65 protein-coding genes and 1 tRNA gene (1 of these 66 running past the window's edge) are annotated in these 54,128 nt (G+C 64.9%); 28 read left to right on the forward strand and 38 right to left on the reverse strand.

Translation table 11 applies throughout. The features are described from left to right. A partial coding sequence (locus G566_RS0103150) for an integrase core domain-containing protein (RefSeq protein ID WP_029131188.1) occupies positions 1–313 on the forward strand: 313 nt, incomplete at its 5' end. 452 nt (positions 314–765) lie between these two features. Here G566_RS0103150 and G566_RS0103155 read toward each other — a convergent pair. Beyond that, positions 766–855 (reverse strand) — tRNA-Ser (locus G566_RS0103155). Positions 856–1,020: 165 nt separating this feature from the next. Here G566_RS0103155 and hspQ point away from each other — a divergent pair. Continuing rightward, positions 1,021–1,401, forward strand: a complete 381-nt coding sequence (gene hspQ, locus G566_RS0103160; protein ID WP_419185336.1) for a heat shock protein HspQ — start codon at positions 1,021–1,023, stop codon at positions 1,399–1,401. On the opposite strand, the gene G566_RS0103165 is transcribed toward hspQ, so the two are convergent. From G566_RS0103165 to rplU, 12 genes are all read right to left on the reverse strand, one after another. After that, a complete protein-coding gene (locus G566_RS0103165) occupies positions 1,398–1,958 on the reverse strand; it encodes a demethoxyubiquinone hydroxylase family protein (protein WP_022679233.1) in 561 nt (186 codons plus the stop codon). The two genes, hspQ and G566_RS0103165, sit on opposite strands and share 4 nt — an antisense overlap. Further along, a complete protein-coding gene (locus G566_RS0103170; protein WP_022679234.1) occupies positions 1,934–2,425 on the reverse strand; it encodes a disulfide bond formation protein B in 492 nt (163 codons plus the stop codon). Before G566_RS0103170 ends, G566_RS0103165 begins: the two co-directional genes overlap by 25 nt. Further along, complete coding sequence (locus G566_RS0103175) at positions 2,415–2,996, reverse strand: YqaA family protein (protein ID WP_022679235.1); 582 nt, start codon at positions 2,994–2,996, stop codon at positions 2,415–2,417. Before G566_RS0103175 ends, G566_RS0103170 begins: the two co-directional genes overlap by 11 nt. Before the next feature lie 66 nt (positions 2,997–3,062). After that, positions 3,063–4,442, reverse strand: a complete 1,380-nt coding sequence (locus G566_RS0103180) for a S41 family peptidase (protein ID WP_022679236.1) — start codon at positions 4,440–4,442, stop codon at positions 3,063–3,065. 94 nt (positions 4,443–4,536) lie between these two features. Continuing rightward, complete coding sequence (locus G566_RS0103185) at positions 4,537–4,962, reverse strand: 23S rRNA (pseudouridine(1915)-N(3))-methyltransferase RlmH (RefSeq protein WP_022679237.1); 426 nt, start codon at positions 4,960–4,962, stop codon at positions 4,537–4,539. Positions 4,963–4,965: 3 nt separating this feature from the next. After that, positions 4,966–5,340, reverse strand: a complete 375-nt coding sequence (gene rsfS / locus G566_RS13355) for a ribosome silencing factor (RefSeq protein ID WP_029131191.1) — start codon at positions 5,338–5,340, stop codon at positions 4,966–4,968. Positions 5,341–5,362: 22 nt separating this feature from the next. Next, positions 5,363–5,968 (reverse strand): nicotinate-nucleotide adenylyltransferase, encoded by a 606-nt coding sequence (locus tag G566_RS0103195; RefSeq protein ID WP_022679239.1) that lies wholly within the window; start codon positions 5,966–5,968, stop codon positions 5,363–5,365. Next, complete coding sequence (locus tag G566_RS0103200) at positions 5,968–7,215, reverse strand: glutamate-5-semialdehyde dehydrogenase (RefSeq protein ID WP_022679240.1); 1,248 nt, start codon at positions 7,213–7,215, stop codon at positions 5,968–5,970. The genes G566_RS0103195 and G566_RS0103200 overlap by 1 nt, the downstream gene beginning before the upstream one ends. Further along, on the reverse strand, positions 7,212–8,357 hold the full coding sequence (gene proB, locus G566_RS0103205) for a glutamate 5-kinase (RefSeq protein ID WP_022679241.1): 1,146 nt from the start codon (positions 8,355–8,357) through the stop codon (positions 7,212–7,214). Before proB ends, G566_RS0103200 begins: the two co-directional genes overlap by 4 nt. Then, on the reverse strand, positions 8,342–9,376 hold the full coding sequence (obgE, locus tag G566_RS0103210) for a GTPase ObgE (RefSeq protein WP_022679242.1): 1,035 nt from the start codon (positions 9,374–9,376) through the stop codon (positions 8,342–8,344). The genes proB and obgE overlap by 16 nt, the downstream gene beginning before the upstream one ends. 69 nt (positions 9,377–9,445) lie before the next feature. Beyond that, positions 9,446–9,721, reverse strand: coding sequence for a 50S ribosomal protein L27 (gene rpmA, locus G566_RS0103215; RefSeq protein ID WP_022679243.1), 276 nt, complete (start codon positions 9,719–9,721; stop codon positions 9,446–9,448). A 26-nt stretch (positions 9,722–9,747) separates the two neighbouring features. Next, the gene (rplU, locus tag G566_RS0103220; RefSeq protein ID WP_022679244.1) at positions 9,748–10,035 is read right to left on the reverse strand and encodes a 50S ribosomal protein L21; all 288 of its coding nucleotides are present in this window, start codon (positions 10,033–10,035) and stop codon (positions 9,748–9,750) included. A 211-nt stretch (positions 10,036–10,246) separates the two neighbouring features. On the opposite strand from rplU, the gene G566_RS0103225 reads away from it, so the two are divergent. Continuing rightward, positions 10,247–10,591 carry a hypothetical protein gene (locus tag G566_RS0103225; RefSeq protein ID WP_022679245.1) on the forward strand — a complete coding sequence of 115 codons (345 nt, stop codon included), beginning with the start codon at positions 10,247–10,249 and terminating at the stop codon, positions 10,589–10,591. Positions 10,592–10,651: 60 nt separating this feature from the next. On the opposite strand, the gene G566_RS0103230 is transcribed toward G566_RS0103225, so the two are convergent. Beyond that, the gene (locus G566_RS0103230; protein WP_022679246.1) at positions 10,652–11,236 is read right to left on the reverse strand and encodes a urate hydroxylase PuuD; all 585 of its coding nucleotides are present in this window, start codon (positions 11,234–11,236) and stop codon (positions 10,652–10,654) included. Positions 11,237–11,451: 215 nt separating this feature from the next. Between G566_RS0103230 and G566_RS0103235 the strand changes: the two genes are divergently transcribed. The 9 genes from G566_RS0103235 (at position 11,452) to G566_RS0103275 (ending at position 21,979) form a co-directional block, all read left to right on the forward strand. Continuing rightward, a complete protein-coding gene (locus G566_RS0103235) occupies positions 11,452–12,045 on the forward strand; it encodes an LSm family protein (protein WP_022679247.1) in 594 nt (197 codons plus the stop codon). Between the two features lies 1 nt (position 12,046). After that, a complete protein-coding gene (gene nusA, locus G566_RS0103240) occupies positions 12,047–13,594 on the forward strand; it encodes a transcription termination factor NusA (RefSeq protein ID WP_022679248.1) in 1,548 nt (515 codons plus the stop codon). Continuing rightward, positions 13,581–14,321, forward strand: a complete 741-nt coding sequence (locus tag G566_RS13360; RefSeq protein ID WP_022679249.1) for a DUF448 domain-containing protein — start codon at positions 13,581–13,583, stop codon at positions 14,319–14,321. The genes nusA and G566_RS13360 overlap by 14 nt, the downstream gene beginning before the upstream one ends. A 10-nt stretch (positions 14,322–14,331) precedes the next feature. Beyond that, positions 14,332–17,100, forward strand: coding sequence for a translation initiation factor IF-2 (gene infB / locus G566_RS0103250; RefSeq protein WP_022679250.1), 2,769 nt, complete (start codon positions 14,332–14,334; stop codon positions 17,098–17,100). An 85-nt stretch (positions 17,101–17,185) separates the two neighbouring features. Next, on the forward strand, positions 17,186–17,638 hold the full coding sequence (gene rbfA, locus G566_RS0103255) for a 30S ribosome-binding factor RbfA (RefSeq protein WP_022679251.1): 453 nt from the start codon (positions 17,186–17,188) through the stop codon (positions 17,636–17,638). Next, entirely contained in the window at positions 17,622–18,533 is a 912-nt protein-coding gene (truB, locus tag G566_RS0103260; RefSeq protein ID WP_022679252.1) for a tRNA pseudouridine(55) synthase TruB, read from the forward strand. Before rbfA ends, truB begins: the two co-directional genes overlap by 17 nt. A gap of 12 nt (positions 18,534–18,545) precedes the next feature. Beyond that, complete coding sequence (gene rpsO / locus G566_RS0103265; protein WP_022679253.1) at positions 18,546–18,815, forward strand: 30S ribosomal protein S15; 270 nt, start codon at positions 18,546–18,548, stop codon at positions 18,813–18,815. A gap of 152 nt (positions 18,816–18,967) precedes the next feature. Then, a complete protein-coding gene (gene pnp / locus G566_RS0103270; RefSeq protein ID WP_022679254.1) occupies positions 18,968–21,307 on the forward strand; it encodes a polyribonucleotide nucleotidyltransferase in 2,340 nt (779 codons plus the stop codon). 150 nt (positions 21,308–21,457) lie between these two features. Then, positions 21,458–21,979 (forward strand): hypothetical protein, encoded by a 522-nt coding sequence (locus G566_RS0103275; protein WP_022679255.1) that lies wholly within the window; start codon positions 21,458–21,460, stop codon positions 21,977–21,979. A gap of 37 nt (positions 21,980–22,016) precedes the next feature. Here the strand turns inward: G566_RS0103275 and G566_RS0103280 are convergent, their stop codons facing one another. Next, positions 22,017–23,105: an RluA family pseudouridine synthase gene (locus G566_RS0103280; RefSeq protein ID WP_022679256.1), complete on the reverse strand. Its 1,089-nt coding sequence runs from the start codon at positions 23,103–23,105 to the stop codon at positions 22,017–22,019. Continuing rightward, positions 23,105–23,494, reverse strand: a complete 390-nt coding sequence (gene crcB, locus G566_RS0103285; protein WP_029131195.1) for a fluoride efflux transporter CrcB — start codon at positions 23,492–23,494, stop codon at positions 23,105–23,107. The genes G566_RS0103280 and crcB overlap by 1 nt, the downstream gene beginning before the upstream one ends. Positions 23,495–23,591: 97 nt before the next feature. Between crcB and G566_RS13365 the strand changes: the two genes are divergently transcribed. Further along, a complete protein-coding gene (locus tag G566_RS13365) occupies positions 23,592–24,149 on the forward strand; it encodes a VOC family protein (protein WP_022679258.1) in 558 nt (185 codons plus the stop codon). Here the strand turns inward: G566_RS13365 and G566_RS0103295 are convergent. From G566_RS0103295 to rpsF, 7 genes are all read right to left on the reverse strand, one after another. After that, positions 24,146–24,898, reverse strand: a complete 753-nt coding sequence (locus G566_RS0103295; RefSeq protein ID WP_051135924.1) for a hypothetical protein — start codon at positions 24,896–24,898, stop codon at positions 24,146–24,148. The two genes, G566_RS13365 and G566_RS0103295, sit on opposite strands and share 4 nt — an antisense overlap. A 59-nt stretch (positions 24,899–24,957) precedes the next feature. Then, positions 24,958–25,290 (reverse strand): MmcQ/YjbR family DNA-binding protein, encoded by a 333-nt coding sequence (locus G566_RS0103300; protein WP_029131196.1) that lies wholly within the window; start codon positions 25,288–25,290, stop codon positions 24,958–24,960. Continuing rightward, positions 25,287–26,600: a replication-associated recombination protein A gene (locus G566_RS0103305; RefSeq protein ID WP_022679261.1), complete on the reverse strand. Its 1,314-nt coding sequence runs from the start codon at positions 26,598–26,600 to the stop codon at positions 25,287–25,289. Before G566_RS0103305 ends, G566_RS0103300 begins: the two co-directional genes overlap by 4 nt. A gap of 39 nt (positions 26,601–26,639) precedes the next feature. Further along, the gene (locus G566_RS0103310) at positions 26,640–26,924 is read right to left on the reverse strand and encodes a DUF3297 family protein (RefSeq protein ID WP_022679262.1); all 285 of its coding nucleotides are present in this window, start codon (positions 26,922–26,924) and stop codon (positions 26,640–26,642) included. 93 nt (positions 26,925–27,017) lie between these two features. Continuing rightward, positions 27,018–27,602 (reverse strand): 50S ribosomal protein L9, encoded by a 585-nt coding sequence (gene rplI, locus G566_RS0103315; RefSeq protein ID WP_022679263.1) that lies wholly within the window; start codon positions 27,600–27,602, stop codon positions 27,018–27,020. A 12-nt stretch (positions 27,603–27,614) separates the two neighbouring features. Beyond that, positions 27,615–27,839: a 30S ribosomal protein S18 gene (rpsR, locus tag G566_RS0103320; RefSeq protein ID WP_022679264.1), complete on the reverse strand. Its 225-nt coding sequence runs from the start codon at positions 27,837–27,839 to the stop codon at positions 27,615–27,617. Between the two features lie 12 nt (positions 27,840–27,851). Then, positions 27,852–28,289, reverse strand: coding sequence for a 30S ribosomal protein S6 (gene rpsF, locus G566_RS0103325; RefSeq protein WP_022679265.1), 438 nt, complete (start codon positions 28,287–28,289; stop codon positions 27,852–27,854). Between the two features lie 158 nt (positions 28,290–28,447). Here rpsF and G566_RS0103330 point away from each other — a divergent pair, with 158 nt between their 5' ends. From G566_RS0103330 to G566_RS13370, 3 genes are all read left to right on the forward strand, one after another. Then, complete coding sequence (locus G566_RS0103330; protein ID WP_156874411.1) at positions 28,448–29,368, forward strand: hypothetical protein; 921 nt, start codon at positions 28,448–28,450, stop codon at positions 29,366–29,368. Continuing rightward, complete coding sequence (locus G566_RS0103335; RefSeq protein WP_022679267.1) at positions 29,365–29,859, forward strand: gluconokinase; 495 nt, start codon at positions 29,365–29,367, stop codon at positions 29,857–29,859. Before G566_RS0103330 ends, G566_RS0103335 begins: the two co-directional genes overlap by 4 nt. A 115-nt stretch (positions 29,860–29,974) precedes the next feature. Beyond that, positions 29,975–30,730, forward strand: coding sequence for a superoxide dismutase (locus tag G566_RS13370; protein ID WP_022679268.1), 756 nt, complete (start codon positions 29,975–29,977; stop codon positions 30,728–30,730). On the opposite strand, the gene G566_RS0103345 is transcribed toward G566_RS13370, so the two are convergent. Together G566_RS0103345 and G566_RS0103350 are read right to left on the reverse strand one after the other, a co-directional pair. Then, positions 30,639–31,010 (reverse strand): hypothetical protein, encoded by a 372-nt coding sequence (locus G566_RS0103345; protein WP_029131199.1) that lies wholly within the window; start codon positions 31,008–31,010, stop codon positions 30,639–30,641. The two genes, G566_RS13370 and G566_RS0103345, sit on opposite strands and share 92 nt — an antisense overlap. After that, positions 31,007–32,548 carry a 2-isopropylmalate synthase gene (locus G566_RS0103350; RefSeq protein ID WP_022679269.1) on the reverse strand — a complete coding sequence of 514 codons (1,542 nt, stop codon included), beginning with the start codon at positions 32,546–32,548 and terminating at the stop codon, positions 31,007–31,009. The genes G566_RS0103345 and G566_RS0103350 overlap by 4 nt, the downstream gene beginning before the upstream one ends. A 233-nt stretch (positions 32,549–32,781) precedes the next feature. Here G566_RS0103350 and G566_RS0103355 point away from each other — a divergent pair, with 233 nt between their 5' ends. Further along, the gene (locus tag G566_RS0103355; RefSeq protein ID WP_022679270.1) at positions 32,782–33,243 is read left to right on the forward strand and encodes a DUF2721 domain-containing protein; all 462 of its coding nucleotides are present in this window, start codon (positions 32,782–32,784) and stop codon (positions 33,241–33,243) included. Between the two features lie 132 nt (positions 33,244–33,375). Further along, the gene (locus G566_RS15735) at positions 33,376–34,083 is read left to right on the forward strand and encodes a PEPxxWA-CTERM sorting domain-containing protein (RefSeq protein WP_169522749.1); all 708 of its coding nucleotides are present in this window, start codon (positions 33,376–33,378) and stop codon (positions 34,081–34,083) included. A gap of 72 nt (positions 34,084–34,155) precedes the next feature. On the opposite strand, the gene ilvC is transcribed toward G566_RS15735, so the two are convergent. The 6 genes from ilvC to miaA form a co-directional block, all read right to left on the reverse strand. Beyond that, on the reverse strand, positions 34,156–35,175 hold the full coding sequence (gene ilvC, locus G566_RS0103365; RefSeq protein WP_022679272.1) for a ketol-acid reductoisomerase: 1,020 nt from the start codon (positions 35,173–35,175) through the stop codon (positions 34,156–34,158). A 42-nt stretch (positions 35,176–35,217) separates the two neighbouring features. Next, the gene (ilvN, locus tag G566_RS0103370; protein ID WP_022679273.1) at positions 35,218–35,727 is read right to left on the reverse strand and encodes an acetolactate synthase small subunit; all 510 of its coding nucleotides are present in this window, start codon (positions 35,725–35,727) and stop codon (positions 35,218–35,220) included. After that, positions 35,727–37,475: an acetolactate synthase 3 large subunit gene (locus tag G566_RS0103375; RefSeq protein WP_022679274.1), complete on the reverse strand. Its 1,749-nt coding sequence runs from the start codon at positions 37,473–37,475 to the stop codon at positions 35,727–35,729. The genes ilvN and G566_RS0103375 overlap by 1 nt, the downstream gene beginning before the upstream one ends. Positions 37,476–37,700: 225 nt before the next feature. Further along, positions 37,701–38,450 (reverse strand): PEPxxWA-CTERM sorting domain-containing protein, encoded by a 750-nt coding sequence (locus tag G566_RS15740; protein WP_243442403.1) that lies wholly within the window; start codon positions 38,448–38,450, stop codon positions 37,701–37,703. 189 nt (positions 38,451–38,639) lie between these two features. Continuing rightward, the gene (locus G566_RS0103385) at positions 38,640–38,921 is read right to left on the reverse strand and encodes a hypothetical protein (protein WP_022679276.1); all 282 of its coding nucleotides are present in this window, start codon (positions 38,919–38,921) and stop codon (positions 38,640–38,642) included. Positions 38,922–39,069: 148 nt separating this feature from the next. Beyond that, positions 39,070–39,972: a tRNA (adenosine(37)-N6)-dimethylallyltransferase MiaA gene (gene miaA, locus G566_RS0103390; RefSeq protein WP_419185333.1), complete on the reverse strand. Its 903-nt coding sequence runs from the start codon at positions 39,970–39,972 to the stop codon at positions 39,070–39,072. On the opposite strand from miaA, the gene serB reads away from it, so the two are divergent. Further along, positions 39,953–40,855 carry a phosphoserine phosphatase SerB gene (gene serB / locus G566_RS0103395; protein ID WP_029131200.1) on the forward strand — a complete coding sequence of 301 codons (903 nt, stop codon included), beginning with the start codon at positions 39,953–39,955 and terminating at the stop codon, positions 40,853–40,855. The genes miaA and serB overlap by 20 nt on opposite strands. Here serB and G566_RS0103400 read toward each other — a convergent pair. Beyond that, positions 40,852–41,259, reverse strand: coding sequence for a DUF2177 family protein (locus G566_RS0103400; protein ID WP_029131201.1), 408 nt, complete (start codon positions 41,257–41,259; stop codon positions 40,852–40,854). The genes serB and G566_RS0103400 overlap by 4 nt on opposite strands. A 138-nt stretch (positions 41,260–41,397) precedes the next feature. Between G566_RS0103400 and G566_RS13380 the strand changes: the two genes are divergently transcribed. Both G566_RS13380 and G566_RS0103410 read left to right on the forward strand, forming a co-directional pair. Then, complete coding sequence (locus G566_RS13380; protein WP_022679280.1) at positions 41,398–42,030, forward strand: lysophospholipid acyltransferase family protein; 633 nt, start codon at positions 41,398–41,400, stop codon at positions 42,028–42,030. A 9-nt stretch (positions 42,031–42,039) separates the two neighbouring features. Then, positions 42,040–42,834, forward strand: coding sequence for a DUF1295 domain-containing protein (locus tag G566_RS0103410; protein ID WP_022679281.1), 795 nt, complete (start codon positions 42,040–42,042; stop codon positions 42,832–42,834). Positions 42,835–42,837: 3 nt separating this feature from the next. On the opposite strand, the gene G566_RS0103415 is transcribed toward G566_RS0103410, so the two are convergent. From G566_RS0103415 to G566_RS0103435, 5 genes are all read right to left on the reverse strand, one after another. Continuing rightward, entirely contained in the window at positions 42,838–43,053 is a 216-nt protein-coding gene (locus G566_RS0103415; RefSeq protein ID WP_022679282.1) for a ribbon-helix-helix domain-containing protein, read from the reverse strand. Further along, entirely contained in the window at positions 43,053–43,775 is a 723-nt protein-coding gene (phbB, locus tag G566_RS0103420) for an acetoacetyl-CoA reductase (protein ID WP_022679645.1), read from the reverse strand. The genes G566_RS0103415 and phbB overlap by 1 nt, the downstream gene beginning before the upstream one ends. Before the next feature lie 102 nt (positions 43,776–43,877). Further along, positions 43,878–44,903 carry a ferrochelatase gene (gene hemH / locus G566_RS0103425; RefSeq protein ID WP_040605376.1) on the reverse strand — a complete coding sequence of 342 codons (1,026 nt, stop codon included), beginning with the start codon at positions 44,901–44,903 and terminating at the stop codon, positions 43,878–43,880. Continuing rightward, entirely contained in the window at positions 44,900–47,092 is a 2,193-nt protein-coding gene (locus G566_RS0103430) for a xanthine dehydrogenase family protein molybdopterin-binding subunit (RefSeq protein WP_022679283.1), read from the reverse strand. The genes hemH and G566_RS0103430 overlap by 4 nt, the downstream gene beginning before the upstream one ends. 59 nt (positions 47,093–47,151) lie before the next feature. Further along, positions 47,152–47,637: a peroxiredoxin gene (locus G566_RS0103435; RefSeq protein ID WP_029131204.1), complete on the reverse strand. Its 486-nt coding sequence runs from the start codon at positions 47,635–47,637 to the stop codon at positions 47,152–47,154. Between the two features lie 147 nt (positions 47,638–47,784). On the opposite strand from G566_RS0103435, the gene G566_RS0103440 reads away from it, so the two are divergent. Next, positions 47,785–48,345, forward strand: coding sequence for a YqgE/AlgH family protein (locus G566_RS0103440; protein WP_029131205.1), 561 nt, complete (start codon positions 47,785–47,787; stop codon positions 48,343–48,345). A 28-nt stretch (positions 48,346–48,373) separates the two neighbouring features. On the opposite strand, the gene G566_RS0103445 is transcribed toward G566_RS0103440, so the two are convergent. Further along, the gene (locus G566_RS0103445; RefSeq protein WP_029131206.1) at positions 48,374–48,745 is read right to left on the reverse strand and encodes a VOC family protein; all 372 of its coding nucleotides are present in this window, start codon (positions 48,743–48,745) and stop codon (positions 48,374–48,376) included. 188 nt (positions 48,746–48,933) lie between these two features. Here G566_RS0103445 and rpmI point away from each other — a divergent pair, with 188 nt between their 5' ends. The 6 genes from rpmI to G566_RS0103475 form a co-directional block, all read left to right on the forward strand. Then, positions 48,934–49,137 carry a 50S ribosomal protein L35 gene (gene rpmI, locus G566_RS0103450; protein WP_017666847.1) on the forward strand — a complete coding sequence of 68 codons (204 nt, stop codon included), beginning with the start codon at positions 48,934–48,936 and terminating at the stop codon, positions 49,135–49,137. Positions 49,138–49,149: 12 nt separating this feature from the next. Next, complete coding sequence (gene rplT / locus G566_RS0103455) at positions 49,150–49,515, forward strand: 50S ribosomal protein L20 (RefSeq protein WP_022679287.1); 366 nt, start codon at positions 49,150–49,152, stop codon at positions 49,513–49,515. A gap of 162 nt (positions 49,516–49,677) precedes the next feature. Then, entirely contained in the window at positions 49,678–50,307 is a 630-nt protein-coding gene (locus G566_RS13385; protein ID WP_022679288.1) for a PEPxxWA-CTERM sorting domain-containing protein, read from the forward strand. A 107-nt stretch (positions 50,308–50,414) separates the two neighbouring features. Beyond that, positions 50,415–51,482: a phenylalanine--tRNA ligase subunit alpha gene (gene pheS, locus G566_RS0103465; protein WP_022679289.1), complete on the forward strand. Its 1,068-nt coding sequence runs from the start codon at positions 50,415–50,417 to the stop codon at positions 51,480–51,482. After that, positions 51,479–53,842, forward strand: a complete 2,364-nt coding sequence (gene pheT, locus G566_RS0103470; protein ID WP_022679290.1) for a phenylalanine--tRNA ligase subunit beta — start codon at positions 51,479–51,481, stop codon at positions 53,840–53,842. The genes pheS and pheT overlap by 4 nt, the downstream gene beginning before the upstream one ends. Before the next feature lie 94 nt (positions 53,843–53,936). After that, positions 53,937–54,128, forward strand: partial view of a hemolysin family protein gene (locus G566_RS0103475; protein WP_022679291.1) — the 5' portion only. 1,122 nt of this gene lie beyond the right edge of the window; only the first 192 of its 1,314 coding nucleotides appear in the window; the start codon lies at positions 53,937–53,939; the stop codon falls past the right edge of the window.

Consider the following 54,128-nt stretch of genomic DNA (forward strand, 5'->3'; position numbering starts at 1 on the left):
CATCGCTCCCGGCAAGCCGATGCAGAACGGCTATGCGGAGTCGTTCAACGGTCGCATGCGCGACGAGCTGCTCAACGAGACCCTGTTCATGAGCCTCGATCATGCGCGCGTCACCATCGCTGCTTGGGCCAAGGACTATAACGAGCAGCGGCCGCACTCAGCCCTTGGATACGAAACCCCAGCGGCGTTCGCCGCCGAACTGAACAAGCAATGGCCTGTTCCGCTGCGCCCTTCGGGCGCCGCTCAACAGGCCATTGCTTCACCTGCGCCCATGCGCAACAACTGCGGCCAGGCTCTAATCCCCGCTGGATGAAATCAGGGGGTCAGGTCACCATATCTGGGGAATGGGGGTACCCCCGGGGTGGGATCTGGCTGGGCAGGGATCGGACGGGTGGCAGCTGGTCTTTGCTAGGTGCAAAGCAGTTGGTGCGTGGCTCCCTCTGACGGGATGTCCGCTAAATGTCCGTCCCAGCCGACCCTATGGCTCTTTAAAACCATCTAAATTATTGAAAAAAATGGTGAACGCATTTGAGTTCGAACCTGCGACCTACTGATTAAGGGGCAGCCTCACATTCAACGGTATTTGAAGGGCGCCCTTTATAAGAAAAGTGCCTCCCCCGGGGGTCCGAGGTTTGCCGCAAAATCGACGCGGCCCAATTTCATTAAAAGGGCAAACAGCGCTTACCAGAAAGTAGAGCCGAAAGTAGGGCCAGCATTTCTCTTTTCTAGAGAAACGTCATTTTTCATATATTTAGGGATACACATTGGCGGAGAGGGTGGGATTCGAACCCACGGTACCCGTAAAGGCACAACGGTTTTCGAGACCGTCCCGATCGACCACTCCGGCACCTCTCCGCGACGTGCGCCGGACGGTGGCTGGGCCGCTGTCCGGGTCGAGGGGCGGCGTATAGCGGAGGGGACGGGGCCTGCCAAGCCCGGCTTTGCGGCATTTTGAACAGGCGTGCGCGACACCACTACCCCTTCACGTCAGCGCGCGACGTCCTATATTGCAGTTGCATGATGCCCGACTGGAAATCGATGATCGCCCGCGCCGCCCCCGAAGCCTCCGTTGAAACGCCGACCCCGGCGACCTTCACCATTGGCGATGTGGTGCAGCACCGGGTGTTCGCCTTCCGCGGTGTGATCTTCGATGTCGATCCGGTGTTCAACAACACCGAGGAATGGTGGCAATCCATCCCCGAAGCAATCCGGCCCCACAAGAACCAGCCGTTCTACCATCTGTTCGCCGAGAACGAGGAATCGGCCTATGTCGCCTATGTCAGCCAGCAGAATTTGCTGCCTGATGGCGAAGGCGATCCGATTGGCCACCCGGGCGTGACGCAGATGTTTACCGGCCGGGTGAACGGCCGCTACCAATTGCGCGATCAGATCCGCAATTAAATCCGCTTCGCCACCGCGATGGCGGTGCGGCAGCCGGCGCGGATGATGGATTCGAGCACCGGAAAGGCTCCGCCACCAGTATGGGCGGCCGCCGCCTCGCGGTGCTCCACTTCGTCGGCGCGATAATCGTCGATCATCGCTTTCAATTCCGGGTCGCTGCCGTCAGCCAGCGCTTCGGTCTGCTCGCCATAATGTTCGTCGATCACGGTTTCGACCGCTTCGGTGCAGGCCATCGCCGCCTTCGGCCCCAGCAGCGCGGTGCCGGCACCCAGCGCAAAGCCGGCGACATGCCAGAACGGCCCGAACACTGTGGGCCGCACGCCGCGCCGCGCCATAACGGTATTCATGCCATCCAGATGCCGTTGCTCCTGGTGCGCCATGTGGCGGATTTCGCCGGCCATGGCATGGCGGCCGCCCATCACGGCCAGTTGCCCGGCATAGATGCGCGCCGCGCCGGTTTCGCCGGCCTGATCGACACGGATCATGGCGCGCGTATCGGGGCGGCGATCACCGGGCAGGTGACGGCGGGGCTCTATCGGGGTTTCAGGATCAGCCATGTGGCGGCTCCAACCAGAATCAGGGAGACGATGAAATTCCACCCTGCCATGGAAATTCCGAACATTTGCCATGGTATGGCGTCGCAGCGCACCAGCGGTTGCGCCAATATGTCGGCCATCATCGATTTGGCGTCGCCGGCCACCGGTGGTGCCGTGCAGCGGGTGAGGCCCTGCCACCATTTCTGCTCCACCCCGGCATGAAACAGGGCGATGCCGGCGTTGCTTGCAAGGCCGAGGATGGCCACCCAGGCCGTTGCCGTCACTGCCGGGGCCATCGCTGGCTGACGGCGCGCCACCATGCCCAGCAGCAGCGCATCGGCTGCGAAGAAAGCCGTGGCCATCAGTGCCCAGCGTTGCCACCAACACATCTCGCACGGCACCAGACCGCCGATCATCTCAAAGCCGTATGCGCCAGCCAGCAGCGCCAGGCTGCCAGTCAGCACCAATGCCGGCCCTTCAGAACGCATAGCGGACAACGACAAAACCACCCACAAACAGCGCCGTGGCGGCTATCGCCAGCGCGTTGAAATAGCGATCGATCAGCACCTGCGCCTGCGCGCCGAACCGCTTCAGCACCAGCGCCACCAGGAAAAACCGCCCGCCGCGGCCCAGGATCGAGGCCGCAATCAGCACTGGGATCGACAGCGATACTGAACCGGCGGCAATGGTCGCCACCTTGTAGGGGATCGGCAGAAAGGCAAACGCCAGCATCCACAGGAAGCCATTGGCCTTGATATCGGCGGCAAAGGCCACGAACTTGTCCTCATAGCCATACAAGGACAGCAGCGGCACGCCGATCGTCTGATAGAGTACGGCGCCGATCACATAGCCCAACAGCGCGCCCGCCACCGAAGCGACCGTGGACACCGCTGCATAGCGCAAAGAGCGTTCCGGCCGCGCGATCGACATCGGGATCTGCATGACATCGGGCGGCACCGGGAAGAAGCTGCTGTCAGCAAAGCTGATGCCCGCCAGCCAGCGTTCGGCTCCGGGGCCGGCGGCCTTGGCTAAGGTCCAATCATAAAGGCGGCGCAACACGGGCGGCGAAATCCTTCGCGGATGAAATCTGCCTCAGGGCTTAGCCGGCGTGTGTGACAGGTGCAATCACCGCGAGGCGGTGCGCGGCGCTGCCCCAGCGGCTTGCCCCGGGACTGGGCCAGCCACCTGCACCGCTGGCAGCGCGGGCGGTGCCAACCGACCCAAAAGCCGGATGGCATAATCCTGCTGATAATCCAGCACGCCCTTGGCCTTCAGATCCTCGGCCTTGGCCAGGAAGCGCGGATCGGCCTGGCCGTCCTGCTCGACCAGCTTGGCGGTGGCGTCCTTGATCTCGTTGATCAGATGCTTCTTCAAATCAGCTTCGCGCAGCGGCTTGCGTTCGGAAACGCGCGCGTCGGAAAGCTGCGGCACCTGGATATCGGGTTCGATGCCGTTTTCCTGGACGCTGCGGCCCGATGGCGTGAAATACCGCGCCGTCGTCAGCCGCAACGCGGTTTCGGCGGAAAGCGGATAGACGGTCTGCACGCTGCCCTTGCCGAAGCTGCGCTGGCCAAGCACGATGGCGCGGCGGTGATCCTGCAGCGCGCCGGCCACGATCTCGGCGGCCGAGGCACTGCCTTCATCCACCAGCACCACCACCGGCTTGCCATCGGTCAGATCACCGGCCTTGGCGAAATAGCGATCAATATCGTTCTTGGCGCGGCGGCGTTCCGAAACCACTTCGCCGGCATCGAGAAACACGTCCGACACCTTTATGGCTTCATCAAGCAGGCCGCCGGGATTGGACCGCAGATCGACGACATAGCCAACCACGCCGGCGCCCAGCTTGGCCTTGATGCCTTCAACAGCGGCACGCGTTGCCTCACCGGTCTTGTTGTTGAACGTGGAAATGCGGATGAGGCCAACATTGCCGCGCGTTTCCCACTTCACCGGCTTGATCACCACCACTTCGCGGGTGAGGGTGAATTCCAGCGGCTTGGGCTCGCCCTGGCGCACAATGGTCAGCTTGATCTTGGTGCCGGCGAGCCCACGCATCTTGTCGACCGCTTCGTTCAGCGTGCCGCCATAGATCAGTTCATCATCAAGGTGGGTGACATAGTCCCCGGCCTTGATGCCGGCCTTGGCTGCCGGCGTGTCATCGGTGGGCGTCACCACCTTCACCGCACCGTCTTCGGAAGTGACGGTGAGGCCAAGGCCCGAATATTCGCCATCGGTCGTCTGCTTCAGATTGGCGTAATCGCGGCCATCCAGATAACCGGAATGCGGATCAAGGCTGGACAGCATGCCATTGATGGCACCGCGGATCAGCGTCTTGTCGTCCACCTTGTCCACATAGGTCACGCGCACCCGCTCGAACACGTCCATCAACGCGTCGAGTTCCTTGTAGGTATCGGTTTCGGCGGCGGCCTGCACGGCGGCATAGGCCGGCACCAGCGCCAAAGCCGCCAGCGGCAGCGCAATCTTCCAGCTCTTGTTCAGGCTCATCGGACAGCAGACTCACGCATGAATAGGATCAGAGGATAACAGAAGTGACACACAGCGCTACTCCCTGCGGCCTTTCGGGCCGCTGAACCGAATTTCACTCGCGGTGATAGGGGTGGCCATCAAGGATGGAGAGCGCGCGATACAGTTGCTCGGCCAGCATGGCACGCACCAGCATGTGCGGCCAGGTCGCCCGGCCAAAGCCCAGCAGCAGATCGGCCTTGTCCCGGGTGGCGGCATCATGGCCATCGGCGGCGCCGATCAGGAAGCGCGTTTCCCGCACCCCATCATCACGCCAGCGCGCCAGCAGGGCGGCCAGATCGGTGGAGGGCAGATCACGGCCGCGTTCATCCAGCGCCACGGTGCGGCTGGGCCCGAGATGAATGCCGAACAGCGGCCAGGGCGCGGTGTCGCCAATTTCCGTCACCACCAGCCGGCCGCGCAGCCGCTGCGCATAACGTTCTACCAGCTCAGCTTCCGGCGATTGGCCGATGCGGCCGCGCGCGATGATGTGCAGCTTCACCGCTCAGCGCGGGGTGGCGACCGAGTCGTCGGGCCTTGGGCCATCAATCGGCGCGAAAGCCGGCGACGGGTTGGGTGCATCATCCAGGCCCCACATCTTTTCCAGATTGTAGAAGGCGCGCACATCCGGGCGGAACAGGTGAACGATGATGTCCCCGCAGTCGATCAGCACCCAGTCCGCCGCCGGCAAACCCTGGACACGGGCGGTGCGGCGGAAATCGGCCTTCATCTTGTCGGCGATCTTCACCGCCATCGATGCCACCTGCCGGCCACTGCGGCCGCTGGCGATCACCATGAAATCGGCAATGCTGGTCTTGCCAGCCAGCGGGATGGAAACGGGATCCACGGCCTGATCATCGTCAAGGCTCTTCATGATCATGGCGTGGAGCTCGTCCACGCGGTCAGTCTTGGTCAAACGAACGTGCCTTTTCATCAAATCGGGCATCTGTGGCCCAGCCGGGATCGGCGCTGCGGATCTCTGTAGCCGATACCGGCCGCAAACGGGAGTGCAAGCTGATTATCGCCGGCAGAGCGGCCTGCGTCCAGCGGGAAGGCTTGGCTGGCGACCAGCCGGACCAGCTCAGCGCCGGGGCGCCAAGCAGCGAAACGCCGGGGCGCGGCACGACGGCGAGCGGCACGGCACGCAGGAAATGCCGCCAGCGGCGCCAGCGGTGCAGTTCGGCAAGGATGTCACTGCCGGCCAGCCAGACGAACTGGTGCTGCGGGAAGCGGCGCTGCAAGGCCGCCACCGTATCAACGGCAAAACGCGTGCCGAGCTGTTCCTCCAGTGCGGTCACCTTGATGCGCGGGTGGCGGGCGACGGCCTTCGCCCGTGCCACCCGTGTGGCCAGTGGCGCCATGCCGGCTGCTGATTTCAACGGGTTGAGCGGCGAAACCAGCCACCAGACCTCATCCAGCCGCAACTGCTGCAGCGCCACCAGGCTGATATGCCGGTGGGCGCGGTGCGCCGGATTGAAGCTGCCGCCCAGAAGGCCGATGCGGGCCATCAGGGCCGAACCTGGCCCGACCCACGCACGACAGTCTTGAAGATCGTCAAGCCCTCCAGCGCCACCGGGCCGCGGGCGTGCAGGCGGCCCGTCGCGATGCCGATTTCGGCACCAAAGCCGAATTCCCCGCCATCGGCAAACTGGGTGGAGGCATTGTGCAGCACGATGGCCGAATCGACACGTGCAAGGAACCGCTCGGCCACGGCGGCATCTTCGGTCACGATCGAATCGGTGTGCTGGCTGCCGTGGGCGGCGATATGGGCGATGGCGCCATCGACGCCGGTGACTTCGGCAACGCTGGCGATGGCGTCGAGATATTCAGTGTCCCAGTCCTCAGGCGCGGCGGGTTTCACACGTGCATCCAGCGCCTGCACCGCTGCATCGCCGCGCACTTCGCACGGCCCCGCCAGCAGCGCCGTCACCAGTCGCTGCTTCAGCGCAGCGGGCGCCGCAGCATCGATCAGCAGCGTCTCCATCGATCCGCACACCGCCGTGCGGCGCAGCTTGCTGTTGATCACGATTGCCACGGCCTTTTCGGGATCGGCGCTGGCATCGACATAGACATGATTGATGCCATCAAGGTGGGCCAGCACCGGCACCCGGGCTTCGGCTTGCACGCGCGCCACCAGCCCCTTGCCGCCGCGCGGGATGATCACGTCGATCAGGCCGTGCGCGGCCAGCATCTCGCCGACCAGCGCCCGGTCGCCGGCCGGCACCATCTGGACGGCGGCGGCCGGCAGGCCGGCTTCGCGCAGGCCGTGGGCCATGCAATCCAACAGCACGGCGTTGGACCGCGCCGCTTCCGAACCGCCGCGCAACAGGCAGGCGTTGCCGGCCATCAGGCACAAGGCAGCGGCATCGGCCGTCACGCCCGGCCGGCTTTCATAGATGATGCCGATGACGCCCAGCGGCACCCGCACGCGCTCGAACTGCAGGCCATTGGGTTGGCTCCAGCGCGCGATCACCGCGCCCACCGGATCTGCAAGGCCGGCAACCGCCGCGACACCGCCGGCAACCGCCGTGACACGGCCGGCATACAGCGCCAGCCGATCGACCAGTGCCGGCGACATTCCGGCCGCTTTTGCCGCCGCCACATCGGCGGCATTGGCGCTCAGCAGCTCTTCACTGCGGGCCCGGATCGCATCGGCCGCCGTGCGAATCGCCAGCGCCTTCTGCGCGGTCGGCGCTGCGGCCAGCGTCGGCAGGGCCAGCCGCGCCGCGCGGGCCATGTCGGCAATCAGGCTCATATCAGCACCAGGTGATCAGCATGGACAAGGGCCGCACGCGGCGCATAGCCCAATACCGGGCCTTGCGCTTCATTGCGCAAACCCATGATCTTGCAGGCATCTTCGGCATCATAGCCAGCAAGCCCGCGGCCGAGCAGTTCGCCTTCAGAACCCATGATCGCCACCACGTCACCGCGCTTGAACCGCCCATCCACACCGCGCACACCAGCGGCGAGCAACGACGCGCCGCGCTTCAGCGCCACAGCAGCGCCGGCATCAACCACCAGCGCACCAGCCACCGTGATTCGCCCGGCCAGCCAGGCCTTGCGGCCCTTGGCCGCGCGCGGCGGCAGGAAAAGCGTTCCACCACAATGGGTTGCAAAATGGGTCAACGGCCGTTCCACCCGGCCGTCGCAGATCGCCAGCGCGATGCCGGCAGCACCGGCCATGCGTGCGGCGAGCAATTTTGCCGCCATGCCGCCCGAACCCATGCCCGATCGGGTTTCGCCGGTTGCCATCGCCATGATGTCGGGGGTGAGCGACTTCACCACCGACAGGCGTTGCGCGGTGGGTTCGGTGGCCGGATTGGCGGTGTAGAGACCATCAACGTCGGACAGCAGGATCACCCCGCTCGCCCCCGCCGCCTGGGCCGCCCGCGCCGCCAGCCGATCATTGTCGCCAAAGCGGATTTCGGTGGTGGCCACCGTGTCATTCTCATTCAGCACTGGCACCGCGCCCAGATCGAGCAGGCGGGCAATGGTGGCCGCGACGTTGAGATAGCGCCGCCGGTCTTCCAGATCGCCCAGCGTCAGCAGCACCTGTGCCGCCGTCAGGCCCTGTGCGGCCAGCAAGGCTTCCCATACGCCCGCCAGTGCCACCTGCCCGACGGCAGCAGCGGCCTGCGCGTCTTCAAGGCTGGCGCGGCCGCCCTTTTCCAGGCCCAGCCGACGCGCGCCCAAGGCAATGGCGCCGGACGACACAATGACGATCTGCTGGCCCTGTTGGCGGCGCTCGGCGATATCGGCGACCATGCCGGCCAGCCACTCGCTGCGCACCGCGCCCGCTGCATCCAAAAGCAGGGACGAGCCGATCTTTACCACCAGCCGCGGGCAGCTGGCAGGGTCGAACTGGCGAGCCGGGATGGCCTCTAGAGCGGCGACCACGATTTGTCCGATCCCACCTTCATCGCCTGCGCGCGGCCGGCGATCTCCATCAGCTTGTCGAGCACCGGCTCGACGCCCTGCGTAGTGGCGGCGCTGACGGTGTAGACAAGCTGACCGCTCGCATTTTCCAGCGCACGCTTCTTGGCGGCCAAAGCCTGCGGCGTGACCAGATCGACCTTGGACAGAGCGAGAATCTCCGGCTTGCTTTCAAGCCCGCCGCCATAGGCCGCCAGTTCTTCGCGCACCACGCGCCATTGGTCGACCGGGCCAGGCTGGCTGGCATCGACCAGGTGCAGCAGCACGCGGCAGCGCTCGATATGGCCAAGGAAGCGATCACCGATGCCCACACCATCGGCGGCGCCGGCGATGAGGCCGGGAATATCGGCCATCACCAGTTCCTGGCCCTTGTGGGCGACAACGCCCAGCTGCGGCTTCAGCGTCGTGAAGGCATAATTGCCAACCTTGGCCTTGGTGTTGGAAATGGCATTGATCAGGCTGGACTTGCCGGCGTTCGGCTGCCCGACCAAGCCGACATCGGCCAGCAGCTTCAGCCGCAGCCAGATCCACATTTCCTTGCCCGGAAAACCGGCCTGGAACTGGCGCGGAGCGCGGTTGGTACTGGTCTTGTAGTGGTCGTTGCCCTTGCCGCCGTCGCCGCCCTTCATCAGGATGGCGCGCTGGCCAACGCGGGTCATGTCGACGATCAACGTGCGGTCTTCATCATCGGCCAGAATCTGCGTGCCCACCGGCACCTTGATCAGCAGATCATCGCCGCCCGGCCCGGTGCGGTTGCGGCCCATGCCGTGGGCGCCGCGCTTGGCCTTGAAATGCTGGGTGTAGCGGAAATCGATCAGCGTATTGAGGCCGTCGACACATTCGAAGATGATGTCGCCGCCCTTGCCGCCGTCGCCGCCATCGGGGCCGCCATATTCCACGAACTTCTCGCGCCGGAACGACACGGCCCCATCACCCCCGGTACCGGAGGCAACGAAAATCTTGGCCTGATCGAGAAAGTGCATGGTTAGGGTCCAAACAAAAAAGGAGCCGGTCGCCCAGCTCCCCTTTTTTCAAGCGGAAAAGAGCCGGGCTTATTCAGCCGCGAGCGGTTCCGCCACCGGGTTGACCGACACATATTTGCGGCCAAGCTTACCGGTGTGGAATTCCACGGTGCCGGTTTCCAGCGCATACAAGGTGTGATCCTTGCCGATGCCGACATTGCGGCCGGCATGCGTGGGGGTGCCACGCTGACGGATGATGATGGTGCCGGCGTTTACAGCCTGGCCGCCGAAGCGCTTCACGCCAAGGCGCTTGCTTTCCGAATCGCGGCCGTTCCGGGACGAGCCGCCTGCTTTCTTGTGAGCCATGGTGGGTTGCTCCCTTTACGCGACGGTCAGGCGACCGAGGTGATCTTGATGACAGTCAGCTGCTGGCGGTGGCCATTGCGGCGGCGATAATTGTGGCGACGCTTCTTCTTGAAGATGATGATCTTGTCACTCTTGGTCTGAGCCACGATTTCGGCCTTCACGGCACCACCCATGGTGAGCGCGGCGCCTTCGCCGGTCATCAGGGTTTCGAGGGCGACGGCAGTGCCGGCTTCCCCTTCGATCTTTTCGACGATGATCTTGTCACCATCGGCGACCCGGTATTGCTTACCGCCGGTGCGCACCACTGCGAACATGGTTGGAGCCTTGAGGTTAGAAGTTTCAAACAAGTCGCGGCGCCAGAATCAGGTGATTCCGGCCCCGAACGAAGGCGCGGCACTAGAGGATGGTCCAAATCTTGTCAACGCCGGCATTGCAGGGCCGCTCATGCGTTGCGGGCGGCTTCGGCACGTTTGCCAGCGCGTGCCCTCTTTTGCGGCGCTGCAACTTGATGCACAAGGGTAGGCAGTGACCCGCCGCCGTCTCCTGTTGATCGTCGCTGCCTTCGTGGCCGGCGGCATTGCCATGCTCAGCCTGTATGATCCGGCAATTGATCCGCAAGCGGCCGCAGCGCTGGCCGATCGGCTGGCCACCGAATATCATCGCCAATCCGGCAACCCGCGCGCCGCTTTTGCCGCCCGCGAGGGCCGGCAATGGGCCGATGGTTGGGAATTCCGCTGGCGCTATCGTCCGTGCCCGGAATTCGCCTCGCTGCGCGTGTGGATCAGCCGCAACGGCCGCCGCGCCAGCTATGCCGAGTTCCCCGACTGCGCTCCAGTCACCGGCCTGCCGGCCGATCCGCGCAAGACCTGAACGAAAAAGGCCGGCCCGCTTTCGCGGACCGGCCTTGTTCTTGCCCGAAGGCGGGCCCGTTCAGGCCGCGCCAATGGCGTGCTGTGCAATCATGCAATAAAGCATGGGGAACGACAGCAGGAAGTTGGTGCGCGAAAAGATCATCGCGGTGGTACCAGCCTTGGCCTTCTGCTCCGGCGTGCCATCCACGATGCCCAGCGCAATCTTCTGGTTCGGCCAGATCAGGAACCACACGTTGAAGGCCATGATCAGGCCCAGCCACATGCCCAGACCGATCACGCGCTGGCCCTCCTGGAAGGTGAGGCCCTCAATCAGGTTGGCACCGGAAAGGCCGATGCCGGCCACTACGGTGAGCAGCGAACCGTGGCGGAAATAGAGCAACGCCTTGGGGGCGATATACTTGGTCACGCCCGGCTTCAACTCGGCCGGAACCGACGGCATGGTCGGGATCTGCACAAAGTTGAAATAATAGAGCAAGCCGATCCACAGGATGCCGGCCCAGACGTGGATGACGCGCAGGAAACCAGCCACCCACGAACCGGCGTCTGCCGCGATCAGTCCGCCATGGAAGGCGACAATGACGGCAACCATTGCCAGCAGTCCGATCAACAGCGCGTTGGAGAGTTTGCCTAGTATTGCAGCCATGGTTGAATGCCCCGAAAAATTGCAGTTGGGCACCCTATAGGCGACCGGAACGCTCTTGTTAACCCCGATGCGACACCCCTTGCTGCATCTGTGCAACTGGCGTATAGGGCCGCTCGTTCCTGCATGGCTGATGGTTTGCAGGCTGCGCCGCTCCGCTGCGCAGCACCCAAACCGCTTGTCCGTGTGTTTGCCCTTGTCACCGGAGTCGCCTTTCCTTGGTCCAGACCGATCTTGATGCCCGCCTCACGGCCATCATCGCCCCCGTTGTGGCGGCGATGGGGCTTGATCTGGTGCGCGTCATGCTGTCGGGCCAGCCGGGCAGCCTCACCCTGCAGGTGATGGCCGAAGACCCGGCCACCGGCCAGTTGACCATCGATCAGTGCGCTCGCCTGTCCCGCGCGCTCGATCAGCCGCTTGATGAAGCGGATCCGATCGCCGGAGAATATGCGCTGGAAGTGTCCTCGCCCGGGATCGACCGCCCACTCACCCGCGCCAAAGATTGGCAGGACTGGGCCGGCCATGAAGTGCGCCTGAAACTGGAGCCAAAGGTGGACGGCCGCGCCCGCCTGCACGGCGAAATCATGGGCCTTGATGGCGAGGACGCGCTGGTGAAAATGAAGGGCAGCACCCTGGAAGGCGACAGCGTGCTGCGCTTGCCCCTGTCCCACATCAGCGGCGCCAAGCTCGTGCTGACCGACCGACTGATTGCTACAACCAAACCGCTGGACCCCACCGGGGCCGACGAAATCATCGAAAGCAGCCCCGATGGTGCTGCCGTCAACGACAATGAAATCTCCACGGAGGATTGAGATGGCCACCGCAACTGCCCTCACCGCCAACCGCGCCGAACTGCTGGCTATTGCCGATGCCGTCGCCCGCGAAAAATCAATCGATCGCGCCATCGTGATCGAGGCGATGGAAGACGCCATCCAGCGTGCCGCCCGTGCCCGCTATGGTGCCGAAAACGACATCCGCGCCAAGATCGATCCCAAGTCCGGTGAAACCCGCTTGTGGCGCGTGCTGGAAGTGGTGGAAGAGCCGGAAGATTTCTTCAAGCAGATCAGCCTGAAGGATGCACTGAAGAAGGACAAGACCGCCGAACTGGGCAGTTTTGTCGTCGATCCGCTGCCGCCAGTCGAATTCGGCCGCATTGCCGCGCAAGGTGCCAAGCAGGTGATCGTGCAGAAGGTGCGCGATGCCGAGCGTGAGCGCCAGTATGAAGAATTCAAGGACCGTCAGGGCGAGATCATCACCGGCGTCGTCAAGCGCGCCGAGTTCGGCCACGTGGTGGTCGATCTGGGCAAGGCCGAAGGCGTCATCCGCCGCGACCAGCAGATCCCGCGCGAAGTGCTGAAGCCAGGTGACCGCGTGCGCAGCTTGATCCTGTCCGTCCGCCGCGAGCCCCGTGGGCCGCAGATCTTCCTGTCCCGCGCCCACGGCGATTACATGAAGAAGCTGTTCGCCCAGGAAGTGCCGGAAATCTATGACGGCATCATCGAAATCATGGCCGTCGCCCGCGATCCGGGCAGCCGCGCCAAGATCGGCGTGATCAGCCGCGATGGCTCGATCGATCCGGTTGGCGCCTGCGTCGGCATGAAGGGCAGCCGCGTGCAGGCCGTCGTGCAGGAATTGCAGGGCGAAAAGATCGACATCATCCCCTGGTCGCCCGACACCGCCACCTTCGTGGTCAACGCGCTGCAGCCGGCGGAAGTCACCAAGGTCGTGCTTGATGAAGAAGAAGGCCGCATCGATGTGGTGGTGCCCGACGATCAGCTCAGCCTGGCCATCGGCCGCCGCGGCCAGAACGTGCGCCTGGCGTCGGCGCTGACCGGCAAGCAGATCGACATCATGACCGAAGCCGATGAAAGCGAGCGCCGGCAGAAGGAATTCGTCGAGAAATCCGAACTGTTCCAGACCGAGCTGGACGTTGATGAAACGCTGGCCCAGCTGCTGGTTGCCGAAGGCTTCTCCGAACTGGAGGAAGTCGCCTATGTTGATCTGGCCGAAGTCGCCAGCATCGAAGGCTTTGACGACGATCTGGCCACCGAACTGCAGAACCGCGCTGTCGAGGCGCTGGAGCGCCGCGAAGCCGCTGCCCGTGAAGAACGGCGTGGCCTGGGCGTGGAAGACGATGTCGCCGCCATCGAAGGTCTGACCGAAGCCATGCTGGTGGTGCTCGGCAAGAAGGGCATCAAGACGCTTGATGACCTCGGCGATCTGGCCACCGACGAACTGGTCGGCCGTTCGGGATTGCTCAAGGAATTCAGCCTGTCGGATGATGATGGCAATCGCATCATCATGGCCGCCCGCGCCCACTGGTTCGCCGAGGAGGACGCGTCGGCGGATGGAAACCAATGATCGCCTGAATCCGGCATCTCCGGACACGCGTCAGGACAGCGGCAAGGATAGCTCCGAACGCCGCTGCATCCTGTCGGGCGAGTCTGCCCCGCGCACAGGCCTGATCCGGCTGGCGCTGGGGCCGGACGGCCAGGTTGCGGCCGATTGGTCGGAACGGCTTCCCGGCCGCGGCGCGTGGATCACGGCCGACAAGGCGCTGTTTGATTCAGTGGCAGCAAAGGGCCGGCTGCGCGGCGCGCTGGCGCGGGCGTTCAAGGCCAACAGCTTCACTCTGCCCGACGATCTGGCAGACCGCATCACGGCGACCCTGCAGCAACGGATGCTGAACCGGCTGGGGCTGGAAAAGCGCGCCGGTACGTTGATCCTGGGCGGCGACCGGGTGCGTGAGGCGCTGGCCAAGGGCAAGGTATTTGCGGTACTGCACGCCGGCGATGCCCGGCCCGACGGCAGCGATCGGATCGATGGCATGGCCCGCGCTGTTGGTGAATCTTTGGGCGAGGATATTCCGCACCGCCGGGTGCCGATCGCGCGCGACGCGCTGTCGGCTGCGCTGGGGCGGGACAATGTGGTACATATGGCTCTGCTGGATCAGGGCGCTGCCACCCGCGTACTGGCCGATCTGGATCGACTGACGGGATTTTGTGGCCCGCAAACCACAAGTGAAACGGCAAATGAAGTGGTGGCAGATGCAACAGAGGTTGCCCTAAACACCGGCGAAAGGCATTAGGCGGCGGACTATGAGTGACGACAACAAACCCAAGCTTGGCACGCGTGCCCCCCTCGGTCTGAACAAGGCCGTCGCGGTCGGGCAGGTCAAGCAGACCTTCAGCCACGGCCGTTCCAAACAGGTCGTGGTGGAAGTGAAGCGCGCCCGTGTGCTGCATCGTCCGGGCGACGCCGCGCCGGAGCCAACCCCGGCACCCGCCCCCGCTCCCGCTCCTGCCCCGGCTGCCGTTACGCCGGCACCGGCACCGCGCCCGGCTGCCCCGGCCCCGGCCCCAGTTGCCGCTGCGCCTGCTGCTGCGGCCGAACCGGCCCCTCTCCCGTCGGCGCCGCGCCCGCCAACACCGCCGCCAGTGATGTTCAGTCCTGTGGAGCGCGCACCGCTGCCGCCCAAGCCGGAAGCCAAGGCGCCGGAACCAACCGCTCCTGCTCCCGAAACCAAGGTCGAGCCGGCACCCGTACCGCAAACCAAGGCGGCTGCACCGCCCGCCCCGGCTGCCCGTCCGGCCGCTGGCGCCGCCCGCCCTGGCCAGCCCGCGCGGCCAGCACAGGGTCAGGCCGCTGCACCGCAGCGCCCGCGCATGACGCCGGCCGAAATGGCCGCGCTCTACGCGCGCCAGGCTGAAGAAGATCGCCAGCGCCTGCTGGAAGAAGTCCGCATCCGCGAAGATCAGGAACGCGCCGCCCGCGAAGAGGAAGAGCGCCGCCGGATCGAGGAAAAGCGCCACCGCGAGGAAGAACTCGCCACCCGGCCCGATCCGCAGCCGGACGCCGATGGCGGCATGGTCATCCCCACCGACGTCAGCGATGACGACGATGACAGCATGCGCGTGCGCATCATTCCGGGCCGCAAGCCGGAAGCCGCCAAGCCGTCGCGCCCGAAACTGGGCGATGATCGCCGCAAGGCCGGCAAGCTCACCGTTACCCGCGCGCTGGATGATGAAGGCAACACCCGCGTGCGCAGCCTTGCCGCGCTGCGCCGGGCCCGCGAGAAGGAACGCGGCCGCCTTGGCAGCCAGGCCAAGCAGGTGCGCGATGTGACCGTGCCTGACATGATCACCGTGCAGGAACTGGCCAACCGCATGGCCGAACGCACCGGCAATGTGGTGCGCTTGCTCGCCCGCCTTGGCGTGCCGTCAGCCGCCGTTGACGAAATCGATCAGGACACCGCCGAACTGGTGCTGACCGAATTCGGCCACAACATCGTGCGCGTTTCGGAAAGCGACGTCGAAAAAGGCATGGTCGGCGAAGTCGATGTCGACAAGGATCTGGCGTTCCGTCCGCCGGTCGTCACCATCATGGGCCATGTCGATCACGGCAAGACCAGCCTGCTTGACTCCTTGCGCGGCACCAACGTGGTGAAGGGCGAGGCCGGTGGCATCACCCAGCATATCGGCGCCTATCAGGTGACCACCAAGGACAAGCAGAAGATCACCTTCCTCGACACGCCCGGTCACGAGGCCTTTACCTCGATGCGCGCGCGTGGCGCCAGCATCACCGATATCGTGGTGCTCGTGGTGGCGTGGGACGACGGCATCATGCCGCAAACCATTGAAGCCATTCAGCACACCAAGGCGGCCGGCGTGCCGATGATCGTGGCCATCAACAAGATGGACAAGCCCGGCGCCGATGCCGCCCGCATCCGTACTGCCCTGCTGCAACAGGATGTGCAGGTGGAAGAAATGGGCGGCGACGTGATGGACGTGGAAATCTCCGCCATCAAGAAGACCGGCCTTGATGATCTGCTGGAGAAAATCCTGCTGCTCGCAGAAGTCAGCGAACTGAAGGCCAACCCGGATCGTCCGGCCGAAGGCACCGTGATCGAAGCCAAGCTCGACAAGGGCAAGGGTCCGCTCGCCACCGTTCTGGTGCGGCGCGGCACGCTGAAGCGCGGCGACATCTTCGTGATGGGCCAGGAATGGGGCCGCGTGCGCGCCATGGTCGATGACAAGGGCGAAACGGTGAAGGAAGCCGGTCCGTCGACCGCAGTCGAAGTGCTCGGCCTTGGCGGAGTCCCGCAGGCCGGCGATATCGTGACCGTGGTGGAAAACGAAGCCCGCGCCCGCGAAGTGGCCGAATATCGTGCTGGCGTTGCCACCGCCGCCCGCACCGCCGGCAACGGCCCGGCCAATCTGGAAGACATGTTCTCGGTGCTGCGCGCCAAGAAGGTCCAGGAATTCCCGCTGGTGATCAAGGCCGATACGCAAGGCTCGGCCGAAGCCATCGCCGGTGCGGTGTCGAAGGTCGGCAATGATCTGATCCGCGCCAAGGTGCTGCTGGCCAGCACCGGCGGCATCACCGAAAGCGATGTCACCCTGGCCAAGGCCTCGGGCGCACCGGTGATCGGTTTCAACGTCCGTGCCAATGCCAAGGCCCGCGAAATCGCCCAGCGCGATGGCGTGGCGCTGAAATATTACGACGTTATCTATGATCTGATCGATGATGTGAAGGCCGGCATGGCGGGCCAGCTCGGCCCCGAGGCGTTCGAAACGGTCGTGGGCCGCGCCCAGGTGCTGGACGTGTTCCAGGCCGGCAAGATCGGCAAGGCCGCCGGCCTGCGCGTCACCGAAGGCTATATCAAGAAGGCGCTGCGTGCCCGCGTCATGCGCGACGATGTCATCATCTACACCGGTTCCATCGCCTCGCTGCGCCGCTTCAAGGAGGATGTGACCGAAGTGAAGGTGGGCCTGGAATGCGGTATCACGCTGGCGGATTCGTCGGACGTGAAGGCCGGCGACATCGTCGAAACCTACGAAGTGGAAATGAAGGAACGCAATCTTTAACGGTTGCGCCTTGGGGGCAGGCCCGCCCTGCCCCCGCCACTGCCGCCCTTGATTGGGCCCACCCTTAACCGGGAGGAGTATCGTCTTGGTCCGTTCCACACCCGACGCGCAAGGCCGTCCGATCCGCCTGCAGCGCATCGGCGAGCAGGTGCGCCACGCTCTGGCCGAAATCATCGCGCGCGGTGATCTGCGCGACGAGATCATCACCCGCACCATCATTTCCGTGTCTGAAGTGCGCGTCACGCCCGATCTGCGGCAAGCCACCGTGTTCGTGAAAGCCTCCAACGGTGATGACGAAGCCGTGGTGAAGGCGCTGGGCCAGCACCGCGGCTGGCTGCGCGGCGAAGTCGCCAAGCGGCTGGCGACGAAATACACGCCCGATCTCAGCTTCCGCCGCGACGACAGTTTTGACGCCGGCGCCCGTATCGATGAAGTGCTGCGCCGCCCCGAAATCGCCCGCGACCTGCCGCCCGCCGGCACAGTCCAGCCGTGGAAGAGCCTGGCCGATTCCATGGATGATGATGTCGGCGACGATTGACGCCACCGCGATCAACGGCTGGATCATCCTCGACAAGCCGCTCGGCCTGACCAGCGCGCAGGGTGTGGCGGCGGTAAAGCGTATCTTGCGTGCGCATGGCCTGCCCGTCCCACGCATCGGCCACGGCGGCACGCTCGATCCGCTGGCCACCGGCGTGCTGCCGATCGCCTGCGGCGAGGCCACCAAGCTGGCCGGTCGCATGCTCGATGCCGCCAAGGGCTATGAATTCACTGTCAGCTTCGGCAGCCAGACCAGCACGTTGGATGCTGAAGGGGAGGTGGTGGCGACCAGCGACGTGCGCCCCACGGCGGAACAGATCACGACCATCTTGGCCGCCTTCATCGGCCCAATCGATCAGGTGCCGCCGGCCTATTCAGCGCTGAAGGTGAACGGCAAGCGTGCCTATGCCCTCGCCCGAGCCGGCGAAGAGGTGATTCTCGCCACCCGCCACATCACGGTGCACCGCCTTGATCTGGTTGCCACCACGCCGGACAGTGCGACATTCTCCTGCCGCGTGTCCAAGGGCACCTATATCCGCAGCCTCGCCCGCGACATTGCCATCACACTCGGCTCCGTTGGCCATGTCACCATGCTGCGCCGCACCCAATCAGGGCCATTCAGCCTTCAACAGGCGATATCACTGGACAAACTGGCCGAACTGGTGCAGGGGCGCACGCTTGAACAGGCAGTTTTGCCGCTGATGACAGGGCTGGACGACATCCCGGCTCTTGCCATCACGCCAGAGGAGGCGGCGGCGCTCAAACAAGGGCGCAAGCTTCTCGGGCACCCAGCCAGCAACGGCACCCATTTGGCAAGCCTCGGTTCTGTTCCCGTGGCGCTTGTCGAAGCCCAATCGGGCGAGGTGCGGGTGTTGCGCGGGTTCAACCTTGATTGAAGGAGTAACACGATGTCGGTGACCGCCGAAAAGAAAGCCGAAATTATCAGCAGCAATGCTCGCGCCGCCAACGACACCGGTTCGCCGGAAGTTCAGGTGGCGATTTTGACCGAACGCATCACCAATCTGACCGAGCATTTCAAGACCCACGCGAAGGATAATCACTCGCGCCGTGGTCTGCTCGTTCTGGTGAACACACGCCGTTCGCTGCTGGATTATCTGAAGAAGAAGGATGCAGCGCGTTATACCGCGCTGATCACCAAACTGGGCCTTCGCAAGTAAGCCCAGCCAGTTTTCGAACGGCCCCCAAAGCGGGGCCGTTCGTTTATCTGCCCCGCCGCGAATGAGCGCGCCGGGTGCAGCCGTCGCCACGAAGGGCGGCACACCGCAAGGGGCGTTCGGCAATAGGGCCGCAGCGCTCAGGAAAGAAGACCATGTTTACCATCCACAAAGAAGAACTGAACTGGGGCGGCCGCACGCTGACCCTGGAAACCGGCCGCATTGCCCGTCAGGCCGATGCCGCCGTGGTCGCCACGCTGGGCGAAACCGTTGTCCTGTGCGCCGTCACCGCCGCCAAGAGTGAGAAGGAGGGCCAGGATTTCTTCCCGCTCACCGTCCACTATCAGGAAAAATATTCCGCTGCCGGCCGTATCCCCGGCGGCTTCTTCAAGCGCGAGCGCGGCGCCACTGAGCATGAAACGCTCACCAGCCGCCTGATCGATCGTCCGATCCGCCCGTTGTTCCCGGAAGGTTTCTACAACGAAATCAACGTGATCGCTCATGTGCTGAGCTATGATGGCGAAGCCGAAGGCGATATCCTGGCGCTGATCGCGGCGTCTGCCGCCCTCACCCTGTCCGGCGTGCCCTTCATGGGCCCGATCGCCGGTGCGCGCGTCGGCTACATCGACGGCGAATATGTGCTCAACCCGACCAAGACCCAAGTCAAGGAAGGCGCGCTCGATCTCGTTGTCGCCGGTACCAGCGACGCCGTGATGATGGTCGAATCCGAAGCCAAGGAGCTTTCGGAAGAGGAAATGCTGAACGGCGTGATGTTCGCGCACCGCAGCATCCAGCCGGTGATCGATGCCATCATCCGCCTCGCCGAGAAGGCCGCCAAGGATCCGTGGGATCTGGCCATCACGGACGACAAGGCCATGCTGGCGACGCTCAAGAAGGCCATCGGCAAGGACATCGACGCCGCCTATCGCCTGTCGGGCAAGTCGGCTCGCCAATCGGCGCTGGCCGAAGCCAAGAACAAGGCCAAGGCCGTGTTCGCCGACGGCACCCCGCAGGAGCAGATGAAGGCCGGCAAGCTGTTCAAGAAGCTTGAAGGCAACATCGTGCGCGGCGCGATCCTGAAGGAAGGCCGCCGTATCGATGGCCGCGACACCAAGACGGTGCGCCCGATCGAAGCGATGGTGGGCTTCCTGCCGCGCACCCATGGTTCGGCGCTGTTCACCCGCGGCGAAACCCAATCCATCGTCACCACCACGCTTGGCACTGCCGATGCGGAACAGATGATAGATGGTCTGGATGGCCTGCGGTATGAACGCTTCATGCTGCACTACAACTTCCCCCCCTATTCGGTGGGTGAAGTCGGCCGCTTCGGCGCGCCGGGCCGCCGCGAAATCGGTCACGGCAAGCTGGCATGGCGCGCTCTGCACCCGCTGCTGCCGGCGAAGGAAGAGTTCCCCTACACGATCCGCGTGCTGTCCGACATCACCGAGTCCAATGGCTCGTCGTCGATGGCCACGGTCTGCGGTGGTTCGCTGGCGCTGATGGATGCCGGTGTGCCGCTCAAGCGCCCGTGCGCCGGCATCGCCATGGGCCTGATCCTCGAAGGCAAAGACTTCGCCGTGATCAGCGACATCCTGGGTGATGAAGATCACTTGGGTGACATGGACTTCAAGGTGGCCGGTACGTCTGATGGCGTCACGTCGCTGCAGATGGACATCAAGGTCGCCGGCATCACCGAGGAGATCATGCGTGTCGCCCTGGCCCAGGCCAAGGAAGGCCGTGCGCACATCCTCGGCGAAATGGCCAAGGCGCTGGACAGCACCCGCGAAGGTCTGTCGGCCCATGCCCCGCGCATCGAATCGATGAGCGTGCCGAAGGACAAGATCCGCGACATCATCGGCACTGGCGGCAAGGTGATCCGCGAGATCGTCGCCACCACCGGCGCCAAGGTCGACATCGAAGACGATGGCACCGTGAAGATCTCGTCGAGCGATCCGGCCCAGATCGAAGCCGCCCGCAACTGGATCATCGGCATCGTTGCCGAACCGGAAGTTGGCAAGATCTACACCGGCAAGGTCGTCAAAATGGCCGATTTCGGTGCGTTCGTGAACTTCATGGGCGCCCGCGATGGCCTGGTGCACATCTCGGAAATCATGAACGACCGCGTGGCCAATGTCCGCGACGTGCTGAGCGAAGGCCAGCAGGTCAAGGTCAAGGTGCTCGGCGTCGATGATCGCGGCAAGGTGCGTCTGTCGATGCGCTTGGTCGATCAGGAAAGCGGCGAAGAACTGCCCGATACGCGCCCGCCGCGTGAAGGTGGCGACGACCGCCCGCCGCGTGGCGACCGTGGTCCGCGCCGTGACGGCGATCGTGATCGTGGCCCACGCCGCGATGGCGACCGTGGCCCGCGTCGCGACGGCGGTGGTGATCGTGGCCCGCGCCGCGATGACCGCGCCCCGCGCGCTGACCGCGACGGCGGCGACAAGGGCGGTGACGCCGGCGGCCTGCCGAACTTTCTGACCGGCGGCGACGACTGACACCGCTGGCCCGTTGGCCAAACGAAAGGGGCCGCGCTTCACCCGAAGCGCGGCCCTTTTTCGTGGCGCGAAGGATTTACCGCGCTGGCTGCGTTGTAGGGTTTGTGGGCGGCAGGGACCGCGCCACCCAAACCCAAGGGAGCGTTGACCATGCGGATCACGATTGCCATTTCGGCCTTGGCATTTCACCTTGCCACCCCGGCCTTCGCCCAGAGTGTTGGCCCGGTTTCCAGCACGACGACCATCACCCGCGATCCTGACGCCGGTACGTTCAGCCGCGACACCAGCGTCACGCGCGCGCGGGATGGTGCCGTTGCCACCAGCAGCACTGATCGCACCCGCACCGAAACCGGCTTCACCAGCGACACCAGCCGCACCGGTTTCGCTGGCCGCACCGCCAGCCGCGACTATGAGCGCACCCGCACGGCAAGCGGCTATACCGAAAGCGGCAGCATCACCCGCCCGAACGGCCGCAGCTATGGCCTGAACGGCAGCCGGGTGCGGACCGACAACGGCTTCACCCGTGATCGCGCCCTCACCAACGCCGACGGCGCCACCGTGGCCAGTCGCAATGTTGCCGTTGCCCGTCCCGATGGCCAGGTGACGCGCACCGCTACCCGCACCGGGCCGCGTTCTGGTGGACAGCACGGCGGTCGCGGTCGGCGCGGCTGATCACGGATCAGGGCCGGGCAGCACGCCCGGCCCCGCTTCACTTCTTGCGGGGAGGCCGGACCGGCGCTTCGGTCGCGCCGCGCGAACGGCGCTCGCCGCGGCGATTGCCGCTCGTCGCGCTGGACAGGCGACGTTTCTTCAGTGGCGGTGGCGGCGGTTCGACGATTTCGATATCGCCCAGCTTCAGATCAAAGCCCAGCATCTGCCAGCTTTCGGCCATGTGCGGCGGCAGTTCGGCCTTCACATCCAGCGTGCCGCCATCGGGCAGCGCGATCTGCAGCCGGCGACTGTGCAGGTGCAGTTTCCGGCTGATCCCGCCGGTGAGATAGGATTCCTTGCCGCCGTATTTGCCGTCGCCCACCAACGAATGGCCAATGGCGGCGGCGTGGACGCGGATCTGGTGGGTGCGGCCGGTCAGCGGCAGAAACTCCACCCAGGCCGCCCGGCCGGCCGCGCGCTCGATCACGCGATAGCGGGTCTTGGCCTTCAGCCCGGCTTCGGTATCCACCTGCATCTTCTCGCCGCCGGTGCCCGGCTGCTTGCCGATCGGCGCATCGATGGTGCCGGCCGGAATCTTGGGCACACCCACGGTGAGCGCCCAGTATGATTTTTCCGCCTCTCGGCCGGCGAATTGCTTGCTGAAGAAGGCCGCCGCCTTGGCGCTGCGGGCCAGCAGCAGAACGCCGGATGTGTCCTTGTCCAGCCGGTGCACCAGCCGCGGGCGCGACGGCGCATCGAACTGCAGCGCATCCAGCATGTCATCCACGCTGGTCGGCTGCTTGGTGCCGCCCTGCGTCGCGAGGCCCGGCGGCTTGTTGATGATGATGGCATGCGCATCCATGTGCAGCACCATGCCGCGCATATAGTCGATCTGCGCCTCGCTCAGCGGCTCACGCGGCTTTTCGGTGGGGCGGGTGGCAACCGGCACCGGCAATTCCTCCGGCCAGGTCAGGCTCTGCCCGGCGGCCACCCGATCTCCCGGGCCGGCCTTGGCGCCATCCAGCCGCACCACACCGGATTTGGACCAGCGCGAGACGATGTTGAAGCTGATGTCTTTCGTGTGGCGCTGGAACCAGCGGTCCAGGCGGATGCCGTCGTCATCCTCTTCGATGGTGGCAGTGGGCATCAGGCCATTCCTCGCATCAGCCACACGCCGGCCAGCACGGCGAGCACGCTGCCGGCCACACTGGACACCGCATAGGCCGCCGCCAGCGCAACTTCGGCGCGGGTGATCATGTTGTAGATTTCCAGGCTGAACGCCGAGAAGGTGGTGAAGCCGCCAAGCACGCCGACGCCGAGCAACAGGCGCAATTCCTCGGCGTCCCCCGTGTTTCCCGTGCTCATCCGCGCCAGCCAGCCGGCGAGCAGCCCCATCAGGAAACCGCCGATGATGTTGACGGCGAACGTCCCGAACGGAAAGCCCGGCCCCAGCGCCACAATCGCCCAGCGGCCAACGCCATAGCGCAGCGCCGTGCCAAGCCCGCCGCCAAGGGCGACCAGCAGCAAATGGGGCATTGTGGGGTTCATCGCCATCCCCTTAGCGGGATTGCGCCGATATTGCCAATCGCGCCCCTGCGGCGCAGCATCGCCGCCACAATCGGGGGGATTCGTCATGACTGCACAACCACAGCTTGCCCATGTCGTCTTCCAGACACGGCAGTTCAGCGCGATGCTGGCCTGGTATGATCAGGTGTTCGGCGCCAAGGTGGTGCACCAGAACCCGGCGATGGCTTTTCTCAGCTTTGACGACGAGCATCACCGTTTTGCCGTGCTCAATCTCGAACTGGTAGCACCGGGCGGGCCGGGGCATCGCGGCGCTGTGGGCGTGAACCACATCGCCTACACATTGCCCAGCGCCGCATCGCTGCTGACCTTGTATCGCCGGCTGAAACAGGCCGGAGTGGAGCCGGTGTGGCCTGTGCATCACGGCCTCACCCTGTCGCTCTATTACGACGATCCCGATGGCAACCGCCTGGAATTTCAGGTGGAAGCGCTGCCAGACGGCGAAGCATCGCGCTACATCAGCGGGCCGGAGTTTGCCGCCAATCCTGTGGGCGTGTCGTTTGATCCCGATGTGCTGCTGACCCGCTTCGAGGCCGGCGCCAGCGAAGCGGAACTGCTGGCCTTCGTCACCGGGCCGATGTCACCGATCCCGCCGCTGCAGCATTAAACAACGCCGAACGTCCAGCCTTCCGTCACCGCGATTGCCGGGGTGAGCGCGGCCGGCTGCCACCAGTGCGGCTGATCGACGATGGCGCGCAGGCCGGCGGCGGTGATCAGCGCATCGCCAACATGATCGGGAAATGTCGCCGGGAAGGCAGCGGGCATGGGCAGGCTGCCATGGCGGGCCAGCGCGATGTTGAGGCTTTCCACATCGCGCAATTTCCCGCGAAAGCCGCCCAGCCGGGCAAAGGCCTGAGCGTAGATTTCCAATATCACCGGGCCGCATTCGGTAAGCGGATCAAACGGCCACACCGGCCATTGCAGCCGGTGCAGCAGTCGCATCGCGGTGAGCGTTGCCTTGCCCACCTGTGATGCGCCCAGCAGTACGAAATTCGACGTCGGCACGCCCAGCCCGCTCTGCTTGTAGACCTGTTCCGTCACCCTCAGGTGGGCACGCAGGTGGCGCGGGCCATCAGCAGCACCCAGCCAGAAGGCGTCGCGCCGATGCTCGATGAAGCCGTGAGCGCCCAGATCGGCCTCGCCCGCGCACACAGTCTCGACCTCAGCCCACAGGCCCCGCGCCGGCTGGGTGAACGATGGCACAGCAGCAAAACCAAAGCCGGCATCCATGCCCACCAGCACATCACCGGACAGGCCGCCCAACCAATCGAGCACGCCGGCGCGTGACCACACACCCGATGGCGGCAACACAAGTTGCGGCGGCGCATCGCCTGCCTCGCACACGGCAACCTGCACCGAAGGGTGCCGCACCCCCTTTGCGCCGGACCAGTCAATACCGACGAAGCGGGAAAATCTCACAAGCCCCGCGCCTTGCGCTGGACGGCAGAGGCATGGCCGGCCCAGGCCCGCTCCACCAGCACGGCGATGCGTTCCGGATCGGCAGCATCCAGCCGCGCCAGCACGGCCGGCCAGCCGACATAATGCGGGGTCTGGTAGAAACAGGCCGGGTCGGTGGCGATGAGCATGTCCACCTCGTCCAGCCCTGCGCGCAGCACGACATGGTCAGGCTCGCGCCCGATGACGACGAACATCTTGCCGCGCACCAGAACCGCATCGCGGCCATAGCTGGTGCCGCGTGTGGCACCAGGCAGCGCCAGCGCCAGTGCCAGCACCTCGTCCCAGGTCATACGTCGCCCTTCAAGGCCGCCCGCCGCCGCGCCCATTCGGCCAGGCGCTCGGCAATGCGGGCTTCGGTGCCGCGCGGGGAAGGCGTGTAGAGCGTCTGCGCGGCCATGCCGTCGGGCCAGTAATCCTGCCCCGAAAAGCCGTCCGGCGCGTCATGGTCATAGGCATAGCCCTGCCCGTAACCCAGTTCCTTCATCAGCTTTGTCGGGGCGTTGAGGATGTGGGCCGGCGGGGTGAGCGAACCGGTGCTGGCCGCCAGCTTCTTCGCGGCTTTCTCCGCCACATAGGCGGCGTTGGATTTGGGCGCGGAGGCGAGATAAAGGCAGGCGTGAACGATCGCCAGTTCGCCTTCGGGGCTGCCGAGGAAATCATAGGCGTCCTTGGCATCAAGGCACACCCGCAGCGCATTGCTGTCGGCCAGGCCGATATCCTCGCTGGCAAAACGCACCAGCCGGCGCAGCAGGTAGAGCGGCTCCTCCCCCGCCACCAGCATCCGTGCCAGCCAATAGAGCGCCGCATCCGGATCAGAGCCGCGCAGTGATTTGTGGAGCGCCGAAATCAGCCCGTAATGGCCCTCGCGATCCTTGTCATACACCGGCATGCGGCGGTGCAGGAACGCCGCCAGATCGGCCGGTGTCATTGCCGGTACCTCACCAAGCGCGAACAGGCTTTCGGCCTGGCCGAGCAGAAAGCGGCCATCGCCATCGGCAGACGCAATCAGCGCAGCGCGGGCGTCGTCCGTTACCGGCAGGGCGTGGCCCGTGTGGGTTTCGGCCCGCGCCAGCAGATCGGCCAGCGCCGCCTCGTCCAGCCGCCGCACGATCAACACGCGGGCGCGGGACAAGATGGCGGCGTTCAGCTCGAAACTGGGATTCTCGGTGGTGGCGCCGACCAGCGTGATGGTGCCGTCTTCCATCGGCCCGAGGAAACCATCCTGCTGGGCGCGGTTGAAGCGGTGGATTTCGTCCACAAACAACAGGGTGCGCTGGCCCGCCCGCGCCGCCTCGCGCGCTTCGGCAAACAATTTCTTCAGGTCTGCAACGCCGGCGAACACGGCGGAAATGGCGACAAAGCGCATCCCGCAGGCCGCGGCGAGCAGGCGGGCGATGGTGGTCTTGCCGGTGCCGGGCGGGCCCCAGAAGATCAGGCTCGAAAGGCTGCCGGCGGCCACCATGCGGGTGATGGCGCCATCGGGGCCGGTGAGATGATCCTGCCCCACCACTTCGGCAAGGGTGCGCGGACGCAGCTGTTCGGCCAGCGGCGCGCCGGCCGGCGTCACGGCATTTTCAGCGGCGGGGAACAGATCGGCCATAGCAGCTTGTCGCGCCGAAGTGGCCGGTCATGCAAGCGCTCAGCTCTTGTACCAGGCCTCGATCGTGCCCGACAGCTTGATGGTAAGCGGGTTGCCCTTGCGATCCAGGCTCTTGCCAGCGGCAACGCGGATCCAGCCTTCGGAGATGCAATATTCCTCGACATTGGTGCGCTCGACACCATTGTAGCGGATGCCAACGCCGCGGCGCAGCAGATCCCAATCATGAAACTCGCTGCGCGGGTTCACGCTCAGGCGATCCGGCGGGCTGTCGGTGATGGGCGCTTCTGCCGGCGTTTCCGGGGCGGTTTCGGGCGTGTCAGTCATGGGCGGGTTCCATAGGCGGAAGCGGGCAGGCGGGCAAGAAAAAGGGGCCGCAACCTCGCAGTTGCAACCCCATTTTTCAGTGCATCAGGACGATCAGGCTTCTTCAGCCGGCTCTTCGTCCATCGGCAGGGTGCCGGGTTCGGCGTTCGGATCGAAGGCTTCGGTGAAGCCTGCTTCCTCGCGCTCGGCAGTGGCGGCAATGTCCACACCCTTGGCCTGCAGTTCGGCTTCTTCGGCCGAACGGGCGATGTTCACCTTGACCAGCACCACGACTTCCGGGTGCAGCGCGACCTTCACGTCGTGCACGCCCAGGGTCTTGATCGGCTTGTCCAGCACGATCTGGTTCTTGTTGGCCTTGTGGCCACCGTTGGTCAGCGCTTCGGCCAGATCGCGGGCAGCGACCGAACCGTAAAGCTGGCCGGTGCCCGACGCGGCGCGGATCATCACCACGCTGGCGCCTTCGATCTCGCGCGATTCCGAGCGGGCGATATCGCGACGCTTGGCGTTGTCGGCTTCGATGCGGGCGCGGTCTTGTTCAAACCGGGCCTTGTTGGCTTCCGTGGCGCGCAGCGCCTTGCCGCGCGGCAGCAGGAAGTTGCGGGCGAAACCCGGCTTCACATTGACGACATCGCCAATGGTGCCGAGCTTTTCCACGCGTTCAAGCAGGATGACATGCATGTGCGTGGCTCCTCACTTCACCAGGTAGGGCAGCAGGCCCAGGTGGCGGGCGCGCTTGATGGCCTTGGCCAGCTCGCGCTGCTTCTTGGCCGAAACCGCAGTGATGCGGGCCGGAACGATCTTGCCACGTTCAGAAACGAAGCCCTGCAACAGGCGCACGTCCTTGTAATCGATGGCGGGGGAATTCGGGCCCGCGAAGGGGCACGACTTGCGGCGGCGGAAAAACGGACGTCCCATCTGATCCCTCCCTTAAGCGCGCGGTTCGCGGCGCGGGCGTTCGCCGCGGTCACCACGCGGGGCACCGCCGTCACGATCGCCGCGACCTTCACGGTCACCACGGCCTTCACGACCGCCTTCGCGGTCACCGCCGCGGCGGGTCATCGCCGACGGTTCGGCCGACAGCGCGTCGACACGGATGGTCATGGAACGGATGATATCTTCGTTCAGGCCAACCTGGCGCTCCATTTCGGCCACGGCGGAAGCCGGAGCGTCGATGTTGAGCATCACATAATGGGCCTTGCGGTTCTTGGCGATGCGATAGGCCAGCGTGCGCAGGCCCCAATATTCGCTGCCTGCAACCTGGCCCTTGCCTTCGACAAGAACCTTGGTGAAGCCTTCCGTCAGCGTCTCAACCTGCGCAGTGGTCAGGTCCTGACGCGCCAGGAAGACATGCTCGTAAAACGGCATTTCTCTCTCCTCGTGCCGATCGTTGACGGGGCCCAATGCCCACGCCCCTCCGGCTGGCGTCTATCGTCGCGCAGGGCAGGCCCGGCACGGCGAAGCGCGGCCTATGGCGGAAGGGGGCAGCGATTGCAAGTGATTCTGGCCTGTGGGAAAAGGGTTTCATGCCCCTTCTTCCCCTGCTTGGCCTGCTGCTGGCCGCAGCCCAGCCTGCACTGCAATCCGATGCGGCCATCACCGTCGAAGCCAGCCGGATCACGCCCGAACAGGCGCGCATTGCCAGCACGGCCTATGCCCGCGCCGGGCTGCCGCCCAATCCCAATTACGGCCAATATGCCCGTTGGCAGGGGTCGATCTGTGCCAGTGTGCGCGGCATCCCCGATCCGGCGGTGGCGGGGCTGGTGTTGGCGCGGATCAAGGCCGCAGTGGCCGAAACCGGGCTGAAAACGGCAGAATCCGGCTGCAAGCCCAACCTCACCGTGGCGTTTACCGATGATGCGCGCGGCCTGGTGGGCTTGGTCAAAGCCAAGCGGCGCTCAGCCCTGCCGCGTTTCGATCCGATCCTGTTCTCCCGGCTGGACAGCGCCACCCTGCCAGTGCGCTGGTGGCATGTGCTGGCCCCGGCCGGCCCCAGCGGCGGCGTCAGCACCGCCGATGCCGGCGCGCTGGCCAGCGCCACCTCCAACGCGATGCCGCTGGGCAATGTGCTGCCCGCCGGCCCTGATGCGATCGGCACCAACAGCTGGAACAGCAGCCTTGTCGATACCAACCTGTCGATCTGGGCCAAGGCCGGCGTGGCGGTGGTGGACGTGAACCTGGCTACCGGCGTGTCGCTGGAAGCGCTGGCCGATTATGTCGCATTGGTGATGCTGGCGCCGATGCGGTTGCCACCCGATGCGCCGGGCGTGCCCAGCGTGCTGAGCCTGTTTGACGGCAGCACACGCCCAACCGGGTTGAGCGCATGGGATCGTGCCTTTCTGAAAGGACTTTATGCCATGCAGATGAACCGCAGCGCCCAGCGCCAGCGCCAGCAATTGATCAGCGCCATGGCCCGTGAATTGGCCCCCGACGTGCCGCCGCAGTGACCGCGCCGCTGATCGTTGTTGGCGGGGTCGCCGGCTGCGGCAAGACCACGCTGGCCGCCGCGCTGGCCCAGGCGCTAGGCATCAATTTCCGCGATGGTGATGATCTGCACCCCGAGGCCAACAAGGCCAAGATGGCTGCCGGTGAGCCGCTCACGGATAAGGATCGTGCGCCCTGGCTGGCCGCCTGCGCGGCGCAGCTGGCAGCGTGGGGCGATGCCGGCGGCGTGATCAGCGCCTCGGCCCTCAAGCGCGCCTATCGCGACACGCTCTACGCCGCTCACCCTGCCGTGCGCTATGTGCTGATCCACATCACCCCGGAACTGGCCACTGCCCGCACCCAGGCCCGCGCCGGCCATTTCTGGCCCGCCGGCCTGACGCTGAGCCAGTTCGCCATCCTGGAAGAGCCCGCAGCCGACGAACCGGCCATGCGTGTGGACGCGACATGGGCCACCGATCAGCAGGTGGCCGCGGTGCAGGGGTTTCTGCGCTAGCGCCGCCCGGCCGTGCGTGGATTCCGGCGCTGCTGCACGCCCTGGCCAGCGCGTAGCCTTGGGTTTCCTTTTTTAGCACCCGCCCAACTTGCGGGCGGGGCCGGAGTTGAAGCCCATGTTCCTTCTTCCCCCACTGCCCTATCCCCATGATGCCCTAGCCCCGGTGATCTCGGCGCGCACGCTGCACCATCACCATGAAAAACATCACGGCGGCTATGTGAAGGCGCTGAACGCGCTGCTGGAAGCCGTGGAGATCGTGCCCGACACGTTGGAGGCGGTGATCGCTGCGGCCGGCAAATCCCGCAACCGCGTGCTGTTCAACAATGCCGCACAGGCCCGCAATCACAGTTTCTTCTGGGATGCCATGACCGACACGCCTGCACCGCCCACCGGTGATCTGGCGGCGGCAATCACGGCCCAGATGGGCGGAATGGCCGAACTGAAAGCAGAGTTCGTGGCCGCCGGGGTGGCACAGTTCGGGTCAGGCTGGGTGTGGCTGGTTTCCGATGCCAGCGGTGGCCTGGCCATCACGGTGAGCCACGATGCCGAAGATTGGCGCGGCGAAACCGCGTCCACCCCGCTGATCGTCTGCGATGTGTGGGAACACGCCTATTATCTGGATCATCAGGAAGACCGGAAGGGCTTTCTGGAAGCTTGGTTCGATGCGCTGCCCAACTGGGCCTTCGCCGGCGAGCAATATGCCGCCGCCCAAGGCAAGGGGGGAAAAATGGAAGCATCCGCCCAGCGTGCCGGCGCGCGAGGACGCGTGAACGGCGCCTTCAGGCCAAACGGGCGGCGCCCGGCAACCGCCGGGCGACCTCTGCCATCAACTGCGTCAGATTGGCGATTCCGTCGAACTCTTCGGCACTGATCAGCGCAGCCAGTTGCCCGTCTTGCTCCACGGCAATCAGCGGCAGGGGCCAATCGGCGGCGGCCGGAAATGCCGTGCGGAAGTCGGGGCGGTGGTGGAAGATCGTCTCCACCCCCACCCCGTCCAGAAAGCGCCGCCATTCGCCACGCATGCTGAGCAGCCCATAGGTGAGCGCGCACAACTTGCAGGGATAGCTGGCGGGCGCGAACAGCTTGTGCAGACTGTCCATCGCGCCCGCCAGCAGACCTTCATTGGCGTTGTAGACGATGACCAGCTTCACCCCGCCGCGCTGAGCGCCGACTTGCCGCGCTTCACGATCAGCTTGTTGAGCGCGTTCACATAGGCGCGCGCCGATGCCACCAGCGTATCGGTGTGGGCGCCAGTGCCGCGCACGGTGCGGCCATGTTCGGCCAGCACCACGCTCACTTCGGCCTGGGCGTCGGTGCCGGCGGTGACAGCGTGCACCTGATAGAGGTTCAGCACGGCATCTTCGTGGGGCACCAGCTTGCGGATGGCGTTGAACAGCGCATCCACCGGGCCATTGCCGCGCGTCGCCGCCGTCACTTCCTCGCCGTCGATGCTGAGCGTCAGGATCGCCCTTTGTGGCCCGTTGGAACCGCAATAAACCTCGACCTCCAACACCTGGATGCGGTCGTGCCCACGCAGCACTTCATCATCCACCAGCGCGACGATATCTTCGTCGAACACCTGCTTCTTGGCGTCGGCCAGATCCTTGAAGCGCTTGAAGGCATCGCCGAACTCGTTATCCGACAGGTCGTAGCCCATTTCGGCCAGTTTCGACCGGAAGGCGGCACGGCCGCTGTGCTTGCCCAACACCAGATTGGTGGCGCCCTGGCCCACGCTGTCGGGCGTCATGATCTCGTAGGTGGACGAATCCTTCAGCATGCCATCCTGGTGGATGCCGCTTTCATGCGCGAAGGCGTTGGCGCCCACGATCGCCTTGTTGGCCTGTACCTGCATGCCGGTGACGCCGCTCACCAGCCGGCTGGCGCGGGTGATCTCGGTGCTCACGATGCCGGTCTGATAGGGCATCACGTCCTGCCGCACCTTCAGCGCCATGGCGATTTCTTCCACAGCGGCATTGCCGGCACGTTCGCCGATGCCGTTGACCGTGGCTTCCACCTGTCGGGCACCGGCCATGATCGCACTCAGCGTGTTGGCGACGGCGAGGCCCAGGTCATTGTGGCAGTGCGTGGAGAATATCGCCTGATCGGCATTGGGCACACGGGTGATGACATCGCGGAACATGGCGCCATAGGTGGCGGGCGTCGCATAGCCCACCGTGTCGGGCAGGTTGATCGTCGTCGCCCCGGCGTTGATCGCGGTTTCCACCGCCCGGCACAGGAAATCCGGATCGGACCGCGTCGCGTCCTCGGCCGACCATTCAATATCACCGCACAGGTTGCGGGCATGGCTGACCGAGAAGCGGATGGCTTCCAGCACCTCTTCCGGCGTCTTGTTCAGCTTCACCTTCATGTGCAGCGGCGAAGTGGCGATGAAGGTGTGGATGCGCGGGTTGCGCGCTCCCTTCAACGCGGCCCAGGCCCGTTCGATATCGGGCGCGGCGGCGCGGGCCAGGCTGGCGACGATGGCGGTGTCGCACATGTTGGCGACGGCCTGCACGGCTTCGAAATCGCCTTCGCTGGCGATGGCGAAACCGGCTTCGATGATGTCCACGCCCAGCGCTTCCAATTGCGCTGCGACTTTCAGTTTTTCCTCGAGATTCATCGAGCAGCCGGGGGATTGTTCCCCGTCGCGCAAGGTGGTGTCGAAGATGCGGATACGATTATTGGTCATGGCTCTGCCTGTCTGAACGCTGCGATCTGAAGTTTCAGGTTCATCCCCTCAAGGCGCGTGGCCGAGGGAACATGCCCAGCAGCCAGCGTCACGCCCGAGGGCGTGTAAGTCGCAGACGAAGAAGGGCCGATTGGAAAGCCATGATCTGTTCATAGCGTGAAGCGGGGGCGCTGTGCAAGATGGGGCGCAAGATGCCGCCTTGCTCTTGCAGCCATTGCGGGCATGAAGACATCATGGACCAGATTTTTTCCGCCGCCGATATCGGTTCGGCCATCCAGAGCGCCCTGGCACCGGTGTTCCTGCTCACCGCCATCGCCGGGCTGCTCAACGTGCTGGTTCACCGCCTGTCGCGGGTGGTGGACCGGGCGCGCCACCTTGAAGCCAATGCGGCAGGCTTTGCCGCCGACAAGCGCCGCATCGCCATCGACGATCTGGCGGTGCTGGCCAAACGCATGGCCCCCGCCAATTGGGCGATCGCGCTGTGCACCATGGCCGCTCTGCTGGTGTGCCTGGTGGTGGCACTGCTGTTCCTTGAACAACTGGTCGGCGGCCGGCTCGATGTGGTGGTGGCCTTGATGTTCATCGCCGCCACCATGCTGCTCACCGGCGGGCTGATGCTGTTCCTGTGGGAAGTGCAACTGGCGCTGCGCAGTGTGCGGGTCAGGGCTGCGTTGCTGCTGGAAGAGCGGATCTAACATATCCATATTAACAAAATAATAATTAAAGTTTAACTATCGGCGCATCTGATTTGTGGCACCATCTCGGTGATGCTGGTTTTTGCCCGACTCGCGGGGATGTCGGGCGCCCAGTCGATCAAGGAGTGCAAGATGCTGCGCAAACTTGTTATCGCCGGGATCATCGGCACGTGCGCCATGCCGGCCATGGCGGCCAATCTGCTGACCAATGGCGGCTTCGAAAGCGGCAGCCTTGCCGGCTGGACGCAAACCATCGCTCCGTCATCCAATGGCACCAGCGGCGTTTACGCCAATGGATCGAACGCGCCGAATTCGGGTCAGAGCACGACTGTGAATGCCAACGGCGGAAGTTTCGTCTATCTCACGGGCCAAGGCGGCCCGGGCGCCTACGAAATTCGCCAGTCGTTCACGCTGGCCAGCGCACAGACCGTAACGGTCAAGTTCGATCACTTCGCGAACAATTACGGTGGCCAGGTGTTCTCCGGCAACGGCCTTGATCCGTTTGCTGGCCAGCCAGTGCAGTTTGCGTTGGTTGACCTGATCCCCGGTGCCACCGGGGCGTTCAGCACCGCCGGCCAGATCCAGAGCTTCTACAGCGGGGCTGATGGCGGCGCCAATCCCAATCCGTGGACCAGCTACAGCTTCAACGTCAATCTGGGCGCTGGCACTTATGCAATCCGTTTCGCCCAAGCCGATAACCAGCTGTTCTTCACGCAAGGCGTGGACAATGTCTCGGTGAGTGGGGCCATCCCGGAACCGGCCAGCTGGGCGATGCTGATTGCCGGCTTTGGCCTGGTTGGTGCCGCCGGGCGCCGTCGCCGGGCAACAGTCGCCGCCTGAACAGCAACGCCAACATGAAAAAGGGCCTGCCGGTGTGCACCGGCAGGCCCTTTTTTTCGCCGACGCTGGCGCTCAGTTGCGCGCCTTGTCCACCAGTTGGTTCTTGGCGATCCACGGCATCATCGCCCGCAGCCGCGCACCGGTTTCCTCGATCGGATGGGCCGCCGCCGCCTTGCGGGCGGCCTTCAGCTCCGGCTGGCCGGCGCGGTTGTCGAGGATGAAGTTCTTCACGAACCGCCCGCCCTGGATATCGGCCAGCACGCGCTTCATCTCGGCCTTGGTTTCATCGGTGATGATGCGCGGGCCGGTGGTGATGTCACCATATTCGGCGGTGTTGCTGATCGAATAACGCATGTTGGCAATGCCGCCTTCATACATCAGATCTACGATCAGCTTCACTTCGTGCAGGCACTCGAAATAGGCCATTTCCGGGGCATAGCCGGCCTCGACCAGCGTTTCGAAACCGGCCTGGATCAGGTGCGAAAGCCCGCCGCACAGCACGGCCTGTTCGCCGAACAGATCAGTCTCGCACTCTTCGCGGAACGTGGTTTCGATCACGCCGGAACGGCCGCCGCCGATGGCACTGGCATAGCTCAGCGCCACGTCGTGGGCGTTGCCGCTGGCATCCTGGTGGATAGCGATCAGGCAGGGCACGCCGCCGCCCTTCTGATATTCGCTGCGCACCGTGTGGCCGGGGCCCTTGGGCGCGATCATGAACACATCAATATCGGCGCGCGGCTCGATCAGGCCGAAATGCACGTTGAGGCCGTGGGCGAACGCCAGCGCCGCGCCGGGCTTCATGTTGGCAGCCAGATCATCGGCATAGATGCCAGCCTGATGCTCATCGGGCGCCAGCACCATGATCACGTCGGCCCAGGCCGCGGCTTCGGCGTTGCTCAATACCTTGAAGCCAGCGCTTTCGGCCTTCTTGGCGGTTGCCGAACCGGCGCGCAGCGCGACGGCAACATTGGCAACGCCGGAATCGCGCAGATTCTGGGCATGGGCATGGCCCTGGCTGCCATAACCGACGATGGCGATCTTCTTGCCCTTGATCAGGCCGACATCGGCATCGGCATCATAATAAACGCGCATGGGAAGGACCTTCCTAAAGTGAGTTTGAAAATTGAGTGGGCGTTAAACCGCCTCCGCGCCCCGGGCAATCGCAACAACGCCGGTGCGGGCGACCTCGACGAGGCCCACCTCCCGCATCAGGGCGATGAACTGGTTCACCTTCTCGGATGAGCCCGACACTTCGAACACGAAGCTGGCCGTGCTGGTATCAACCGGGCGAGCGCGGAAAATATCGGCGAGGCGCAGCGCCTCGACACGCTTGTCGCCCACGCCGGCCACCTTCACCAGCGCCATCTCGCGCTCCACGTGCGGGCCCCAATCGGTCAGGTCCACCACCTTGTGCACCGGCACCAGCCGATCGAGTTGCGCCATGATCTGGTCGATCACCGGCGGCGGGCCGTTGGTGACAACAGTGATCCGGCTGACGGCATGATCATCCGAAACATCGGCCACCGTCAGGCTCTCGATATTATAACCACGCGCCGAGAACAGGCCAACGATGCGGGCCAGCACGCCGGCTTCGTTATCAACAAGGATCGACAGCGTGTGCCGTTCGGAAGGAAGATGCTTCATCAGACCAGTGCCTTCGCATCATCATCGGCCTCGCCGCGCTCATCGGCGGCCGAAAGAATCATGTCGGTATGCGACGCGCCCGACGGGATCATCGGGAAGCAGTTGGCGAGTTTTGCCACCCGGCAATCGACCATCACCGGGCCGGGGTGATCGATCATGGCCTGGATGCCAGCATCCAGATCATCCGGCCCTTCAATGGTGATGCCCTTCCAGCCATAGGCTTCGGCCAGTTTCACGAAGTCCGGCAGGCTGTCGCTATAGCTTTCACTGTAGCGGCCGCCGTGGTTCAGCTCCTGCCACTGGCGGACCATGCCCATATATTCATTGTTGATGATGAACACCTTCACCGGCAGGCGATATTGCGTCGCCGTGCCCAGTTCCTGGATGTTCATCTGGATGCTGGCTTCGCCGGCAATATCGATCACCAGTGCGCCCGGATAGGCCAGTTGCGCACCGATGGCGGCCGGCAGACCATAGCCCATGGTGCCAAGCCCGCCGCTGGTCAGCCACTTGTTGGGTTCATGGAACCCGAAATGCTGCGCCGCCCACATCTGGTGCTGGCCAACTTCGGTGGAGATGATCGGCTTCCTGGCCTTGGTCATCTCGTACAGCCGCTGGATCGCCTTCTGCGGCAGCAAGGCATCGCCCTTCTGCTCGAAGCCGAAGCTGTTGCGGCTGCGCCAGCCCTTGATCTGTTCCCACCATGCCTTTTGATCGGCTGCCCGGTGCCCGCGCGCGCGCCAGACTTTCAGCATGTCTTCCATCACGCTGCCAACGTCGCCCTGGATGGCCAGATCAACCCGCACCGTCTTGTTGAAGCTAGAACGATCGATATCAACATGGATCTTGCGGCTGGTCGGGCTGAACGCATCCAGCCGGCCCGTCACGCGATCGTCAAAACGCGCACCCAGGCACAGCATCAGGTCGCACTTGTTCATTGCCATATTGGCTTCGTAACTGCCGTGCATGCCCAGCATGCCAAGGAATTGCGGGTGATCATCGGGCACACTGCCCAACCCCATCAGTGTGGAGGTGACCGGCGCTCCGGTCGCCTTGGCCAGTTCACGCAGCAACTGGCTGGCCACCGGCCCCGAATTGATGACGCCGCCGCCGGTATAAAGAATGGGCCGCTCGGCCGCCGCCAACATGTCCACAGCGGCTTCGATGGCAGCGAGATCGCCCTTCACCTGCGGCTTGTAGGTCTTGTGGCTGATCACGCCGGGCTTGGTATAGCGGGCCTTCATGATCTGCACGTCCTTGGGGATATCGATCACCACCGGGCCGGGGCGACCGGAGCGCGCGATATAGAAGGCCTCGTGCAGCACCGGGCCGAGCCTTGCTGTCTCCTGCACCAGATAATTATGCTTGGAACAGTGGCGCGTGATGCCCACCGTGTCGCATTCCTGGAAGGCATCGGTGCCGATGAGATGCGTCGGCACCTGGCCGGTGAGCACCACCAGCGGGATCGAATCCATCAGCGCATCGGTGATGCCGGTCACGGCATTGGTGGCGCCGGGGCCGGAGGTGACGAGCACCACGCCCACCTTGCCGCTGCTGCGCGCATAGCCTTCGGCGGCATGCACGGCGGCCTGTTCATGGCGGACGAGAATATGGCGGATGCGATTCTGCTGGAACAGCGCATCATAAATCGGCAACACGGCGCCGCCGGGATAGCCAAAGACCACCTCTACCCCCAGATCGGTGAGGGCCTGCACAACAATGTCGGCGCCGGTCATTTCCGTGCCCATGATCTCTATCCCACGCAAGAACGGCCGCAGATCGGCGACCGCATGCTGTTATGGGAAGGAAAATGGCAGGTCAACCGCTTTTTGCGTAATTAAAATACGAAATGATGCCAATTGACGCAATTCTCGAATGATGGATGGCATCTGGAGCCTTCTGAAACGAAAAATGGGGCCCGGCATGCGCCAGGCCCCATCTTCTGTGCCGGAATGCCAGTCCGCTGGCAGCAGTCAGGCAGCAACGACGGTCTTGCGACGGCGCGCGGCCAAACCGACGAAGCCAAAGCCGAGCAGCAGCAGAGCCCAGCTCGACGGTTCGGGAACAACCGTCGGCGTCGGCGGGATGATGATGGTTGCCGGATCGGTGGTGGCAACGGCAAAGGCGCGATCAATCACGATGTCCTTTGATGCGCCGCCTAGGTTCGAATTGAACACGAAGGCCGTGGTGTAATAGCCGGCCTGCGTGATCTGGCCGACGCCCGAAACATTCTGCCAGACACGGCCGGGTGCGCCCGAAATGACTGCGGTGGCAGCAACTGGGGCGCCAATGATCGTGGCGCGGAAACTGGAATTGCCCGGATTGGCGAGGCCGTTGGCGGTCAGGAAATAGCTGAAGCCCAGCCGGTAATTACCGACCCGCAGATAGGTGAGCTGCGACATGGTTTCGTTGACCGACAGATCGCCAACGAAATAAGCGGCCTTGCCGCCAACCGCATCGGGGCTGGCCGAAACACTATTGTCAGCAAACACGCTCTCGCCGAAGGCGCCATTGGGGTAGCTCGCCGTGCTGTTGTAGTTGATGACGCTGGCCGGCGCGTTGCTTGGCACATTGGACTTGGTCCACTGCAGGAAGCCGCCCGTGCCAACCGCACCCGCTTCGAAACTGCCGTTCTTGATGAGGTTGGTCACCGCTGCAGCGGGAGCAGCGACCGAGGCCGCAGCCAGTACCACCGCATTGATGGCAAGATTCTTGAAGTGCATCTGAAAAAAGCTCCTGGAAACCATGATCCGGCGACCATCAATGCGTGCAGCCACACACTGAAAGACGACGTTGATCCAGCCGAATGCAACGACCGTGCCAAGAAATGCGATCATTCAATATCAAGGAGTTAAATGGTAAACTTTCGGTTAACTGTAAAGTATACCGACAGTCCCACGCGCAACCGACAATCAGGAGACGACTTCCGGCAACCCGTTCTTGCGGCGGCCAAACACGGCGCCCAGCACCACAAGGCCCAGCAGGCCGGCGATGATCGGCCCGGTGTCGCCGCTTTCCATGGCGCTGGCGGCTTGGGTCCCCGCGATACCATCCGTCGTACAGGCGGGATCCTCAGCCGGGCAATCTGCCGGCGCTACCGCGCGCGCGCTGTTTGCCAGGTTCACCATCTGGGTTGCGGCCGCCGGCTGCGCCAGCATCATCAGCATCACCAGGAAAAACCCACGCCTCAGCATCACTGTCCCCACCGCAAAACCAACGCGCAATCACTTCATCGCACCGCAACATGTCCGTCACATGACATGACGACCCCTGATAGGGGCGAAATGTCCACTATTGGTTACAGCCAGTTACGGCGCGCGCCCGGCGGTGGTTGCAGCGCGTTCAATCGGGGCAGACGCGGCTCCAGTCCGGGAACTGGTTGCGGGCCCAGGTCTGCTGCCGCTTCTGATATTGGCGGGTGACGATGAGCGCCTGCGCCATTGCGTCGTCGATGCTGCAACGCCCGGCCAGATGCGCGGCCAGTTGCGGCACCGCCAATGCCTTCATCACCGGCACCTCGGCCGGCAGCCCCAATGCCAGCAGCGCCGCCACCTCTTCGCGCGCACCCGCCGCCAGCATGGCCGCCAGCCGGCGCTCAGCCCGTGCATTCAGTTCGGCGCGCGGGCGATCGACGATGATGCCCTGCACCGCCGCCACCCCCAGGCCGCCGTCGCGGCGCTGCTGCCAATCGGCCAGTGTGCGCCCGGTCGACCGCACCACCTCCAGCGCGCGCAGGGTGCGCTGCCGATCGGCCGGCATCAGCCGGGCGGCGGCAGCGGGGTCTTCCCGTTCCAGCGCGGCGCGCGCGCTGGCGGTATCGAGCGCCCGCACCTGGGCACGCACCTGTTCGTCAATCGCCGGCACCGGTGCGAGGCCGTGCACCAGCGCTGTGAGATACATGCCAGTGCCGCCGACGATGATCGGCTGCCGGCCTGAGGCCCGCGCCGCGGCGATCTCGGCCTTGGCCAGTTCCACCCAGCGCGCCACGCTGCACACATCAGCGCCGGCGAGAACGCCATAGAGACGATGGGGCACGGCGGCTTCCTCCGCCGCCGTCGGCCGTGCCGAAACGATGGCGAGATCGCGATACAACTGGCTGGCATCGGCATTGATGATCACGCCGCCCACAGCACCACAGCCCTGGGCCGCCAGTTCAAGCGCCAGCCCAGACTTGCCCCCGGCCGTTGGCCCTGTCAGGACGGTGACCCGTTCAGGATCGAGAGAAATGGCAGACGCGCTCATCATCACCCTGGTTGCCGAAGGCGCCTTGTCGCCCGGCGATGCCTCTGCGGCAAGCGATGTCGTGCGCGGCATTGGCGCCGAAATCGTGGCGCAAAGCTGGCTGGAGGCGGGCGACGCCTACGACATCCTGGCCCGCGGCGATGCCCCCGCCATCCGCGCTGCGCTGGAAGACGCCCTGCCCGCCGTGGACGTGGTGGTGCAATCGGGCGCCACACCGCGCCGCAAGAAGCTGATCGTGGCCGACATGGATTCCACCATGATCGCCTGCGAATGCATCGATGAACTGGCCGATTATGCCGGCATCAAGGCCGAAGTCGCCGCCATCACCGAGGCGGCCATGCGCGGCGAGCTGGATTTTGCCGACGCCTTGAAGGCCCGCGTGGCGCTGCTGAAGGGCCTGCCCGTCGCCACGCTCGACCAGTGCCGCGAGGAACGCGTGCGGCTGAACCCCGGAGCGCGACAGTTGGTGCAGACGATGACCGCCAACGGCGCGCGCTCGCTGCTCGTTTCTGGCGGTTTCATGCCCTTTGCCGTGCCGGTGGCGCGCGAAATCGGGTTTGCCCGCGTGCTGGCCAATCGGCTGGATGTCACCAAGGTTGGTGATGTCGACGTGCTGGCCGGCACCGTGCCCGAACCCATTGTCGATGCCGCCGCCAAGAAGGCGCTGCTCGAAGCCGACGGCACGCCGATGCGCGCCGCGCTGGCGGTGGGCGACGGCGCCAACGATATTCCGATGATCCAGGCGGCGATGGCCGGCGGCGGGCTGGGCATCGCCTATCACGCCAAGCCGAAGGCCGCTGCCGCTGCCCAAGCCCATGTTCGCCATGGCGATCTCACCGTTCTGCTGCGCGCGCAGGGGTATCGCCGCGCCGAATGGGTGAATTAGGCCGGGAAGAGCTTCGAAGTGAGCCACGTGCCGGCCGCTGCCGTGCCGCCGGTGAGGACGGTACCCCACATCAGATCAAGCACGGTCACCTTCAGGCTCCACACTTTCAGCGTTGCATAGTTGGTGAGATCATAGGTGGCATAGCAGATGAACCCCAGCACCGCGCCCTGCAGCGCCGCCTTGGCCACGCCTTCGGTCAGTCCCGGCCACACGGCGAAATAGACGATGCCGCCAATATAGATGGCATAAAAGATCATCGCCGGTGTGAGGCGGAAACCGTTTTCCATCATCACTTCGCCGATTTCCGGCTTGTACAGGCGAGGGGCCATGTTGATCAGCCACACCGCATCAATGGCGGCAAAGGCAACAAGTGTAAGGCCATAGGCGGCAAGCATCTTGATCATGGCGCCCGCCATAGCCGCGCAGCGCCAAATTGACACCCCATTTGACAGCATCCCCCCCCATCCGCGATGCTGTGTCGCTGCCAATGCAGCAAAAGAGCGGCAAGCCGGGTCAACGGCTGTCCAATCCGGGGGAGCAACATGCACGGCGAGACGAAGAGCGGACTGTCGCGAGTGCTGGAGTGGCTGATCGTGCGCTTCTATCTCGCCATGGGCTGGAAATCCGTCGCCATCGGGCCAATCCCGCGCAAGGCGGTGATCATCGCAGCGCCGCACACGTCCAACTGGGATTTCATCTATTATATCGGCCTCACCCGCGATCTGGGCATCGAAACCAGCTTCATGGCCAAACGCCAGCTGTTCCGCTGGCCGCTGGGCCGCTTCATGCGGGAAATGGGCGGGGTGGAAGTGAACCGCGAAAAGGGCGGCAATTATGTCCAGTCGATGATCGACGAATTCAACCGGCGGGATGATTTTCTGCTCACCATCTGCCCCGAAGGCACGCGCAAATCGGTGGGCCAGTGGAAAACCGGCTTCTATCATATCGCGGTGGGCGCGCAGGTGCCGCTGATCGTGGGCATGATGGATTATGCCAAGAAAACCGGCGGGCTCGCGCTGGCCTTCATGCCCACCGGCGATTATGCCGCCGACATGGCGCGCGTGGAGGAATTCTACCGCTCCACCACCCCCAAGCATCCTGGCAAGGCAATGAAATCGATCATGGCCGCCAGTGTGCAATCCGCCGAACCTTCCACCATCGACAAGGCTGCCTGAGTTCCTCCCATGCTGATCAATCTTGGTATTACCCTCGCTGCTGTCGTTGGCCTGATGATCCTGTGCTGGCGCTACAGCGTTTCCATCCGCGATGTGTCGTTCATCGATGCCATCTGGGCCTATGGCATGGTGTTTGCCGTGGCGGTGGCGGCAATCCTGAAGGGCGGCCCGGCTGGGCCGGCTGGCTGGGCGCTGATCGTGCTGGTCGGCTTGTGGGGGCTGCGGTTGGGCACCCACCTCATCACCCGCTGGCGCCGGCTGGGCCGCGATCCGCGTTATGAGAAGATCCTGGGGCACGCCATCGAGAAACAGGGCATGAGCTTTGCCAAAGCGGCCTGGTTCCGCGCATTCGGGATGCAGGGGCCGCTGCTGTGGGGCGTGTCCCTGCCGGCGCAGGCCGGCGTGCTGGCCGATGGCGGCGCGCCGCTGCCGCTGTGGGGCGTGGCCGGCGCCGCGATCGCGCTGTTCGGCATCGCCTTTGAAAGCATCGGCGACGCCCAGCTGGAAGCCTTCCGCGCCGACCCGGCCAGCAAGGGCCAGGTGATGGACAAAGGCCTGTGGCGCTATACTCGCCACCCCAATTATTTCGGCGACTTCACCGCCTGGTGGGGCATTTTCATCGTCGGCATCGCCGCCGGCGCGCCGTGGTGGACGGTGGTGGGCCCGCTGTTCCTCAGCTTCACCCTCACCCGCTGGTCCGGCGCGCCGTTGCTGGAGCACAGCCTGAAAAAGCGCCGGCCGGGCTATGAAGACTATATCCGCCGCACTTCGGGCTTCTTCCCGCTGCCGCCGAAAAAGGACTGAACCTCACGGCCGACCAATCGCCCGCTCGAACAGCCAGACCCGTACCGCGCTCGACAGGTTGGTGGTGCGCGCCTCGTCGATTTCAGCCACCAGCGCGGCCAGCGATTTTCCATCGCTGGCCGCCGCCTCGTTCAAGGCCTGCCAGAAGATCGGTTCCAGGGTCAGGCTGGTCGAATGGCCCTGAATGGTCAGGCTGTATTTCTTCGGGCCCGTGCCCATCAATACATGTGCTGCCCGCCGTTGACCGACATGGTGGAGCCGGTGATGAAACCGGCGTCCTCGCTCACCAGAAACGCCACGGCCCGCGCGATCTCGCTGGCCTGGCCCAGCCGGCCGACCGGGATCTTGGCAACGATCTTGGCCAACACCTCAGGCGGCACCGCGGAGACCATGTCGGTATCGATATAGCCCGGCGCAATCGCGTTGGCGGTAATGCCGAACTTGGCGCCTTCCTGCGCCAGCGCCTTGGTAAAGCCGTGGATGCCCGATTTGGCGGCGGCATAGTTCACCTGGCCATATTGCCCGGCCTGGCCGTTGATCGAACCGATCTGCACGAAACGGCCGAAACCGCGCTCTTTCATGCCGGCAAACGTTGCCTTGGCCATGTTGAAACAGCCGCCCAGATTGACGCGGATCACCTCGTCCCACGCGTCCCAGCTCATCTTCATCAGCGCGCCGTCGCGGGTGATGCCGGCGTTGTTCACCACCACATCAATGTGGCCCAGCTCGGCCGCCACGGCAGCGCAACCCTGAAGGCAGGCCTCGTGATCGGCAACGTTCCATTTGTAGCTCTTGATGCCGGTCTTTTCGGTGAAAGCGCGCGCCTTGTCGTCGCTGCCGCCATAATTGGCCGCCACCGTGAAGCCCTTGTCGCGCAGCGCAATGCTGATCGCCGCGCCAATGCCGCGCGTGCCGCCCGTAACCACTGCTACCCTTGCCATATGCCGCCCATCCCTTCGTTCCCAAGACACCAACCGACGCCTGTTCAATTTGCAGGCTTGGCCAGCATCTTGGGCCGGATTTGCGGCCGATTCAATGGGGCTTTACAGCCAACCGGCCAGTTCGCGGCGCACAATGTTCTCCAGCATGGCCATGCCGGTGTCGCTGTCATTCAGGCAGGGGATATAGGCGAAATGCGTGCCGCCAGCCTCGATGAACTCGTCGCGGCCTTCCATTGCCACTTCTTCCAGCGTTTCAAGGCAATCGGCGGCAAAGCCGGGGGACACGACAGCGATTTTCTGCACGCCTTCCTTCGGCAAGTTCAGCAGCGTGTCGTCGGTATAGGGCTTCAACCATTCGGCGCGGCCAAAGCGCGACTGGAAGGTCACCTTGACCTTCATGCCCAGCGCTTCACCCAGCAGACGGCCGGTTTTCATGCACTGGCAATGATAGGGGTCGCCCGCTTCCAACGTGCGCAGCGGCATGCCGTGGAAACTGGTGAGGATCAGATCAGGCACGAAATCCAGCTTGGCAACACCATCGCGGATCGATTGCGCCAGCGCGGCGATATGATCGGGATTGTCGAAATAGGGCGCCATGGTGCGCAGCGTTGGCTGCCAGCGCATGTCCATCAACGCGCGGGCGGCATCATCCACCACCGTGGCATTGGTGGCCGCCGAATATTGCGGATACATCGGCGCCAGCAAGATGCGATCGCAGCCGGACTGCATCAGCGCCGCCAGCCGTTCAGCGATGCTGCGCGTGCCGTAACGCATGGCCCAATCCACCTGCACGGCCGCCCCCAGCCGTACCTGCAGCGCGGCGGCCTGGCGCTTGGTATACACCGTGATGGGGGAGCCTTCGTCCATCCACACCTTGGCATAATTGGCCGCGGTGGTGCGCGGGCGGATGTTCAATATCAGCAGGTTGAGGATCGGCCGCCACAGGATCTGCGGAATCTCGATCACACGGCTGTCCGACAGGAACTCGCGCAGGAAGCGTTTCACCGCCGGCACATCAGGTGCATCAGGCGAGCCGAGGTTGACCAGCAGCACGCCGATCCGCCCCGCTTTCACCGGCTTGTGATCGGCCGGCAGCGCGACCGGCGGCAGGATGAGCGGGCTGGTCATGCGGCGAAGAAGGGCAGATTGCGCCAGCGCTTGGCTGTCGCTGCAAACAGCGCATTGGCGACAGCCGGCGCGATCGGCGGCGTGCCGGGCTCGCCAATGCCGCCAGGATCAGCATCAGACCCGATGATGCGCGTGTCGATTTCAGGACAATCGGCCATGGCGACAAGCGGATAGGCGTGAAAGTTGGTCTGCACCACCTCGCCGGCGTCAAAATCGATGCGGCCAAAAAGCGCGGCAGACAGACCATAGATGATGCCGCTTTCGATTTGCGCCACCACCGTATCGGGATTGATCACTCGCCCGCAATCCACCGCCGCCCACACGCGTGTCACCCGCGGGCGCTGACCGGGAATGGCTTCCACCTCGGCAATCTGCGCGACGATGCTGCCGAAACTTTCCACCAGCGCGATACCGCGGCCCACTGCCGGATCGGTCGGGCCATCACCGCCGTCGCGGCCCAGCGGCCCACCCATTTCCAGCACCGCCTGCAACACGGCAGCGTGGCGCGGCTTGTCCTTCAGCATGGCAAGGCGGAATGCGGCGGGATCAACGGCAGCCGCGATCGCCAGCTCATCCACGAACGATTCGACAATGAAGCCGGTGAAACTGTGGCCCACGCTGCGCCAGAACCCCAGCGGCGCTGCGCAATCAGCGAGGCAATGCTGCACGCGGATATTGGGGATGGCATAGGGCAGTTCCACCGCGCCTTCGATGGCGCCGGCGCCGGCCGATGGACTGCCCATCATGCTGCCAATATTACGCCCCGCAAACGCCGCGCCAACATCCGGCACGGCAATCGCTGCGTTCCAGCCGGTGATGCCGCCGGGCGCCGCCTTGCCATGCAGGCGCGCGGCCACGGCCGGACGAAACATGTCGTGGGCGAAATCCTCTTCGCGGCTCCAGATCAATTGCACCGGGCGCCCTGCGGCGCGGGCGATCAGCGCAGCCTGGGCGCAGGCATCGCCTTCCACCTTGCGGCCGAAACCGCCGCCGATCAGCGTGGGGTGCACCACCACATCGTCGCTGCCGATATCGAGCGCACGGGCCACGGCACGGGCGGCGAGGCTGGCGCTCTGCGTGGGCGCCCAGATTTCGGCGCGATCATCCACCACGCACGCGGTGGCCGTCATCGGTTCCAGACAGGCATGAGCAAGGAAGGGAAGGCTGTATTCCGCCGTGAGCACGCCGCGCTGCAGCGCCGCCGCCACATCGCCTTCGTCGCGCACCACTTCGCCCACCGTGCCCTGCGGCCCGAACGGCTTGCCATCCGCGGCCAGCGCACCGCGCACCGCCGCGATCTGCCAGGGGCCGGGCGGGTCCTCACCCTTCTGCCATTTGATCGGCAGCGCCGTCACCGCCTTGTGCGCGGCATACCAATTGTCGGCTACGCAGGCGACAAAGCCAGCCTCCTCCACCAGCGTCACGCCGGGCGGCAGCGCTTGCTTGCCCAGCGGCGCCGGCGTGGCGCCCAGCGGCCCCTGCGCAATGGCGGCAAAGCCCATGCCGGGCAGCCGCACATCGATGCCGAATCGCGCCGATCCATCCACCTTGGCCGGAATGTCCAGCCGCAACACCGGCTGCCCGGCGAGCTTGCGCACCGTGCGCAGCGTCGGCTCCTCCGGCGCATCGTCGGGATCAAGATCAGCGATGATATCGTGGAACGGCAGGCGGTTGGCCTTGTAGATCACGAATCCACCAGCGGTATCCACCTCGGTCCAATCCACCTGCCAGCGACGGGCAGCGGCCTTCACCAGCATCTCGCGTGCCGTGGCTCCGGCCGCGCGCAGCGGCATTTCCCAGGCGCGCACGCTGTTGGAACCGCCGGTGATCTGGAAATCGAGGAAACGCGCGACGCGCTGGCCAGCGCCCATGATCAGGCTGCGCATCGGTTCCGATTGGCCGGCCGCGGCGCCCAGCGCCAGGCCGGGATTGGCATAATCCGGGCCCAGCGGCGCCGGCTCCACGCCCACGGTCTGCCAATCGGCGCCCAATTCATCGGCGATGATCTGCGCCAGTGCGGACCAGATGCCCTGACCCATTTCGGCCTGCGCCACCGCCACGGTGATGCGGCCATCGGGGCCGATCTTCAGATAGGCATTGATCAGCGATTCGTCCGGCCCCGCCGCCCAGTTCAGCCGGGCCGCACGCGGCCACACCGCCCAGCCGATGGCCAGGCCAGTGCCGGCCACCGCCGCAATCAGCAGATTGCGACGGGTAAGGCCGTTCCTGCGCGGGGCGGGTTTCAGGCTCAGGCCAATTGCCCCAGCAGATGTTCGGCTGACGACACACCGAACGCGCCGGGCGGTTCGATGTTGAGCTCGGCCACCTTGCCATCACGCACGATCATCGAAAAACGCTGGCCGCGGATGCCCATGCCATAAGCGCTGCCATCGAAGGTGAGTCCGAGCGCCTTCGAAAAATCGCCATTGCCATCGGCAATCATCGTCACCTTGCCATCGGCGTGGGCCGATTTGCCCCAGGCTGCCATCACGAAGGCATCGTTGACCGACACGCAGACGACTTCATCGACGCCATTGCGCAGAAAGGTTTCGGCATGTTCGACATAGCCAGGCAGGTGGCGGGCCGAACAGGTGGGGGTGAAGGCACCGGGCACCGAGAACAGCGCCACGGAACGGCCGCCGAACAGTTCGGCCGTCGTCACCGGGGCCGGGCCATCGGCGGTGGCCTTCACAAGGGTCATCGCCGGAATCGAATCACCAACCTTGATCGACATGTTCATTCTCCCAGGGACATATCTGCCCGGCTTTCCTAGCCGTGGCCCCAAGCCGCGTCCAGCGCGCGTGCTTGCGACCCCGACCCGCCTTTAGCGCGCGTGCTTGCTACATTGTCGGGCGTCCGGCGCCGGCCTATGGTGACCGGCGTGGAAACCCCGCCCTTTCTTTCTGGCCAGCTGCTGCTGTCGATGCCCGGCATTGGCGATGACCGGTTTGACCGCACGGCAATCGCCATGTGCCTGCACGATGAAGGCGGCGCGCTGGGCCTGGTGATCAACCGGCCGCACCCGGATCTGCGGCTGCACGCGCTGTTGGCCCAGCTCGACATCGATACCAGCGTGGTGCCCGATGCCCCGGTGCTGGAAGGCGGCCCGGTCGAACCCGGCCACGGCTTCGTGCTGCACGAGGCGGACTATTCTGCATCCGGCACGATCAGGGTTGGCAATGCCTGGGCCTTCACCTCCACGCTCGACGTGCTGCAGGCAATCGCGCGCGGTGATGGCCCCAAACGCTGGCACATGGTGATGGGCTATGCCGGCTGGGGCGCCGGCCAGCTCGACATGGAAATGCGCCAGCACGGCTGGCACCTCGCCCCCGGTGACGCCACGATCGTGTGGGACACACCGATCGAAAAACGCTGGGAACGCGCCTTCGCGCTGACGGGCGTGGCAGTGGCCAACCTGTCGGCAACACCGGGCAGAGCCTAGCCCATCAGGCGCCGCGCCGAAACGCGGCTCACCCCATCACAAACGCGTTCAGCTTGTTGCCGTCCGGATCGCGGAAATAGCCGGCGTAAAAGCCGGAATCGCCGCGCGGACCGGGTGGGCCTTCATCGGTGCCGCCATGGGCCAGGGCGATGGCGTACAGCCGGTCGACCTGGGCCTGGTCCTTCGCTTCAAACGCCACCATCACGCCATTGCCGACGCTGGCCGCATTGCCGTCGAACGGCTTCGTCGCGGCGATACCGGCCGCGCCGCCGGGCGTGCCCCAGGCGATGAAATTGTCGAACTCCATCATTCGGCCCACGCCCATCTCGGCGGCAATCGCATCATAGAATCGGGCAGCAACACCCAAATCATTGGTGCCCACGGTTACATAGCCAATCATGTTCATGCTCCCTTTGTTGCGGAACGCTCAGAACGTAACAAGAACAAATCCGAGTCGGCAAGCAGATTCCGCCCGCAGGGTTGCGTGCCTCAGGCCAACAAGCTATGGCGCGCCCTTCGCATGAACCGAACGGCCTGGCTGAAGGGCTGCCATGGCCGTTTTTGATGCGTCTTTAAAAGGAGACCGAAATGCCCAAGATGAAGACCAAGAGCGGGGTCAAGAAGCGCTTCAAGATCACCGCCACCGGCAAGGTGAAGCATGGCGTGGCCGGCAAGCGCCACCGCCTGATCAGCCACAACGCCAAATATATCCGTCAGAATCGCGGCACCGATGTGCTCGCCAAGTCCGATACCGCCCGGGTGCATGCCTGGGCGCCGTACGGTCTGAAGTAAGGGAGGACACCGATGCGTATCAAACGTGGTGTAACCACCCGCGCCAAGCACAAGCGCATTCTCGACGCCGCCAAGGGCTTTTATGGCCGCCGCAAGAACACCATCCGCATTGCGCGGCAGGCGGTGGAAAAGGCTGGCCAGTATGCCTATCGCGACCGCAAGGTAAACAAGCGCAATTTCCGCGCCCTGTGGATCCAGCGCATCAACGCCGCCGTGCGTGAAGAAGGCCTGACTTACAGCCAGTTCATGAACGGCGTGAAGATCGTTGGCCTGCAGATCGATCGCAAGGTGATGGCCGATCTGGCCATGAACCAGCCGGAAAGCTTTACCGCCATCATCGGCCAGGTGAAGGCGGCGCTGGAAGCCAAGGCCGCCTAACCCGCGCCTGCGACAGCACCGAAATGGAAAGGGCGCTCCGGCATCAGCCGGGGCGCCCTTTTTCGTTTTCGATTCAACTATTTGTTAACGTTAATCAGTTAACTTAACCCCCGAGCGGTCAGATTATTGGGTTCGGCCGCCGCCAATTCGGGGAATTTATTCATGATCACAACGCGCCTGCTGCCGCTTGCAGCCCTTGTCGCCACTTTCGCCACACCGGCCGCGGCCGTCACGCTTTCGACGCCGCTGCTCGCCGGGAACGGCCAGGCCGGCATCATGTTCGATCTGGTCGCCGGCGGCCAGGCCCTCACCATCACCGGCGGCGCTGTCAGCCTTGATGCCGGCAGCCACACGGTTGAAGTTTACACCCGTTCCGGCACTGTCGTGGGCAACCTCACCCCGGCGGGGTGGACCTTGATCAGCACCATCAACGGCATTGTTGGTGGTGGCGAAGGCACCCAGACCTTCTTCGATTTCACCGATTTCGCCATGGCCGCCGGCTCGACCACCGGCATCTACATCACGGCGGTTGTTGATTTCCCGCTCAACTATACCAACGGCACCGTTGTTGGTGGCGTGGTGGCGTCTGATGCCAACCTGTCCATCCGTTCGGGCTTCGGCCGCTCCTATGCGTTCGGCAGTGATTTCTCGCCGCGCGACTTCAACGGCAGCATTACCTACACCATCGGCGCTGGCGCCATTCCGGAACCGGCCAGCTGGGCGCTGCTGCTTGCCGGCTTCGGCCTCACTGGCGCCGTGGCCCGCCGCCGCCGCACGGCCGTTTCTGCCTGAACCTTCTCCAATCGCGAAACGCCGGGTGCCCCAAACGCCCGGCGTTTTTCTTTGTGCAGCGCGCAAGTCTTGCGTCGAACAGGGGGCTGGCTTAACCGCTGCTGCCCATGAGCATCGATCAACTGCACACCGAAACCCTCGCAGCCATTGAAGCTGCCGCCACGCCTGAGGCGCTGGAAGCCGTGCGGGTGGCCGCCATGGGCAAACAGGGCAGCATCACCGCCCTGTTGAAGACGCTGGGCGGTATGAGCCCCGACGAGCGCGCCGTGAACGGCCCGGCCTTCAACGGTCTGCGCGAAACCGTCACCGCCGCTCTGGCGGCGAAGAAGGCGGCGCTCGATGAAGCCGCGCTGAACGCCAAGCTGGCGGCCGAGCAGCAGGACATGACCCTGCCCGTCGCCCTGCCCGCCACCGGCAGCATTCACCCGGTGAGCCAGGTGATGGACGAACTCGCCGAAATCTTCGCCGATCTGGGCTTCGCCGTCGCCGATGGGCCGGAGATCGAAGACGACTGGCACAATTTCAGCGCGCTCAACATTCCGGAAAGCCACCCGGCGCGGGCGATGCACGACACCTTCTACATCGACGGCCAGCCGACAATGGTGCTGCGCACGCACACATCGCCGGTACAGATCCGCACGATGATGAGCCAGAAGCCGCCGATCCGCATCATCGCGCCCGGCCGCGTCTATCGCAGCGATTCCGATGCCACCCACACGCCGATGTTCCACCAGATCGAAGGCCTGGTGATCGACAAGGGCATCACGCTGGCGCACCTGCGCTGGACGCTGGAAACCTTCATCAAGGCCTTCTTCGAGGTGGATGACGTCGTGCTGCGCTTCCGCCCGTCCTATTTCCCGTTCACCGAACCGTCGGTGGAGGTCGATGTCGGCTACAACAGCAAGACCGGCAAGCCCGCTGGCGCTGGCCAGGTCGACAAATGGCTGGAAGTGCTGGGCAGCGGCATGGTCCACCCGCGCGTGATCGAAGCGTGCGGGCTCGATCCCAATGAATGGCAGGGCTTTGCCTTCGGCACCGGGGTCGATCGCCTCGCCATGCTGAAATATGGCCTGACCGATCTGCGCGCCTTTTTCGATGGCGACATCAAATGGCTGAAGCACAACGGCTTCTCGGCCTTTGACCTGCCCTCCATTTCTGCTGGAGCCGTCTCGTGAAGTTCTCCCTGTCCTGGCTCAAGGACCATCTCGACACCAACGCCAGCGTCGATGAAATCGCCGCCGCGCTAACCGGTTGCGGCCTGGAAGTGGAAGGCATCGAGAACCCGGCGGAAGCGCTGGGTGCCTTCACCATAGCCCATGTGCTCATCGCCGAGCGCCACCCGCAGGCCGACAAGTTGCAGGTATTGAGCGTCGATACCGGCAGCGGCGACCCTATGCAGGTGGTGTGCGGTGCGCCCAACGCGCGCGCGGGCATGAAGGGCGTTTTCGGCGCGCCCGGCACCTATGTTCCGGGTAGCGGCATCACGCTGAAGGTGGCGGCGATCCGCGGCGTCGAATCGAAGGGCATGATGTGTTCCATGCGCGAGCTGGAACTGTCGGACGAGCATGACGGCATCATCGCCCTGCCCGACGATGCGCCGGTGGGCGCGCGCTATGTCGATTGGGCCGGGATGAATGATCCGGTGTTCGATATCGCCATCACGCCGAACCGGCAGGAGTGCCTGGGGATTCTTGGCATTGCGCGCGATCTGGCGGCGGCTGGCATCGGCACGCTGAAAGCCCGCACGATTGCGACGGTGGCCGGCAGCTTCCCGATGCCGCGTCCGATCAAAGTGGAAGACGCCGAAGGCTGCCCCGCCTTCGCCGGCCGCGTGGTGCGCGGCGTGACCAACGGCCCGTCGCCGGACTGGCTGCAACGCCGCCTGCGTGCCGTGGGCCTGCGTCCGATCTCGGCGCTGGTCGACATCACCAACTTCCTGAGCATCGATTCGGGCCGCCCGCTGCACGTTTATGACGTGGCGAAATTGAACGGCGGCCTCACCGCGCGCCGTGCCCGTGCCGGCGAAAGCGTGCTGGCGCTGAACGGCAAGACCTATGCGCTCGATGAAACCATGACCGTCATCGCCGACGATGCGGAAGTGCATGACATCGGCGGCATCATGGGCGGCGAGCACAGCGGCTGCTCCGAAACCACAACCGACGGGCTGATTGAATCGGCTTATTTCACGCCGGAACGCATCGGCACCAGCGGCCGCGCACTCGGCATCAACTCGGATGCCCGCGCCCGGTTCGAGCGCGGCGTTGATCCGCTGTTCGTTGTGCCCGGCCTTGAACTGGCCACCCAGATGGTGCTCGATCTGTGTGGCGGTGAAGCGTCGGAAATGGTTGTCGCCGGCCAGATTCCCGACACCAGCCGCAGCATCGCCTATCGCCCATCACGCGTGCTCGGCTTGGCTGGGCTGGATGTGGCCGAAGATGAACAGGCCGCTATCCTCACCCGCCTGGGCTTCGGCGTCACGCGCGGCGATTTTTGGCAAGTTTCCGTGCCGTCCTGGCGGCGCGATGTCGATGGCGAGGCCGATCTGGTCGAGGAAGTCGTGCGCATCCACGGCCTCGACAAGGTGCCCGCCACGCCGCTGCCGCGCGCTGAAGGCGTTGCCGCACCGACCGCCACTCCGCTGCAGCGCACCCAGCGCCGCCTGCGCCGCGTGCTGGCCAGCCGCGGCCATGACGAAGCCATCACCTGGAGCTTCCTGCCGCCGGCCGAGGCCGATGCCTTCGGCGGCGCCGCGTTCAACCTTGCCAACCCGATCTCGGCCGACATGGCCGCCATGCGCCCCAGCTTGCTGCCCGGGCTGCTGTCCGCCGCCGCCCGCAACATGGATCGCGGCGCATCCTCCGTGCGCCTGTTCGAACTCGGCCAGCGTTACCTCGCCGACGCCGAGCGCCCAACCGCTGCCATCCTGATGGCCGGCGAAGCCCGGGGGCGCGACTGGCGCTCCGGCCCGGCGACCAAGCCCGACGCCTATGACGCCAAGGCCGAAGCCCTCGCAGCGCTCGCGGCACTGGGCGCACCGGTGCAGCGCCTGCAGGTCGCCGCCCCGGCGGACGGCTGGTGGCATCCCGGCCGCGCGGGCCGACTGGTGCTGGGCAAGGTGGCATTGGCCGATTTCGGCATCATCCACCCCCGCACCTCGGCGCAGTTCGACGTGAAGGGGCCGGTGGCCGCCGTCGAACTCTATCTCGATGCCCTGCCGCCGCGCAGCCGCAAGCGCGAGGCCTGGGCGCCCAGCCCGCTCTTGCCGCTCAGCCGCGATTTCGCCTTCGTGGTGGATGAAAGCCTGCCCGCCGACAGCCTGCTGCGCGCCGTGGCCGGTGCCGACAAGGTGCTGATCGCCGGGGTGCGCCTGTTCGATCGCTATGCCGGGCCGGGCATCGAACCGGGCAAGCTCAGCCTTGCGGTGGAAGTCACGTTGCAGCCCACCACCGCCACGCTCACTGAAGCCGAGATCGAAGCGGTCTCGGCCAAGGTGATCGCGGCGGCCGGCAAGCTGGGGGCGTCCTTGCGGGGTTGAACCCGCTTTTGCTGCCCCCTTTCGCTGCACCGGCGCTTTGCCCTATGGTGCAACGGAGCGGGCACCTTGGCCCCGCGTAATGTGCCCGGAGCCGATGGCCCCCTTCCCCTGGCTGGACGCCGCGATCATCGCTGGCCTGATCCTGCTCAACGGCTTTTTTGCCATGTCGGAACTCGCCATCGTCTCGGCCCGGCGGCCGCGGCTGCGCGGACTGGCTGAACGGGGTTCCAGCGGTGCCCGCACCGCGCTGGCGCTAGCCGAGGGTTCAAGCCGTTTCCTGTCGGGC

It is taken from the genome of Sandarakinorhabdus limnophila DSM 17366 (assembly GCF_000420765.1).
Lineage (GTDB): Bacteria > Pseudomonadota > Alphaproteobacteria > Sphingomonadales > Sphingomonadaceae > Sandarakinorhabdus > Sandarakinorhabdus limnophila.

What these genes read in the sequence shown, in the direction of transcription:
- nusA (WP_022679248.1), top strand. Translation starts at nt 12,047, where the DNA reads ATGGCCACCGCAACTGCCCTCACCGCCAACCGCGCCGAACTGCTGGCT.
- G566_RS13385 (WP_022679288.1), top strand. Translation starts at nt 49,678, where the DNA reads ATGATCACAACGCGCCTGCTGCCGCTTGCAGCCCTTGTCGCCACTTTC.
- G566_RS13365 (WP_022679258.1), top strand. Translation starts at nt 23,592, where the DNA reads ATGACTGCACAACCACAGCTTGCCCATGTCGTCTTCCAGACACGGCAG.
- G566_RS13360 (WP_022679249.1), top strand. Translation starts at nt 13,581, where the DNA reads ATGGAAACCAATGATCGCCTGAATCCGGCATCTCCGGACACGCGTCAG.
- G566_RS0103280 (WP_022679256.1), bottom strand. Translation starts at nt 23,105, where the DNA reads ATGCCCACTGCCACCATCGAAGAGGATGACGACGGCATCCGCCTGGAC.
- G566_RS0103180 (WP_022679236.1), bottom strand. Translation starts at nt 4,442, where the DNA reads ATGAGCCTGAACAAGAGCTGGAAGATTGCGCTGCCGCTGGCGGCTTTG.
- rsfS (WP_029131191.1), bottom strand. Translation starts at nt 5,340, where the DNA reads ATGATCATGAAGAGCCTTGACGATGATCAGGCCGTGGATCCCGTTTCC.
- G566_RS0103415 (WP_022679282.1), bottom strand. Translation starts at nt 43,053, where the DNA reads ATGGGCACGGGCCCGAAGAAATACAGCCTGACCATTCAGGGCCATTCG.
- G566_RS0103195 (WP_022679239.1), bottom strand. Translation starts at nt 5,968, where the DNA reads ATGGCCCGCATCGGCCTTCTGGGCGGCAGCTTCAATCCGGCGCACCGC.
- rpsO (WP_022679253.1), top strand. Translation starts at nt 18,546, where the DNA reads ATGTCGGTGACCGCCGAAAAGAAAGCCGAAATTATCAGCAGCAATGCT.
- G566_RS0103330 (WP_156874411.1), top strand. Translation starts at nt 28,448, where the DNA reads ATGCCCCTTCTTCCCCTGCTTGGCCTGCTGCTGGCCGCAGCCCAGCCT.
- rpmI (WP_017666847.1), top strand. Translation starts at nt 48,934, where the DNA reads ATGCCCAAGATGAAGACCAAGAGCGGGGTCAAGAAGCGCTTCAAGATC.
- G566_RS13380 (WP_022679280.1), top strand. Translation starts at nt 41,398, where the DNA reads ATGCACGGCGAGACGAAGAGCGGACTGTCGCGAGTGCTGGAGTGGCTG.
- phbB (WP_022679645.1), bottom strand. Translation starts at nt 43,775, where the DNA reads ATGGCAAGGGTAGCAGTGGTTACGGGCGGCACGCGCGGCATTGGCGCG.
- G566_RS0103230 (WP_022679246.1), bottom strand. Translation starts at nt 11,236, where the DNA reads ATGGCTGCAATACTAGGCAAACTCTCCAACGCGCTGTTGATCGGACTG.
- G566_RS15740 (WP_243442403.1), bottom strand. Translation starts at nt 38,450, where the DNA reads ATGCACTTCAAGAATCTTGCCATCAATGCGGTGGTACTGGCTGCGGCC.
- truB (WP_022679252.1), top strand. Translation starts at nt 17,622, where the DNA reads ATGTCGGCGACGATTGACGCCACCGCGATCAACGGCTGGATCATCCTC.
- pnp (WP_022679254.1), top strand. Translation starts at nt 18,968, where the DNA reads ATGTTTACCATCCACAAAGAAGAACTGAACTGGGGCGGCCGCACGCTG.
- G566_RS0103300 (WP_029131196.1), bottom strand. Translation starts at nt 25,290, where the DNA reads ATGACCTGGGACGAGGTGCTGGCACTGGCGCTGGCGCTGCCTGGTGCC.
- rplI (WP_022679263.1), bottom strand. Translation starts at nt 27,602, where the DNA reads ATGCATGTCATCCTGCTTGAACGCGTGGAAAAGCTCGGCACCATTGGC.
- rplT (WP_022679287.1), top strand. Translation starts at nt 49,150, where the DNA reads ATGCGTATCAAACGTGGTGTAACCACCCGCGCCAAGCACAAGCGCATT.
- G566_RS0103275 (WP_022679255.1), top strand. Translation starts at nt 21,458, where the DNA reads ATGCGGATCACGATTGCCATTTCGGCCTTGGCATTTCACCTTGCCACC.
- rplU (WP_022679244.1), bottom strand. Translation starts at nt 10,035, where the DNA reads ATGTTCGCAGTGGTGCGCACCGGCGGTAAGCAATACCGGGTCGCCGAT.
- G566_RS0103170 (WP_022679234.1), bottom strand. Translation starts at nt 2,425, where the DNA reads ATGCGTTCTGAAGGGCCGGCATTGGTGCTGACTGGCAGCCTGGCGCTG.
- G566_RS0103165 (WP_022679233.1), bottom strand. Translation starts at nt 1,958, where the DNA reads ATGGCTGATCCTGAAACCCCGATAGAGCCCCGCCGTCACCTGCCCGGT.
- rpmA (WP_022679243.1), bottom strand. Translation starts at nt 9,721, where the DNA reads ATGGCTCACAAGAAAGCAGGCGGCTCGTCCCGGAACGGCCGCGATTCG.
- G566_RS15735 (WP_169522749.1), top strand. Translation starts at nt 33,376, where the DNA reads ATGCTGCGCAAACTTGTTATCGCCGGGATCATCGGCACGTGCGCCATG.
- G566_RS0103435 (WP_029131204.1), bottom strand. Translation starts at nt 47,637, where the DNA reads ATGTCGATCAAGGTTGGTGATTCGATTCCGGCGATGACCCTTGTGAAG.
- G566_RS0103445 (WP_029131206.1), bottom strand. Translation starts at nt 48,745, where the DNA reads ATGATTGGCTATGTAACCGTGGGCACCAATGATTTGGGTGTTGCTGCC.
- hspQ (WP_419185336.1), top strand. Translation starts at nt 1,021, where the DNA reads ATGCCCGACTGGAAATCGATGATCGCCCGCGCCGCCCCCGAAGCCTCC.
- hemH (WP_040605376.1), bottom strand. Translation starts at nt 44,903, where the DNA reads ATGACCAGCCCGCTCATCCTGCCGCCGGTCGCGCTGCCGGCCGATCAC.
- ilvC (WP_022679272.1), bottom strand. Translation starts at nt 35,175, where the DNA reads ATGCGCGTTTATTATGATGCCGATGCCGATGTCGGCCTGATCAAGGGC.
- G566_RS0103305 (WP_022679261.1), bottom strand. Translation starts at nt 26,600, where the DNA reads ATGGCCGATCTGTTCCCCGCCGCTGAAAATGCCGTGACGCCGGCCGGC.
- obgE (WP_022679242.1), bottom strand. Translation starts at nt 9,376, where the DNA reads ATGCACTTTCTCGATCAGGCCAAGATTTTCGTTGCCTCCGGTACCGGG.
- rpsR (WP_022679264.1), bottom strand. Translation starts at nt 27,839, where the DNA reads ATGGGACGTCCGTTTTTCCGCCGCCGCAAGTCGTGCCCCTTCGCGGGC.
- infB (WP_022679250.1), top strand. Translation starts at nt 14,332, where the DNA reads ATGAGTGACGACAACAAACCCAAGCTTGGCACGCGTGCCCCCCTCGGT.
- crcB (WP_029131195.1), bottom strand. Translation starts at nt 23,494, where the DNA reads ATGCCCCATTTGCTGCTGGTCGCCCTTGGCGGCGGGCTTGGCACGGCG.
- G566_RS0103400 (WP_029131201.1), bottom strand. Translation starts at nt 41,259, where the DNA reads ATGATCAAGATGCTTGCCGCCTATGGCCTTACACTTGTTGCCTTTGCC.
- G566_RS0103350 (WP_022679269.1), bottom strand. Translation starts at nt 32,548, where the DNA reads ATGACCAATAATCGTATCCGCATCTTCGACACCACCTTGCGCGACGGG.
- G566_RS0103375 (WP_022679274.1), bottom strand. Translation starts at nt 37,475, where the DNA reads ATGGGCACGGAAATGACCGGCGCCGACATTGTTGTGCAGGCCCTCACC.
- ilvN (WP_022679273.1), bottom strand. Translation starts at nt 35,727, where the DNA reads ATGAAGCATCTTCCTTCCGAACGGCACACGCTGTCGATCCTTGTTGAT.
- G566_RS0103200 (WP_022679240.1), bottom strand. Translation starts at nt 7,215, where the DNA reads ATGAGCCTGATTGCCGACATGGCCCGCGCGGCGCGGCTGGCCCTGCCG.
- G566_RS0103355 (WP_022679270.1), top strand. Translation starts at nt 32,782, where the DNA reads ATGGACCAGATTTTTTCCGCCGCCGATATCGGTTCGGCCATCCAGAGC.
- pheS (WP_022679289.1), top strand. Translation starts at nt 50,415, where the DNA reads ATGAGCATCGATCAACTGCACACCGAAACCCTCGCAGCCATTGAAGCT.
- G566_RS0103410 (WP_022679281.1), top strand. Translation starts at nt 42,040, where the DNA reads ATGCTGATCAATCTTGGTATTACCCTCGCTGCTGTCGTTGGCCTGATG.
- miaA (WP_419185333.1), bottom strand. Translation starts at nt 39,972, where the DNA reads ATGATGAGCGCGTCTGCCATTTCTCTCGATCCTGAACGGGTCACCGTC.
- G566_RS0103385 (WP_022679276.1), bottom strand. Translation starts at nt 38,921, where the DNA reads ATGCTGAGGCGTGGGTTTTTCCTGGTGATGCTGATGATGCTGGCGCAG.
- G566_RS13370 (WP_022679268.1), top strand. Translation starts at nt 29,975, where the DNA reads ATGTTCCTTCTTCCCCCACTGCCCTATCCCCATGATGCCCTAGCCCCG.
- serB (WP_029131200.1), top strand. Translation starts at nt 39,953, where the DNA reads ATGGCAGACGCGCTCATCATCACCCTGGTTGCCGAAGGCGCCTTGTCG.
- G566_RS0103310 (WP_022679262.1), bottom strand. Translation starts at nt 26,924, where the DNA reads ATGACTGACACGCCCGAAACCGCCCCGGAAACGCCGGCAGAAGCGCCC.
- rpsF (WP_022679265.1), bottom strand. Translation starts at nt 28,289, where the DNA reads ATGCCGTTTTACGAGCATGTCTTCCTGGCGCGTCAGGACCTGACCACT.